The organism is Pseudoalteromonas sp. SG45-5 (genome assembly GCF_014164085.1).
Classification (GTDB): Bacteria; Pseudomonadota; Gammaproteobacteria; order Enterobacterales; family Alteromonadaceae; genus Pseudoalteromonas; species Pseudoalteromonas aliena.
The window spans coordinates 1-49815 of record NZ_JACJEM010000037.1; the positions used below are offsets into that span (position 1 = coordinate 1).

The 49815-nt window shown below is 38.9% G+C and carries 48 protein-coding genes, 1 tRNA gene and 1 pseudogene; 12 read left to right on the forward strand and 38 right to left on the reverse strand.

The annotated features are described in order from the left end of the window. Positions 1-198: 198 nt before the first annotated feature. From H5119_RS12750 to H5119_RS12795, 10 genes are all read right to left on the reverse strand, one after another. Positions 199-1293, reverse strand: a complete 1095-nt coding sequence (locus H5119_RS12750; RefSeq protein WP_182702495.1) for a flagellar basal body P-ring protein FlgI — start codon at positions 1291-1293, stop codon at positions 199-201. Between the two features lie 12 nt (positions 1294-1305). After that, a complete protein-coding gene (flgH, locus tag H5119_RS12755) occupies positions 1306-1989 on the reverse strand; it encodes a flagellar basal body L-ring protein FlgH (protein ID WP_077537211.1) in 684 nt (227 codons plus the stop codon). A gap of 17 nt (positions 1990-2006) precedes the next feature. Further along, the gene (gene flgG, locus H5119_RS12760) at positions 2007-2795 is read right to left on the reverse strand and encodes a flagellar basal-body rod protein FlgG (protein WP_077537210.1); all 789 of its coding nucleotides are present in this window, start codon (positions 2793-2795) and stop codon (positions 2007-2009) included. Positions 2796-2816: 21 nt separating this feature from the next. After that, positions 2817-3560, reverse strand: a complete 744-nt coding sequence (locus tag H5119_RS12765) for a flagellar basal body rod protein FlgF (protein ID WP_077537209.1) — start codon at positions 3558-3560, stop codon at positions 2817-2819. A gap of 308 nt (positions 3561-3868) precedes the next feature. Beyond that, the gene (gene flgE, locus H5119_RS12770; protein ID WP_077537208.1) at positions 3869-5221 is read right to left on the reverse strand and encodes a flagellar hook protein FlgE; all 1353 of its coding nucleotides are present in this window, start codon (positions 5219-5221) and stop codon (positions 3869-3871) included. A gap of 57 nt (positions 5222-5278) precedes the next feature. Continuing rightward, positions 5279-5956, reverse strand: a complete 678-nt coding sequence (locus tag H5119_RS12775; RefSeq protein WP_077537207.1) for a flagellar hook assembly protein FlgD — start codon at positions 5954-5956, stop codon at positions 5279-5281. A gap of 13 nt (positions 5957-5969) precedes the next feature. Further along, positions 5970-6401 carry a flagellar basal body rod protein FlgC gene (gene flgC, locus H5119_RS12780; protein ID WP_077537206.1) on the reverse strand — a complete coding sequence of 144 codons (432 nt, stop codon included), beginning with the start codon at positions 6399-6401 and terminating at the stop codon, positions 5970-5972. A 2-nt stretch (positions 6402-6403) separates the two neighbouring features. Continuing rightward, complete coding sequence (flgB, locus tag H5119_RS12785) at positions 6404-6814, reverse strand: flagellar basal body rod protein FlgB (RefSeq protein ID WP_077537205.1); 411 nt, start codon at positions 6812-6814, stop codon at positions 6404-6406. A 139-nt stretch (positions 6815-6953) separates the two neighbouring features. Then, complete coding sequence (locus tag H5119_RS12790) at positions 6954-7787, reverse strand: protein-glutamate O-methyltransferase CheR (protein WP_077537204.1); 834 nt, start codon at positions 7785-7787, stop codon at positions 6954-6956. A 20-nt stretch (positions 7788-7807) separates the two neighbouring features. Beyond that, positions 7808-8740, reverse strand: coding sequence for a chemotaxis protein CheV (locus tag H5119_RS12795; RefSeq protein WP_138586408.1), 933 nt, complete (start codon positions 8738-8740; stop codon positions 7808-7810). Between the two features lie 141 nt (positions 8741-8881). Between H5119_RS12795 and flgA the strand changes: the two genes are divergently transcribed. The 3 genes from flgA (at position 8882) to flgN (ending at position 10409) form a co-directional block, all read left to right on the forward strand. Continuing rightward, positions 8882-9589 carry a flagellar basal body P-ring formation chaperone FlgA gene (gene flgA / locus H5119_RS12800; RefSeq protein WP_182702496.1) on the forward strand — a complete coding sequence of 236 codons (708 nt, stop codon included), beginning with the start codon at positions 8882-8884 and terminating at the stop codon, positions 9587-9589. Positions 9590-9664: 75 nt separating this feature from the next. Further along, complete coding sequence (gene flgM, locus H5119_RS12805; RefSeq protein ID WP_077537201.1) at positions 9665-9985, forward strand: flagellar biosynthesis anti-sigma factor FlgM; 321 nt, start codon at positions 9665-9667, stop codon at positions 9983-9985. Next, positions 9978-10409, forward strand: coding sequence for a flagellar protein FlgN (gene flgN / locus H5119_RS12810; protein WP_077537200.1), 432 nt, complete (start codon positions 9978-9980; stop codon positions 10407-10409). Before flgM ends, flgN begins: the two co-directional genes overlap by 8 nt. Positions 10410-10837: 428 nt before the next feature. On the opposite strand, the gene H5119_RS12815 is transcribed toward flgN, so the two are convergent. Continuing rightward, positions 10838-11296, reverse strand: a complete 459-nt coding sequence (locus H5119_RS12815; protein ID WP_182702497.1) for an LPP20 family lipoprotein — start codon at positions 11294-11296, stop codon at positions 10838-10840. A gap of 141 nt (positions 11297-11437) precedes the next feature. On the opposite strand from H5119_RS12815, the gene H5119_RS12820 reads away from it, so the two are divergent. Further along, positions 11438-12631, forward strand: a complete 1194-nt coding sequence (locus H5119_RS12820) for a flagellar assembly protein FlgT (protein WP_182702498.1) — start codon at positions 11438-11440, stop codon at positions 12629-12631. A 5-nt stretch (positions 12632-12636) separates the two neighbouring features. Here H5119_RS12820 and H5119_RS12825 read toward each other — a convergent pair whose 3' ends face one another. Next, positions 12637-13539, reverse strand: a complete 903-nt coding sequence (locus H5119_RS12825) for a LysR substrate-binding domain-containing protein (protein WP_182702499.1) — start codon at positions 13537-13539, stop codon at positions 12637-12639. A 112-nt stretch (positions 13540-13651) separates the two neighbouring features. Here H5119_RS12825 and H5119_RS12830 point away from each other — a divergent pair, with 112 nt between their 5' ends. The 4 genes from H5119_RS12830 (at position 13652) to H5119_RS12845 (ending at position 17670) form a co-directional block, all read left to right on the forward strand. Then, positions 13652-14380: a glutathione peroxidase gene (locus H5119_RS12830; RefSeq protein WP_077537196.1), complete on the forward strand. Its 729-nt coding sequence runs from the start codon at positions 13652-13654 to the stop codon at positions 14378-14380. Positions 14381-14435: 55 nt separating this feature from the next. Continuing rightward, entirely contained in the window at positions 14436-15884 is a 1449-nt protein-coding gene (locus tag H5119_RS12835; RefSeq protein ID WP_182702500.1) for a dihydrolipoyl dehydrogenase, read from the forward strand. Positions 15885-16025: 141 nt separating this feature from the next. Beyond that, entirely contained in the window at positions 16026-16958 is a 933-nt protein-coding gene (locus H5119_RS12840; RefSeq protein ID WP_182702501.1) for an exopolyphosphatase, read from the forward strand. A gap of 115 nt (positions 16959-17073) precedes the next feature. Next, a complete protein-coding gene (locus tag H5119_RS12845) occupies positions 17074-17670 on the forward strand; it encodes a DUF4303 domain-containing protein (RefSeq protein WP_182702502.1) in 597 nt (198 codons plus the stop codon). 627 nt (positions 17671-18297) lie between these two features. On the opposite strand, the gene H5119_RS12850 is transcribed toward H5119_RS12845, so the two are convergent. After that, positions 18298-19272 (reverse strand): transposase, encoded by a 975-nt coding sequence (locus H5119_RS12850; protein WP_182702503.1) that lies wholly within the window; start codon positions 19270-19272, stop codon positions 18298-18300. Between the two features lie 231 nt (positions 19273-19503). Beyond that, positions 19504-20346: a hypothetical protein gene (locus tag H5119_RS12855; protein ID WP_182702504.1), complete on the reverse strand. Its 843-nt coding sequence runs from the start codon at positions 20344-20346 to the stop codon at positions 19504-19506. A gap of 153 nt (positions 20347-20499) precedes the next feature. Between H5119_RS12855 and H5119_RS12860 the strand changes: the two genes are divergently transcribed. Next, positions 20500-20724: a tyrosine-type recombinase/integrase gene (locus H5119_RS12860; protein WP_404936396.1), complete on the forward strand. Its 225-nt coding sequence runs from the start codon at positions 20500-20502 to the stop codon at positions 20722-20724. Between the two features lie 28 nt (positions 20725-20752). Here the strand turns inward: H5119_RS12860 and H5119_RS12865 are convergent, their stop codons facing one another. The 3 genes from H5119_RS12865 to H5119_RS20500 are packed head-to-tail and all read right to left on the reverse strand — an operon-like array spanning position 20753 to position 22040. Beyond that, positions 20753-21343, reverse strand: coding sequence for a hypothetical protein (locus H5119_RS12865; protein WP_182702505.1), 591 nt, complete (start codon positions 21341-21343; stop codon positions 20753-20755). After that, positions 21340-21852, reverse strand: a complete 513-nt coding sequence (locus tag H5119_RS20695) for an AHH domain-containing protein (RefSeq protein ID WP_310737446.1) — start codon at positions 21850-21852, stop codon at positions 21340-21342. Before H5119_RS20695 ends, H5119_RS12865 begins: the two co-directional genes overlap by 4 nt. Beyond that, positions 21825-22040 carry a hypothetical protein gene (locus tag H5119_RS20500; RefSeq protein ID WP_259398956.1) on the reverse strand — a complete coding sequence of 72 codons (216 nt, stop codon included), beginning with the start codon at positions 22038-22040 and terminating at the stop codon, positions 21825-21827. Before H5119_RS20500 ends, H5119_RS20695 begins: the two co-directional genes overlap by 28 nt. Before the next feature lie 150 nt (positions 22041-22190). Here H5119_RS20500 and H5119_RS12875 point away from each other — a divergent pair. After that, a pseudogene (locus H5119_RS12875) lies at positions 22191-22329 on the forward strand (IS3 family transposase); the annotation flags it as partial. Positions 22330-22464: 135 nt separating this feature from the next. Here H5119_RS12875 and H5119_RS12880 read toward each other — a convergent pair. The 16 genes from H5119_RS12880 to rppH form a co-directional block, all read right to left on the reverse strand. Continuing rightward, positions 22465-22539, reverse strand: a tRNA-Arg gene (locus H5119_RS12880). A 69-nt stretch (positions 22540-22608) separates the two neighbouring features. After that, positions 22609-23268, reverse strand: coding sequence for a FlgO family outer membrane protein (locus tag H5119_RS12885; protein WP_182702520.1), 660 nt, complete (start codon positions 23266-23268; stop codon positions 22609-22611). Positions 23269-23276: 8 nt separating this feature from the next. Next, entirely contained in the window at positions 23277-23954 is a 678-nt protein-coding gene (locus tag H5119_RS12890; RefSeq protein ID WP_182702506.1) for a FlgO family outer membrane protein, read from the reverse strand. Positions 23955-23966: 12 nt separating this feature from the next. Then, positions 23967-24560, reverse strand: coding sequence for a FlgO family outer membrane protein (locus tag H5119_RS12895; RefSeq protein ID WP_077537189.1), 594 nt, complete (start codon positions 24558-24560; stop codon positions 23967-23969). A 51-nt stretch (positions 24561-24611) separates the two neighbouring features. Beyond that, positions 24612-25268 carry an SPOR domain-containing protein gene (locus tag H5119_RS12900; RefSeq protein WP_182702507.1) on the reverse strand — a complete coding sequence of 219 codons (657 nt, stop codon included), beginning with the start codon at positions 25266-25268 and terminating at the stop codon, positions 24612-24614. Positions 25269-25504: 236 nt separating this feature from the next. Continuing rightward, entirely contained in the window at positions 25505-28414 is a 2910-nt protein-coding gene (locus H5119_RS12905; protein ID WP_182702508.1) for a hypothetical protein, read from the reverse strand. Between the two features lie 89 nt (positions 28415-28503). Continuing rightward, positions 28504-29334 (reverse strand): molecular chaperone, encoded by an 831-nt coding sequence (locus H5119_RS12910; RefSeq protein ID WP_138585953.1) that lies wholly within the window; start codon positions 29332-29334, stop codon positions 28504-28506. 14 nt (positions 29335-29348) lie between these two features. Next, positions 29349-29795 (reverse strand): DUF4402 domain-containing protein, encoded by a 447-nt coding sequence (locus H5119_RS12915; RefSeq protein WP_077537185.1) that lies wholly within the window; start codon positions 29793-29795, stop codon positions 29349-29351. Positions 29796-29829: 34 nt separating this feature from the next. Beyond that, positions 29830-30423, reverse strand: coding sequence for a DUF4402 domain-containing protein (locus tag H5119_RS12920; RefSeq protein ID WP_182702509.1), 594 nt, complete (start codon positions 30421-30423; stop codon positions 29830-29832). Between the two features lie 131 nt (positions 30424-30554). Then, positions 30555-31145 (reverse strand): SPOR domain-containing protein, encoded by a 591-nt coding sequence (locus tag H5119_RS12925; protein WP_182702510.1) that lies wholly within the window; start codon positions 31143-31145, stop codon positions 30555-30557. 378 nt (positions 31146-31523) lie between these two features. Beyond that, entirely contained in the window at positions 31524-32405 is an 882-nt protein-coding gene (gene galU / locus H5119_RS12930; protein WP_182702511.1) for a UTP--glucose-1-phosphate uridylyltransferase GalU, read from the reverse strand. A gap of 21 nt (positions 32406-32426) precedes the next feature. Then, complete coding sequence (locus H5119_RS12935) at positions 32427-33278, reverse strand: thymidylate synthase (RefSeq protein ID WP_182702512.1); 852 nt, start codon at positions 33276-33278, stop codon at positions 32427-32429. 10 nt (positions 33279-33288) lie between these two features. Next, positions 33289-34092 (reverse strand): prolipoprotein diacylglyceryl transferase, encoded by an 804-nt coding sequence (gene lgt, locus H5119_RS12940; RefSeq protein ID WP_182702513.1) that lies wholly within the window; start codon positions 34090-34092, stop codon positions 33289-33291. Between the two features lie 12 nt (positions 34093-34104). Then, positions 34105-34914, reverse strand: a complete 810-nt coding sequence (locus H5119_RS12945; RefSeq protein WP_182702514.1) for a sulfite exporter TauE/SafE family protein — start codon at positions 34912-34914, stop codon at positions 34105-34107. Positions 34915-35004: 90 nt separating this feature from the next. Continuing rightward, on the reverse strand, positions 35005-37269 hold the full coding sequence (ptsP, locus tag H5119_RS12950) for a phosphoenolpyruvate--protein phosphotransferase (protein ID WP_182702515.1): 2265 nt from the start codon (positions 37267-37269) through the stop codon (positions 35005-35007). A 25-nt stretch (positions 37270-37294) separates the two neighbouring features. Then, positions 37295-37813 (reverse strand): RNA pyrophosphohydrolase, encoded by a 519-nt coding sequence (rppH, locus tag H5119_RS12955; RefSeq protein ID WP_077537177.1) that lies wholly within the window; start codon positions 37811-37813, stop codon positions 37295-37297. A gap of 426 nt (positions 37814-38239) precedes the next feature. Here rppH and mutH point away from each other — a divergent pair, with 426 nt between their 5' ends. Further along, on the forward strand, positions 38240-38911 hold the full coding sequence (gene mutH, locus H5119_RS12960) for a DNA mismatch repair endonuclease MutH (protein WP_182702516.1): 672 nt from the start codon (positions 38240-38242) through the stop codon (positions 38909-38911). 192 nt (positions 38912-39103) lie between these two features. Here mutH and eno read toward each other — a convergent pair whose 3' ends face one another. The 5 genes from eno to rlmD all read right to left on the reverse strand — a co-directional run bounded on the left by eno (position 39104) and on the right by rlmD (position 46756). Further along, positions 39104-40402 carry a phosphopyruvate hydratase gene (eno, locus tag H5119_RS12965; RefSeq protein WP_077537175.1) on the reverse strand — a complete coding sequence of 433 codons (1299 nt, stop codon included), beginning with the start codon at positions 40400-40402 and terminating at the stop codon, positions 39104-39106. A 277-nt stretch (positions 40403-40679) separates the two neighbouring features. After that, on the reverse strand, positions 40680-42314 hold the full coding sequence (locus tag H5119_RS12970; protein ID WP_077537174.1) for a CTP synthase: 1635 nt from the start codon (positions 42312-42314) through the stop codon (positions 40680-40682). A gap of 154 nt (positions 42315-42468) precedes the next feature. Continuing rightward, positions 42469-43263: a nucleoside triphosphate pyrophosphohydrolase gene (mazG, locus tag H5119_RS12975; protein WP_182702517.1), complete on the reverse strand. Its 795-nt coding sequence runs from the start codon at positions 43261-43263 to the stop codon at positions 42469-42471. 2 nt (positions 43264-43265) lie between these two features. Next, on the reverse strand, positions 43266-45422 hold the full coding sequence (gene relA / locus H5119_RS12980) for a GTP diphosphokinase (protein ID WP_182702518.1): 2157 nt from the start codon (positions 45420-45422) through the stop codon (positions 43266-43268). Positions 45423-45430: 8 nt separating this feature from the next. Further along, positions 45431-46756, reverse strand: coding sequence for a 23S rRNA (uracil(1939)-C(5))-methyltransferase RlmD (gene rlmD, locus H5119_RS12985; RefSeq protein ID WP_182702519.1), 1326 nt, complete (start codon positions 46754-46756; stop codon positions 45431-45433). A gap of 123 nt (positions 46757-46879) precedes the next feature. Between rlmD and barA the strand changes: the two genes are divergently transcribed. Then, on the forward strand, positions 46880-49666 hold the full coding sequence (gene barA, locus H5119_RS12990; protein ID WP_138586626.1) for a two-component sensor histidine kinase BarA: 2787 nt from the start codon (positions 46880-46882) through the stop codon (positions 49664-49666). Positions 49667-49815: the final 149 nt, after the last annotated feature.

Genomic DNA, 49815 nt, shown 5'->3' on the forward strand with positions numbered 1-49815 from the left:
GTAAAAACCGAGCAACAAAGAGTAAATTGCCCCTAGGCAGAACCCAAGGGCAGCGCATGTTTGGCATTTATGCTGCGTTATCGCCTATTTATGGGGAATAACCACACTACATAGGCTCTGCCTTGCCTAAATACCAAACAGTCTGCTGCAAATTTAACCTCGAAAGATAAACAGGCCCTAAGACTTATTTTTAACGATTTATATAACCACTAGCTGGCCGTTAATAGCCCCTGCTTCTTTTAAAGCTTCAAGAATAGCCATTAGATCACCCGGTGCTGCGCCAACTTCATTAATTGCACGCACCAAATCATCAAGGCTGACACCTGGGTTAAATACAAAGGCGCGAGAGTCATCTTGCTTAACATCAATAATACTTTGTTGCGTTACAACAGTTTCACCTTCGCTTAGCGGATTTGGTTGCGATACGTTTTGTTGCTCAGCAATAGTGACGGTTAACCCGCCATGCGTTATGGCCGCTGGCTGTAATTTCACATTTTTACCTATTACGATAGTGCCCGTACGTGAGTTAACTATAATTTTTGCCGCCATATCAGCCGGTGTAAATTCTAGATTTTCAAGCGTTGATAAATACGATACACGCTGTGATGCATCTCTTGGGGCAATTACACGAATAGAGACCGAATCAATTGCTTGAGCGCTATTTGGGCCAACCAAATCATTTATCGTTTTTTCTAGGCGTTTTGCGGTTGTAAAATCTGGACGATTTAAGTTAAAAGTAATGTAATCCCCTTGCATAAAGGGACTTTTAACAGCCCGCTCGACTGTTGCACCATTAGGAATTCGGCCCACAGTCGGAGTATTAATAACGACCTTACTGCCGTCTAGACCCTGCGCACCTAGCCCTCCAACAATAAGACTTCCCTGCGCAATAGCGTATACATTGCCATCAACACCTTTTAAAAACGTTTGTATTAAAGTCCCTCCGCGCAAACTACCTGCGCTACCGATAGATGAGACTGTAATATCGATTGTTTGCCCAGGTTTTCTAAATGCAGGCAGTTCTGCATGTACTGCAACAGCTGCGACATTTTTAATTTTAGGCTTTAAATTAGAAGGTAATGTAATACCAAAATTACTTAACATTCCTTTAAAGCTTTGTTGTGTGAACTGACTTTGTTCGCCAGTGCCAGGTAAACCAACCACTAAACCATAACCAACTAATTGGTTAGAGCGCACACCTTCCACCATAGAGATATCTTTAATACGTTCTGCATTTGCCGAAAATTGGCTTGCGAATAAAACTATTAAACAGAAAAATTTAAATCCATTCATATTGAATGTCCTCTAAAAAGGAAAGAGTGAGCTTGTGAAAAAGCGCGTTAGCCAACCGGCTGTTTGCGCTTCTTGCGTTTGCCCTTTACCCGAATACTGAATACGTGCATTAGCAATTCGGTTTGATTCTACGGTGTTATCTGAGGTTACATCTTGCGGGCGGACTAAACCTTCTAGACGAATAAACTCTTCACCAGTATTCAGCGTTAACCATTTTTCACCACGGATAACTAAATTTCCGTTTGGTAAAACACGCATTACGTTTACAGATATATCGCCAACTAAGCTGTTTGATTGGTTTGATTTTGAATCCCCTTTAAAAGAAGAATCGCTGCCAATACCAAATTGAATACTGTCACCGCCAATATTAACCGGTAAGCCCCCTAAGCCAACAACAGGGTCAAGGCTTGCATCGGTTTCTTTATCTGTTTCTGTTTTTGCAGCTTTTGTTGCTTGAGTCGATTCTTGTAGTTTAACTGTAATAATATCGCCAGTGCGCAGTGCTTTTCTATCTGCATACAAGTCGTTAGATACGTTTACATTAAACAACGATCCCGTTGCTACAACAGGCTCTAAATTAGGTTCTGGGTACATTGGTGCGTAGTAAGGGTCGTCTTGAACCACCTCACTATTAGGTGTTGATATACAGCCACTTAAAAGCAAAGTGCCTGCTGTAAATAGCATGATATTACGCATAAACTGCCCCTTAAACCTTATAATTGCTGATTGATATAACTCATCATTTCATCAACTGCTGAAATTACTTTTGAGTTCATTTCATAAATTCTCTGCGTTTCAATTAGGTTTACTAATTCTTCGGTTACATTGACGTTTGACGTTTCAAGTGAGCCTTGAATAATCGTACCTAAACCCTCAACACCCGGATTGCCTTGTACAGGCGCACCACTTACTGCCGTTTCGGTATATAAGTTTTGCCCTACAGGCTCTAGACCAGATGGATTGATAAAGTCACTAATCGTCAGCTGACCAATAACAACGTTTTCGGCTTGCCCTCCAACCTTTACTGACACCTCACCATCTTGAGATATCGTTATCGACTTTGCGTCATCTGGCACATTCATTTCTGGCTGAACAACATAACCCGCACCCGAGGTTACAATTCGTCCGTTACCGTCAGTTGTAAATTGTCCATTGCGCGAATAAGCAATATTGCCATCTGGTTGCAGTACTTCAAAAAAGCCAGGACCTGAAATCATCCAATCTAATGAGTTTTCAGTAGTTAGCATGTTGCCTTGTGAGAAGTTCTTTTGGTTAGCAACCACTTTCGCACCAGCGCCAAGCATTAAACCAGACGGCATTTCAGTGTCTTGCGACGAACGTCCACCTGGTTGATTAATATTTTGATAGAGTAAATCTTCAAAAATTGCGCGGCTCTTTTTATAACCAACAGTACTTGCGTTGGCTAAGTTATTTGAAATAACCGAAATATCAGTTTGTTGAGCATCAAGCCCTGTTTTACTTATCCACAATGCTGGATTCATAATAATGTCCTCACTTTAAAGCTAAACTATGCGTAATAACTGATCTTGACGTTCGTCAATTTGTTCAGCTGTTTTCATTAGTTTCACTTGTAATTCAAATTGGCGTTGATGGCTGATCATATCGACCATTTCGTGAACTGGATTCACATTCGACATCTCTAAGCTACCACTCAATACTTTTACATTGGCAGACGTCTCAACAGTTTGATCTGGCTTTGGCCTAAATAAACCATCATTGCCTTTTTCAAGCTGTGCGTTATTTGCTTCAACTACTTTAAGTCTGCCGATCTCTTCTAAAAAAGTAGCGGGTGCACCTTGCGGACGAACTTGAATTGCACCGTCTTCACTAAATGCAATTTTTTCAATTGGCACTGGTAATATAACGGGACCACCTTCGCCAATAACTTGACGACCACCGCTTGTAACTAGCATGCCTTCGGCTGTGATGTTAAGCGTACCTACTTTTGTATATGCTTCATTTCCTGATGCATCTTGCACACTAAGCCAGGCGTTGTCACTCATTGCGATATCTAAGTCACGACCGGTTTGAATAATACCGCCCGATGCCATGTTTGAACCTGGACGTTCTTGCATTGAAAATACACGCGTTGGTAAACCCTCACCAAACGCTTGCATAGAACGCGCTTGTGCAAAATCGGATTTAAACCCCGTTGTATTAGCATTCGCCAAATTATTGGCTTTAAGTGCTAACCCTTGCAGGCTTTGTTTTGCACCAGACGCCGCAATGTAGACCATTTTGTCCATAACATCGACTCACATAAAAAATCTCTAATTAAGTAAATGCAAAATAGATGCCAAAGAAGTATGAAATTGAAATTGACGTGTTTGAGCGGGGATAATGGTAGTTATATCAAGCTAAAGGCAGCTATTTTGATGCAATTACCCTGTATTCAAAAGAAAAATGCTGATACCACTTAAGCTAATTTACTGCCTAATAATGATAAAAAATCGCTGTCGGAATAGATGAGTTTTATATCCTATTATTCTAACTCTAGATAATAAAAAAGGCTGCAACAAGGCAGCCTAATATATTTAGTCGATAAAAATTTAAATTATCGTATCTGTAAAATGGCTTGCTGTAGTGTTGAATTCACTTCAAGCGCACGTGAGTTAGCTTGGAAGTTACGTTGTGCACTAATTAAATCAACAAGCTCATTTGTTAAATTAACATTTGATTGTTCTAATGCTGATGAGTTAATTTTGCCAAATGCACCTGAATTAGCTTCACCGGCTATCGGCTCACCAGAAGTTAAACTTTTCTTCCAAGAAGTATTTCCGACTTGTTGTAGGCCTTGAGAATTAGAAAAGCGAGTTAATGCAACTTGCCCTAAATAGGTAGAGTCGCCATTGCTATAAGACGCAACAATTTTTCCATCTACGCCAATATCAATATTCGCTAATCGGCCTACTGCGGCACCATCTTGATCTAATACTTTATTTTCAAAAGCCCCTGCATGCTGTGTTGGTATTTTTGAAGATGTACCAGCTTCGTCACGCCAATTTATTGTTACATTATTAGGAAAGCTTGCGCCATTACTCAAAAGTCCTGATATATTTGCGCCAGTTAACGTGACCGGGTTGAATGTATTTCCTGTATTTAATGCACCATTGGTATTAAGTGGTATGCCATTAGCATCAAACTGGAATGTTGAAATTGGGTTATACGGCGCTGTAGGTTGTGCACTACCATCTGGGTTAAATGGTTGACCGTCTAATGTGGCAAAGGTTTGCCATTCGTTAGCATTACCTGTAACAGTCGAGTCTGTTTTCACAAAATACAATTGCATTGTATGTGCTTCACCTAACGAATCGTACACGTTCGTTGAGGTAGAGTGAGTAAATGACCCCGTTTGAGTTGGGTCAAATGGTGTAATAGATGGTGGTGCTTTGGTTGAATCCAATCTAAACGATGAATACACATTTGTTGTAGCGCGAGGTGAACCAGATGAGTCAGGGATCTGGATTGCTGTAGAGGTACTTAAGCTCACCGATGTTGCATCTCCACTGACTGCATCAACAGGGAAACCTTGTAAAAAATTACCCTGTGAATCAACGATAAAATTATCTTTATTTAATTTAAATGCACCAGCACGAGTAAAGGTTTGATCTTGTGAGCCAAGCTCTGAACTAAGCGCAAAGTATCCATCACCACCAATAGCAAGGTCGAGCGAATTTTTCGTACCTAAAGTTGAACCTTGGTGAAATTGTTGAGATACCGATGTTGTTTGCACACCATCCCCAGCTTTAGTTTTACCTGAAGTAAACACTGACGATGCATAAACATCAGCAAATTCAGCGCGAGACTCTTTAAAGCCAGTGGTATTTACATTAGCAATGTTATTAGCAGTAACATCCAAATCTTTTTGTGCGGCAGCGATGCCAGTTAACGCAATATTGAAGCTCATAATTGACCTCTAAACTATTAATATTTAGCCTTAGGCTAGAAATATATTTTAAATACTTTATGCAATTTCTGCGACATCAGTCAGCTTAATCGCACCTTCTTTGGTGTTAAGAATAATGCCATTAGCACCATTAATACTTACGCTCTCAATGTTTTTATATGAGGCTATAGGCAAGCTAGTAAACTCCTCCCCCATACTCCCTTCAGCTTTTATGCTATATTCTCCCGTAGGAAGACTTTCGCCAGCTTCATTTTTTCCATCCCAGTTAAATCGTATGCCACCTGCTGCTTGAGTGCCTAACTCAATGGTTCTAACAAGTTGTCCTGACGCATCCGTAATACTGAGTTTCAAATCTTTAACAGGCTTTTCAGCTGCGATTGTGCCTTTGGCTTCACCACTGCTGTTAAGCTCTAATGTACTTGATCCGATTAATGCCTGCTTACCGACAAGGGTTGATGCCTGCAACGCCGAGTTGGAAGTCATTGAAGCTGCCAAAGACTCAAATTTTGAATTTAGATTTGAGATACCTTCAGCCATGGTAAAATTTGTCATTTGCGCAATCATTTGATCATTGTCAGCTGGCTTGCTGGGATCTTGAAACGACAACTGCTGCGTTAACAACGAGAAGAAATCTTCTTGGGTTAATGCATCACTTTTCTTTGCAGTTTCCGGCTGTTTATCCTGCCAACGCAAAGAGTCCGTATAGGATGTTGAGGTATTAATATCGTTACTCATGGTCTACCCTCATTTACCGCTGGCCCAATAGCAGTGTTTTACTTAACATTTGCTTAGCTGCATCTGCAACTTGCACGTTTGTTTCATAGGAGCGAGAGGCTGAGATCATATTCGCCATCTCCTCAACAACATTAACGTTAGGTTTATAAATATAGCCATTTTCATCTGCACTTGGATGGTTTGGGTTATATTCAATTTGTAATGGCTTGTTACTTTCAACAACGCCTAACACTTTAACGCCAACGGCCGATCCCTGTGGATTACTTACTGATGCTGACGCTTTAGTCAACTCAGCTGCAAATACAGGTTGCCGTGCTCGGTACGTTTTGTCTTGAGAAGAGCTAATCGTATTTGCATTCGAGATATTACTAGCCGTGGTATTTAAACGCACATTCTGTGCGCTCATACCTGAACCGGCTATATCAAAAACATTGTATAAACTCATAATTAGGCTCCTTGACTACCGAGTGCTTTTTTCAGACCTTTAAATTTGCCACCTAGAAACTGTAAGCTGGCCTGATACTCCATAGCATTCTGTGTATACAAGTTTCGTTCCACTTGTATATCAACAGAGTTACCATCGCCCGTATCTGTTTGATTTGGCATGCGAAATAACTCAGAATTACCGACACTACGAGTTCCACCAGCAATATGTTTAGCATTGGTTCTAACCATTGTATTGCCGCTTTGTTGGTTTGATTTTGCCGCTTTTAATGCTGTGGCAAAATCGATATCTTTTGCTTTGTATCCCGGCGTATCAGCATTTGCAATATTGGCTGCAATTACTTCTGCTCTTTTTGAACGTATTAACATCGCTTGCGGATGCAAACCTAATGCTTTATCAAAACTGATAGCCATGACCATCTCCAAAAAATTGACTTGTCTTATATAAAGCAAAAAATAAGCCATATATAAGAGCAGCAAAGCTATTTTTATAAGGGGATGTATTTAAAAGAAAAATGACACTGAAAGTGTCATTTTATAGAAGGGGAAAACATTAAACTTTCTTTTGGTAAATAATTCCAGGATTGCAGCGTACCATATCAAATTCATCACTCAATCCGGTCATCGACTCCGATGCGCCCAAAAATAGGTAGCCTTTTGGATTGAGTGCCTGAGCAAATTGTTTAATAATTTTAGCTTTTATCTCAGGTGCAAAGTAAATCAGCACATTACGGCAAAAAATAATATCAAACTTACCCATTAACGCATAAGAATCAAGTAAGTTTAGGTGCCTAAAGCTCACTTGTTTTTTAACCGTATCATTTATTTGTGCCATGCCATTGCCGCTGTCTTTAAAAAACTTTTTGCGGCGCTCTGCTGAAAGCCCTCGTGCTAAAGCAAGGGCGTCATATTCGCCATTTTTACACATATCCAGCATAGTATTAGAAATATCAGTGCCAATGATTTGAGCCCCCATACGTAACGCATTGGACTGTTTTGCTTGATATTCAGACACAGACATCGCAATAGAATAAGGTTCTTGCCCTGAAGAGCTAGCCGCAGACCAAATTTTTAATGGCCGCTTCAAATCTTTAAATTCTGGGAACAGCTTACTTTGAAGAAGCTCAAATGGATATTGATCTCTAAACCACAATGTTTCGTTGGTTGTCATTGCATCAACGACAGCAGCACGAAGTTGACGCTCATGTGGACCAAGCGTCTTACTAACTAATTGCGATAAAGATTCTACATTGAATCGAGCCATTAACGGGGCGAGCCGACTTTTAACTAAGTACTGTTTATTTTCGCCTAAAACAATGCCGCACTGTTGCTCTAAAAACAAACGAAATTGATCGTATTCACCTTGCTGCAAATCTTTATTATTCAAGTTAATGACACCTATTCAGATTAATCACAATGAACCCATTTTTTAACTGCTGTAGCTAGTTCATCTGGGTTGAATTTCGCAATAAAATCATCTGCACCAACCTTTTCAATCATTGCTTGGTTAAAAACACCACTTAAAGAGGTATGTAAAATAACATGCAATGGAGCAAGCTTAGGATCTGCTTTTATTTCTGCGGTTAACGTATATCCATCCATTTCTGGCATTTCTACATCAGATATAAGTAGCGCAACACGTTCCGTAATATCATTTTTACAGTCAAGCTTTGCTATTTCTTTTAATCGAATGAGTGCTTCTTTACCATTTTTAGCAAGCTCTATTTGAACACCTAAAGGTTCTAGCGCTCTTTTAACTTGGTTACGTGCAACAGCAGAGTCATCAGCGATAAAAATAATTCGCTCGCCTAAATCTTTTTGCATGTCACCACTTTCTGCAATTTCAGCACTTACTTCAGTATCAACTGGGCAAATTTCATTAAGTATTTTTTCTACGTCAAGTATTTCAACAAGCTCATTTTCTATTTCAGTTACCGCTGTTAAATATGAATAGCGCCCTGCACCTGATGGTGGAGGCATTATTTTTTCCCAATTCATATTTACGATACGCTCTACACCGCCAACTAAAAAACCTTGTACTGTTCGGTTATATTCAGCGATTATTATAAAACTGTCTGTAATATTTTCGATTGGGCGTCCACCCACAGCCATAGACAGATCAATAACTGAGATAGTTTGACCACGAATATGAGCAACACCACGAATATAAGGATTAGACTTTGGCATACTCGTTAGTGGAGGACATTGAAGCACTTCTCTCACTTTAAATACGTTAATACCAAAACGCTGCCTACCCCTGAGCTTAAATAATAGTAATTCTAGGCGGTTCTGCCCAACCAACTGAGTGCGCTGGTTTACTGAGTCTAAAATGCCTGCCATTCAAATCTCCTAAAGAAAACAAGTATTACGGAATGATAATTGCTTTCTGTTTATAAAGCTTACATAACATCACGGGAGCGTCTTTTTTTTGACGCAAAATATTTATACCCTGTTTGAAACCATAAGCATAGTCGAAACATTATGAGTTTGTTAAAAAAAATCAGAAGATACAGTGTTTTTTATTTTGTTGCTAGCCTCAGTTTAGTATTCTCTGTACAAGCCAAAGTCTTTGATAAAGATTTACTGCAGGAGATGGCTATATCTTATGTTGCAGCTCAAATTAATATTTCAAACGATACGCAGCTAGACTTAAGTGCTTTACCACTGGATAGTCGCATACCAGATCGTACCTGTAACACGGAGCCTGAGCTTTTAATTCCTAGCGATCCCCCCTTTAATCGCCAAGTTACATTACAGATAAAATGTAACGATGCGCAAAGCTGGGCACAATACGTACACGTTAGAATAGTCGAAATGGCGCCAGTTGTGGTCACGAGCACAAATTTAGCGCGAGGTGAAATTATAACAAGCTCTCACCTCACCATTGAGATGAAACGCACGCATTTTATTAGAGCGCAATACTTAGATGATCTAAAAGTACTTATTGGCAGTCGCAGTAAGCGAAATATAAGAAGCGGCACGCCCGTATTATTGAATCAAATATGTATGGTCTGTAAAGGCGACCCTGTCACTATTTATGCTAATATTAAAGGACTTAGAGTAAAAACCTCAGGTATTGCTTTAGAAGATGGAATACTTGGTGAACAAATAAATGTTAAGAACAAAAAAACAGGTAAAGTTTTAAATGCACGAGTAGATGGTGTAGAGTCCGTACAAGTGAATATTTAATATAAATTTATACTAAAGTATCCTATGGATATGCCGATAACTTAGCATAGTTGGGTAATATACAGGTTTATTATTATGGTCAATCAAGTTAATAAAGGTAATCAACAAGCAAGTGTTTTAACTAACACTAAACAGCAAAAAGTTGATTTACAAAGAGATAATACAAATACACAAGTGGCTCAGTCTGCTTCACCTAAAGCTGCAAGCGACTCGGTAAGCATAACACCACAAGCTCAACAATTAAAAACACTTCAAGACAAAGCGCAACAGTCGACTGGTTTTGATAGTGACAAAGTGGCTGAGTTGAAAAAAGCAATCACTGAAGGTAAGTACCAAATTGATAACGAAAAGCTTGCTAAAAATTTAGCTGATTTTGAGTTTGACGTGTATGGCTGATCATAACGGTTTAATTACAATTAAGCTTAATGAACAAGTTGATTGCTTGGATTCTTTACATGACTTATTGAACGAAGAACTTAATTCGATAGCATCGCGACGTGGTGAAGGTTTAAAAGAAATTGCCCAACAAAAAATGTCTTTTTTAACTAAGCTAAGTTCTCTCGATAAAGAATTAAATACACTAATAGCAAGTAATGATGAGCAATCATCAAATGTTAAAGATTTAATTACACTCATACGCAAAAAACTTGAGCAATGCCAAAAGCAAAATGATGTAAACGCACATGCGGCACATCAAGCCCAACTTAGCGTAAAACAATTAAAAGAAATTTTGATTGGTGCCCCCTCTTCTATGACCTATGACCAAGGTGGTAGCGTAATTAATACTGATAATAAGTTAGTGCATAACTTAAAAGCGTAAAATTAAACCTGTAAGCGCCCTACTAATATTATTAGTGGGGCTTTTTTATGCTCGATTGGGGCGCGGTGATCTTTCAAGATTAAAATTTTATTATTCTAAATAAAAATTTTAACAACGTTATGGGGGAATTTAATTCGTTCAATCATTCAAGTACTTATGCCGATTAGTATAAGTGTTAATTGCGGCGTGATATTTGTAACCTAATAAAGCAGATAAAAGTTGAACAAAGCTGCTGGCGATCCATTCTATACCCCAGTAAACAACATGAGTAACCCTTCTAAGATGAAACCCGAGGGCAGCACATGTTTGGCATCTATGCTTCCTTGTCAATCACTTACGAGGGACAACCACACTGCACTACACCGACTCTACCTTGCATAAATACCAAATAACCTGCTGCAAAATCAACCACAAAGGGTCAACAACCCCTAATAGTAAGTCACTTTTTTAACTTCACGTGGTTTAATCTCACCTATGTATAAATCGTGTACGCGTTTCATATTAAGCTCAAGCTCTGTTATATATGTATCGTTTACTGCATAGGTTTTTATGATTTGTGCACCTTTAATAATGCCATGTACCTTACTTTGTAAGTAATCATCTTTTGCTATTGAGCCTTCAACCGTGGTGCCTGCGGTAATTTGTTGTCCGTAAACTTGCTCTGTTAACTCTCGGTAAGCCTCTAATTTTGAGGCTTTAATAGCCATCAATTGCTTTTGTGAGCTATTATTTCCCTGTTGCAAGCTAATGGGTGCGTACCCTACTGCTTTTAAAGTTGGGTAATTATTTGGCTCTACATATTTATATTCAACATGTTTATCAAAAACGCTACTGCAACCACTTAAGGTTAAACAGCCAAGTGTAATAAGTAATGTAATTACGCGCATAGTACCTAGCCCTTAAATATTAATTAACCTAACTTATGCACGTTTAATGCCATTTATAGTGTTGTTTTAGGCTTTGACATAATATTGGTACAGTCCTTGCTCTAACCAATACACTAGCTAAAGTTTAATGGGAGTAAGAGTATGAAATCGTTTTTATCGTTAGCATTTGCGGGGTTAAGCGCAACGGCATTATTAACGTTTTCGCCTTTTACAAAAGCACAATGGTATGAATCGACCGGCCACGCACAAGTTCAAAACGGCGATGTGAGTGCAGCTAAATCTGCAGCAATAAAAGATGCAATTACACAAGCATTAGTCTTCTCTGGCGCAAGGGTCAGTTCGGTACAAACCTTAGTAGATGGTGTATTGATGCAAGATCAGCTAAAAATAAGTAGCCACGGCGAAATACAAAAAATTGAACTTGTTAGCGAAAATCAATACAGCAATAAATTTGCAATTACACTACGTCTCGATATTTTTTCTCAAACAGAGCACTGCCCACAAAGCAGTTTTAATAAATTTGTAGCCATAACACAAAGTCAGCTTAATCATCGCGAGCAAGCTAGACTGGGTCAAATATTTGACATAAATAAAGCCGTTAGCAAAAATATTTTTACCTCATTACAAAAGTCAAAAATGAGCGCAGTACCTGTAGCCTATTACAAGAATGCGATTAAAGTTGATAAATACTTTTCTCAGCAGCATGACTACTCAAACGCGCAACTAGAAGAAATCGCTTCTCGCAGTAATGCACAATACGTTCTACTTAGCCAAATAACTAACTTATCAGCTAGCGACAAATTAAATAGCGATTACGCATTTTGGCAAGACGAAAGCTATCAACGCAGTTACAGCATTGAATTTGTCCTGTTTGACGGCACTACCTACGAACAACTTTGGCAAAACAGCTACCATAGCCAAGCGGTATGGCCATTTAAAAAAACAGCCATAGTCGATGTTAATAGTGATAAATTTTGGCAGTCGGCTTATGGACAAAATATTAATAATATAAACCAATCTATAAGCTACGATATTCAAGCGGCTATGGCATGCCTACCTACACAAGGTAAAATAATGCATATGGAAAACGGTAAAGTCGTTATTAATTTAGGCAAGGCGCATGGTCTAAAAAAAGGCCAAATGCTAAGCATTGCACATCATAATTATTTAACTGATGCCGCAGGTAATATTATGCCCCATACGGTGACTACTCTTAATACAATTCGCATAGAGCAGCTGTATCAACAAACCGCTATTGCAGTCAGTATTGATGATAAACCGCTGCCAGGCGTGCAAATTAACGATGTAGTAGAAATAATTAGCCAAGAGCTTTAAATATTTTAATTAATTTTTTTAGTCAATTTAGCTTTTAAATTAGGGTGAGCCGACAACCACTCACCCAATTGTTCAACGCCCGATAAATGCGGATAATGTTTTCTACATGCAAACACCACATTACGCTGCTGATTAGGAAATATAGGTAAATAATCAATTCCTATACGGTCGGTACACGCCAACTTTGGAACAAATGTAATACCGTCATCCATAGCCACCAGCGCAAGTAAAGTCTCTAAACTATTCCCCTGATACTGATTAGATACGTCAACACCGGCAGAAAAACAAAACTTTTGGGCTTGATCTTTAAAGCAATGACCATCACTTAACATTAACAGGCTGCAATCTTGTAAGTCACTGAGTGATACTTTTTTATGCTTTGATAACGTATTGTCGTGCGATACAGCAACCAAAAAATCTTCTTTGTATAAATTAACAGTATGGTAATTTTTAAGCTCTGGCACATCGGCCAAAATTGCAAAATCGAGCTGACCACTGTTAAGGGCCTCTAGAATAGTGGCCGTTTGCATTTCAATAAACGAAAACTGGCTATCAATAAACGCCGCTTTCATCGATGTTAATAACGCAGGTAATAAATAAGGCGCAATGGTAGGAATAATACCTATGGTCAACTTGCCTTGTAGTGGTTCGTTAGACGTAGCGGCAAGTTCTTTGAGTATTTGCGTTTGCTCTAAAATAATCTCTATTTGTGTCAATAAACGAGCGCCTTTTACTGTTAAGGTAACCTGCTTAGTTGAACGGTCAAACAAAGTAACGCCGAGCTCATTTTCAAGTTTTTTTACTTGACCACTTAATGTAGGCTGACTTACAAAACAGGCATCAGCGGCTTTGCGAAAATGCTTGTAGTGCGCTATTGCTTTTACATATTCAAAATCTTTTAAGTTCATATTCAGCTCTACGTGATAGTTTATAACTATCAGTTTAATACAAACAAACGATTGGAACTATATTTAATTGTTCGCCATAATGGCTATCAACAAATCAAGAGGAACAAAAACTATGTTAAACAATATTGAAGGCCAAACAATCCCGAGCGTTACATTTGCAACTCGTCAAAATGACGAATGGAAATCAGTAACAACTGATGACATTTTTAAAGGTAAAACCGTTGTCGTGTTTTCACTACCAGGTGCATTTACACCAACATGTTCATCAACTCATTTACCACGTTATAACGAATTAGCGGGCGTACTTAAGCAAAATGGCGTTGACGAAATAGTATGTTTATCAGTAAACGATACCTTTGTAATGAATGCATGGGCTGAGCATCAAGAAGCGCAAAACATTACTTTATTACCAGACGGCAACGGCGAATTTACTGACGGCATGGGTATGTTAGTAGACAAGAACGACCTAGGCTTTGGTAAGCGCAGCTGGAGATACTCTATGCTAGTTAAAGATGGTGTGATTGACAAAATGTTCATCGAACCAGACTTACCAGGCGACCCGTTTGAAGTATCTGACGCAGATACAATGCTTGACTACATAAACCCTAAGCAAGCTAAACCAGAGCCTGTAAGCATATTTACAAAACCTGGCTGTCCATTCTGTAAAAAAGCGAAAGCGCTACTAACAGAAAAAGGCTTTGCATACGAAGAGATCACGATGGGCTCAGGCGCATCGCTAACAAGTCTTAAAGCAATATCTGGTCGTGAGACTGTTCCACAAATATTTATTGGTGGTAAACACATTGGCGGTTCAGACGATTTAGAAAAATACTTTGCTTAATTAAGTAAAAAATTAACAGGGGCCTTAAAGCCTCTGTTTATTAAAGGAAAACGCTATGAAAGAATTGCAAACCGATATTGTTGTTATAGGTGCTGGTACTGCTGGTTTAAGTGCTTATCGTAATGCTAAACAGTTTACACAAAACGTATTAATGATTGAATCAGGCCCGTACGGCACAACATGCGCCCGTGTTGGTTGTATGCCAAGCAAATTATTGATTGCCGCAGCGGAAGCCGCTCATTCAATTGAAATGGCCCCTGCATTTGGTGTACATAGCTCAAAGCCTATCATTGACGGTAAGGCAGTCATGGCACGCGTTAAAAGTGAACGCGATCGCTTTGCAGGATTTGTAGTGGAAGCCGTAGATGAATTACCCGATGATGATAAAATTCGTGGTTACGCACAATTTTTAGACGCTAATCGCGTACAAATAGACGACCACACAATTATTACCGCTAAGCGCTTTGTAATTGCCACCGGTTCACGCCCTTCATACCCTGGCGTATTTAACAATTTTGGCGACAAACTGGTTATAAACGACGACGTATTTGATTGGGACGACCTACCAGAATCAGTTGCTGTATTTGGCCCAGGCGTTATAGGTCTTGAAATTGGCCAAGCACTTAGCCGACTAGGCGTAAATGTAAAACTGTTTGGTGTAGGCGGCGCAATTGGCCCACTTACCGACCCTGTAGTAAGAGATTACGCAAACACAGTTTTTGCTCAAGAATTTTTTGTAGATACCGACTCAAACGTATCTGACATGATGCAAGTTGGCGACAAAGCACAGCTAACTTACACCGACAAACAAGGTGACAAACACACCGAACAGTTTGACTACGTACTTGCAGCCACAGGCCGAGTACCTAACGTAGACAAGCTTGGACTTGAAAACACCGGCATTGAGCTTGATGAGCGCGGCGTACCCATTGCCGATGCACGCACTATGCAATGTGGCGACTCAAACATATTTATAGCGGGTGACGCTAGCAACATGATCCCACTGCTACATGAAGCATCGGATCAAGGTACTATTGCAGGACAAAATGCAGGGCGCTTTCCAGATGTTCGAATAGGCTTGCGTAGAGCTCAAATTGCAGCGGTATTTAGCGACCCACAAATAGCAATGGTCGGCGAAAGCTACAAAAATATCACCGACCGTTTAGGTGAATGTGGTTGCTTTGAAGTAGGTGAAGTCAGCTTTGAAAACCAAGGCCGTAGCCGAGTAATGCTTAAAAATAAAGGCCACATGCGTGTTTACGCAGAGCAAGGCACAGGTTTATTTTTAGGTGCTGAGTTTATTGGCCCACAAGCAGAGCACATAGCACATTTACTAGCATGGGCCGTTCAAAATAAAATGACCGTACCACAAATGCTCGATATGCCATACTACCACCCTGTTATCGAAGAAGGGTTACGCACCGCACTGCGCGACCTAAACGCCAAACTTAAATTTGGCCCTGATATTATTAACCACTGTATGGAATGTGGCCCTGGCGCATAAACCATTTACCACATAAACACGCCCTAACAAAAGCTAAAGCATTTACTTTGGCTTTTTGTGTATTTTTTTTAAGCAGATCTCTCAAAAAAAATATTAGCTGTTACACTCAATTGATATCTCAATTAAAAAAATGGAACAGCCATGCCCAATAATAAATTTAGACTAGTCACTCGCAGCGATTTTGATGGCCTAGTATGCGCCGTACTGCTCAAAGACTTAGACCTAATAGACGACATTGTATTTGTTCACCCAAAAGACATGCAAGATGGAAAAATAGATATTACCGAAAACGATATCACCACTAACCTCCCCTACGTTGCAGGCTGCCACATTGCATTTGATCATCACCTTAGCGAAACAGTACGTAACTCAAGCGACATTAAAAACCATATTATCGACCCACTCGCCCCATCGGCTGCTCGTGTTGTTTATGACTACTACGGCGGCGTAGAAAAGTTTCCAACTATTTCCACAGAAATGATGGAAGCGGTAGACAAAGGTGATGCAGCTCAGTTTTCAAAAGACGAAATATTAAACCCAACTGATTGGGTATTAATGAACTTTATTATGGATGCACGCACAGGCCTTGGTCGTTTTCGCGAGTTTAAAATTTCAAACTACCAATTAATGATGAAACTCATTGACGCCTGCAAAGATCAAAGCATTGAGAAAATACTACAAATGGAAGACGTAGCCGAACGCGTTGCTTTGTATAACGAACATAATCAACAGGCAAAAGAACAAATAAGCCGCTGCGCTGCAGTCCATAACAATTTAGTAGTGCTTGATTTAACTAAAGAAGAAACTATTTATGCCACCAACCGCTTTGTAATTTATGCCATGTACCCTAACTGCAATATCTCGATTCATAAAATGTGGGGGCTTAAAAAGCAAAATATTGTGTACGCGATTGGTAAATCAATCACTAACCGCAGTTCAAACACCAATGTTGGCGAACTGTGCCTTAAATACAATGGTGGCGGGCATTTAAATGCAGGTACTTGCCAAGTAGAAACAAACCAAGCCAAAACGGTATTAAGTGAATTAATTAATACAATTACAAGTGATGGTTAGTCAATAACACCATAATAGCTGGGGCGTGTTCTGGCTATTATGTAAAACATAGACCTCGCAAAACACCTCATATATTTATAGAATAATAACCCACTTAAAAGGAGTTATTATTTTGATGAACAATATAGAAAACTTTGAACAAACCCTATATTTAGATGCGAAAGCAGGATTCACTAAAATTGTACACGATCACGGTCACGATCTTTATGTACTCGGGTTTTATCACACTGGAAGCTACAGCCTGCTGCCAATGTTTAATACTTTATCCGATTTAAAAGAAGTCTTTGAAGAAGAATACGATAACGAAGAGGATGACTTTTTATTGGCAAAATGGAATCCGGATGACTTTCCTTCACTTGAAACCTACTCTGAATACTTTACCAGCACTGAAGAAGCTTGCTATGAACTCAATGATACAGATTTCAGTGTAACTGATGAACAATCACAACAGCACTGGCAACAATGGTTACAAGCATTAGAACGTGTGTTAATTCGTCTCGACACCGAAGGCGTGTTTACAAACGGCATTAATCGTAACAAAGTCACCTTAGCAATACTTGCATATGATGAAACCGAAGCCGTTCAATTTGAAAGAATCAAGCGCATTAATCCGCCCGTTGTTTTAGAAAGTGTTAAAACAGATTTTGAGACAATGATTGCCAGCCGCAATAAAGTAGAGCAATTAGTAATGGCAGAATTTGAGAATATGTAACAAGAGCGATAATTTTTATTAAAAATAAATTACTCATATTGACCATAGTAAATAATTGTTCTAAAAAACATTCAGCTATGGTTACGTTTTAAGAAAATATATTAAAGCGAGCTGTAACATAAGCTCGCAATGCAACTAAAAGGAGCTTTATATCTGGTTTGAAAAGCTAACTGGTTTTTGTGAAGACTCCCCACTACAAGTCCGTAAAAATTTGTCAGTTAACGGTAATATTTTAAAATCTCACATTAATGCAAAGGAGTATTTTTGCGGTTTGTTGCAGATACCATCACTATCCGAATTACGAAATCGTGTTAATGACATTGAAACTCGAAATATAAAAATATCCATCCGAGAAATAGTCGCTAATGTTCAAGACCTACATACACAAAAAGCAAATGCAGTGACATTGAGATTAAACAGGACTGGAGATTAAACAGGACAGCCACTCTAGTTGTACAAATAGTATTGTGTCATTAAATTTACTTTTTTGACCAAGAATTCACCTCTTTTTGTATTATTATTCACAAAGCACACATTAAATAAGTCATTATCACTCTTAAACCTAAATTACGCGCATGAAAATGACTGCATAATTGCAGTTTTAACTTTTATTGAATGGTTTTTAATTTATGCCAGTAGCTTTTCGCAGTTGCTAATATTTGTTCGCCGTTTACGCTTTAAGTTTTCACAGTAACTTGATTGTGAAGTGGGTCTCCCTACTGCACCATGAAATACGCGCGTAAATTGTGTGGTGAGTTTTAACCAGTTTTCAGGGGAAACATTAACCCTTTCGAGTAAGGGTAAGTGTGTACTTTTAATATACCCGCGTTTATCTTCTCGTATACAACGCCCTGTTAATTCAACAAGTTCAAGGTACGATTTAAGCTCAAACGGTAGCCCTTTTAGCATGATTTGACGTGGCATGCCTGCAAAGCGGAGAAGTTGTTTTGGTTGTTTTCCTTCCTTTGCACATGTTAAGCGTAGTTTGGCGCTGGTATGGTCAGATTCTTCTGGGGTGTTAGCCATTTTAGCTCTGATTGGGTTTAAGTCGACATACGCCATACAAGCTACCAATGCGGCTTCATCAAGAAGTGCTTGTGACCTAAACCGCCCTTCCCAGAACCTACCTGTGCAGTTATCTTCTTTGTTTGCTCTGCGCGCAATGTCTTCATTTAATAACCTCATAAACCAACTAATACTTGATAGGCGTTCTCGGTATTCCTTTACTGTTTGATTAAAAAAGATAAGTTCAGCTTTACTTAGCTTCTCACCCTGTATGTACTTTTGCGTAAGTACAGTGCCCTTACACAGCTTGTGCCAGCGAATAACAATTGCTTTGTCATTCAGCCGATTCGCTTTTTTATCATCAACATACAGGACTAAATGGGTGTGATTACTCATAACAGCATAAGCACAGACGTCAATACAAAATATCTTGGCTAACTCTAGCAGTTTGTCTTCAACCCACCCTCTGCGGTGTTCGTAAGATTGACCAGTAAAATAGTCTTCACCGCACAAAAAAGCACGCCGAACACAACGTGATATACAGTGATAATACTTTGTATCAACCAAACTTACTTGACGCTTTCTTGCGATAGCCATGTGACACCCTGCTGGTTTTTGCACTAAACAAAGACTAGTACTTCGTTTCACAAAGTGCAAAAATTAGAATGGGTGTCATTGTTATTGGTTTGCATCATTGTTATTGGTTTGCAAGTGCACCACTGACCATAACCCACCAATAAAAATTACGCTAAGATATGCACACTTAGCGCCAGAACATAAAGCTGCCGCTGTTAATTTAATTGGATAGAACTACTTAAATATTCATTATTATTTAATACGTCTTTTTATAGAATATGCAACCATATTCCACGATTGATATTGTATTAAAGCTGCATCCACTATTTTATCTATAGCAGCTCGATCATAATTATCCCTATAATAATCAACATCTTTTTTTCCTTCAATTTCAGAATTTAAACAATGTGCAATCATTCGAGGGTTAGCAACGCCTCTTGTCGTCCATTTTTTTATGCAATACGGATAAGCTATAAGAAAATAAAACTCTCTTTCTGAATACTTTTTATTGAGCTCATCTACCTTGTCAATTCCACTAAGCTGCCCTTTTAAACAATGCTGATACATTCGATTATCTAGCTGGCCTCGTTTAGTCCATTCCTTTTTACATATTGCCATACTATTTGATATATAGTTATTGCTTGGTAGAGGTTTTTGATAGGTTAATCCCATTTCATGAGCCTTTTTAGCCCGACGCACTTCTCTTGCTCTATCTTCAAGTACCGCGATCTCTTTGGCTTTTTTCAGTAATGCCTTTTCTTTGGCTTCTCTTTCTAACGAAAGCTGCCTTAACTCTGTTTTTCTTACCAACTTAAGATGTTCTATTACTTCCTTGTTTATTTTATTGAATTGATCTTTTTGAGTCGCCTTTTGTTCATTACATTTAACGAAAAGTTGAAAGCTTTTGTTATTTGATAATTTTTTAGGTCTGCATTCTTTAGATGGTTTGTAATAATTTTTCCAATCAAGTTCAATTTGCTTGGTTATCTGCTCTATATTCGAAGAGTTATTTAAGTTTTCGACAGCGTAAGTTTGATTAACGGTGAGCGTAAGAGCACACAAATAAATTAATTTATATTTAGAATATGAGATCATTATTCGTCCTTGATCAATAAAAAGAGAAATCTAACAAAGTAAATTATTACTATACCCTAACAACTCAGGGTACTAAGAAAAAATTGTAAAATATTAATTGGCATAACTATCTTTATTACTGCTCATATATTCAAAGATAGCAATCAACAACGGATACTAGATTTTAGATATGATTGGGCGGCTTTGTTGGAAGATGCAAACATTACCGACTTTAGATTTCACGACTTACGCCACCACTTTGCAAGTAAGTTAGTAATGGCAAGTGTAGACTTGAATACAGTACGTGAGCTGCTAGGTCATAGTGACTTAAAAATGACGCTAAGGTATGCACACTTAGCGCCAGAACATAAGGCAGCAACGGTTGATTTGATTGACTAAACCTACTCGAGTATTACTGCTAGATAGTTTAGAAATATGTCAGTAAATCGGTATTAAAAACTAGCCCGGTCAGGTTATTATCGTTAATTAATTTTTTGAAATCGTCGGTGCAGTAAAGTGACAGACCTGATTGCATTTTCGATTTAAAAATAAGCTTATTGCTTATATCCTCATCATCAAAAACAAGTGACTTTAACCCATCTTCAAAGCCATCTAGGTATGCTCTTTCTGTTAGACTCAAATCCTCTTGAGCAAATATTAATGGATTGAACAAATATAAGTTATCACCATTAGTCTTTAAATCAATGAACTCACCAAATTCACTTAAAGAGGCGTTTAAACACTCATAAGCAGATTCATTAAGTACTAAAAATGAGCCGTATAAATTAACGTCATAGCTTTGCTTTTTTGCCTTTGGTTCATGCTTACATTCAAAACCATTAGGGGATAGCTCTGATAATGTAGCTTTTCCTTTAGGGACATCATTCATAACGATTTGAATAATATTATCGCTCATAAGCTTATTCGAGTTCTTAACTATCTGTTTTGACATTTCCATTATATCAAGGTTAATTACATCGTAAGCATTTGTTGGCTTTCTTAATTGATATACATTCATATGCCTTTCCATTGCTTATCTATTTTCTCAAATATTTTACTTGGCAACGTACCAGTCCTAATTGCAACTTTTACATTTCGAAGTTTATTCATAAATAAAGCTTTATTTTTATTCATGTCCCCACCTAGGCTACCACCTATCCATGATTCATAATTGTATCTATGTATTTTTCTGTGTGGTGGTGCATCCTTTGTAGCCCAGTCATGGGCCTTATTCTTGACAAAATTAATAAGCCAAATACCATTGTGTGGGTCGTTAATTCCAATACCGGCCATGTGAAGATTTAACCTTGCTCGTAATATAGCTTGTTGGTTGTATCGACCTTTACCTGAAATTATATGATGCGCTTCATGCTCTTTTGTCGGCTTAGGTTCACCTACTGAAAATAAGTAACGCGCAAGTGAATTTGTTGGATGATGTTGTTCTTCCGAAAGTTCAAACTGCGCAGCCGATGAGTTTAATTCTCGGTACTCCTTGAGTGCTATTTGCGCGATTGATACCGACTCAATTCGCTTTTCTCTGCTTGTAGATGATCGTAATCTTTAACTAATTTTTTTAACTTCTCAGCATCTGGGTTCTGTTTGTTAACCTCGTCATGGTACTTTCTTGCTTTTAGCTCGAAGTTATAAATAGCCATTGCTAAAGGAGAAGGGTCTGAAGGGCGCTCAGGTTTAGGGTACGTTTTTTGTAATTGCATAGTAAAATATTCCATTATTTCAATGTGGCAAATCTAATATAGCCCTAATCAAAACGCAAGCCATTTTGTTATTACAAATATATTCTAAATCACTTAAGAGCAAAGTAGTTAATCTTATAGGCTTTCCTTGCCATGATAAAAGCAACCACCTCAACGCATTATGAAGCTCAACAGGATATAATGAATTACATCTGCGTGGTACAACAGTCGTCGCTTACATTCGTACTTAAATTATCAAAGCCCAAATGACTTTGAAGAACGAACCGAAACATTAGATATAGTTTCTTAACTGGGGTGACTGAATTTAGTTGACCACGTCATAGGTATCTGTAACTTGGGTTAATAGACATATGTGCCACTGCTAAATATATGCTACATAGAAACTAATGGCAGGGAGGTAAAATTCGTAACTCATTGATTTTATTGGTAGCCCCTACAGGAATCGAACCTGTAACTGCCCCTTAGGAGGGGGCCGTTATATCCATTTAACTAAGAGGCCACAAAGCGGTGTGCTTAATGAGTTGAATTATAACGGTATCTGGTTTTTTATATCAAGCACCGAATGAAGTTAATTGCTTGATAAGTATATATCTTCTTTATTTAGTACATACAGCGGTATTAATTTTCGGCTACTGGCCGCTAAACGTTTGCTTTGAACATTGATTACACGCGCATTGACTTCAACGCCATTTTCACGATAAATCAATGTACCTGATAATATATGGCTCGCGATATTATTTTTTGCCAGTTTTGACGTATCACGCGAAAAAGCAAAGTCGCCTTGATTGTTTACCGTAATCAAATCTGCTGTTTTAAAGTCTACCGTGTTATACCCAAATTTTTGCAGTTGGTGCATAAACGTTTCTGATAATTGATTACCTAGTTGGTTCGTTGTTTTAAGTGTGGCATCTAAATCAACAAACGATGCAACTGCTATTGATATACCTTGCTCAATTCGCATTGTTTCTGTTAAATCGAGCGCCATTTGCTCGACATAATTGGCTAGTATTTTATGGTGTTTACTTGGGATAAACTGGCTTGAGTCTTTGTACTCATCTACTTTATCGTTTTCAACCTGTTGTAGCATTTGACTAAAATCGTAATTATTAGTGGTGCTTTGTGGCGTTTCTGTTGTGACTTTATTTGGCTGGCTTTGTAATAAATTACACCCCGAAATTAATAGGGATACGCCCGCTATACAAATAAGTCTTTTAACTAGATTAGTCATCATTAACCTCACTTACTTGCTTGTTTGAGCATCAAGCCATCTTTGCTGCGGCTGCTATTGAGTGCATCTATCACAGCTTGAGGAATAAAGCCCTGCGCTGAGCCTACAACCGCTTTACTTTCGAGCCCGACTATTCGTGCGTTGACCAGTACTCCGCCTTGATGGTTAACCAAGGTGCCCGCTAATACATAGCTAAAGTTTTGATCTTGATTAAGCTCTAAATAATCACGGCTAAATACATAATCTCCGCTTGGCGTTACGCGCATGTAGTCAGTGGTTTTAAAATCAATAACGGGGACGCCAAAATTATGCAGCTCGTGCATAAAGCTTTCGGCTATTTGATTACCTAGCAAAGTAGCGTTGTTATAATCATGATCTAAAAATATAAAACTTGAAACTGCTAGCGGCGTTTTTGTGTTCACGTACTGTAGGTTTTCAGCCATATCTTGCATGATGCCACGTATATAATGATTAATATTTTTACGTATATTGGTATTTATTTGGCTTTGTTTGTTCATAACAGCAACATTACTTTGATACATTGAGCCATTTTCACTCGGTGCTGCAACAGCTCGTTGTGGCTCAAAAAACGCCGGAGCATCGTCTGTTATCTGCGTACTGTTGTTTATTGCTTGTGTACAACCAAAGCCCAGTGGCAAAAATAAAGTTAATAATAAACGTTTCATATTGGCTCCTAATTAGTATTCACTACGGTATATGTAATCACCGCGTTGTTGTATTTTTTCATTGCCCCACATTACATTAATTGGAATTTCTGTTGTGGCGGCAGAGACAACGTGGCCCGTTTTTACATTTACCATGCGGGCATTAGCAATATAGGCATGCTGCTGGCGTGTTAATGTACCGGTGATCACAAAGTCAATATTCTGACGTTGCTGTAACCGGCTAATATCTCGACTTAAAATAGAATCGGCATTGCTGGACAAGTTAAGGCTATTTTCAAGTCGGTATTCAATGGTGTTATAGCCTAGCTGCGTAAACTGCGTGATAAGGCTTTCTTGAATTTGCTGGCTTAAACCTGCGCCTTGCCCATCGGCAAGTTTTGAATCCAGTGCGTCAGCTAAATAAAAACTTGTTACCGCTATAAATGCAGTGCTTTTATAGGGCTCTTTTATATGGCTGAGCTGAATACTCAAGTTATTCACATATTGGTTTACGGTATAAGGAGCCATCGCTGCTTTTGGCGCGTCGGTACTTATACTCGGCTCTGGCTCTGGCGTTAAGCTGCATGCGGTTAAGTTTACAAATAATAAGGGTAGTAAAAGGCGCATAGTTGCCATCCTCTAAAAACATGACAATTACAAAGCAATTACTATGCCGATTTACATTTTTAATGGTTGCTCTGTGTAGTGGCTAACAATGCACATGACTTGGTATTGCATTAGTTTATTACAATCTTTAACCGCGTTTTCCTGCTTTATGTATGCACCAAGCTTTAGCCGATAAAACGTGGTGCCATTTACGTTGATACTTTCGACATTAGCAGCTATTTTACCTGCAAATATAGTGTGTGCCGTCGCTTTTATTTTAGCAAAGCTTTGTGGTAATCGGGTTTGATCTGTTACCGAGGCAACCTGAAGCGCAAAGAGTGGCTGCACTTTTATTGGCTGCGCTTTTGTTTGCTGTATGGGGGCCGGTGGAGCTATTGGTTCTGGATTAAGCGAGCTGTTTTTCGCTATTTTACTTTCACTTTTTTGCGCAGCGGCTGCTGATTGCTGCTCTTGTGCTACTGAGGTTAGTTGTTTTATTAATAGCTTTAGGTCTTGCTCTATAACCAATAAACGCTCAACACCGGCTTTGGCTTGCTGCCACTGCTTTGCTGATGCTTTAAGTTCAGCCAACTCATCAGAAGTAATAACGACTCCCGCTTGGTTATTGAGCTGCGGGGCCACTTTTTTTTGTGGCTCAGCAGTACTGCTACACCCCGACAACATTATTAAAGTTAGGCCTAACAAACTCATTAACTGTTTTTTTAGCATGTTATTATTTCCTATGAATTACTTTAAGTTAACCTGAACTCTGGTTAAGAGATTTACTAACGTATTGAATCATGGTGATATTTAAATTTATTTTCTCTAGCCAGAGATTTTCAGTGAAAACAAGCCGAATTTACGCGTCAATAACGAATCTATTGCAAGTAAATTCAACGCAATTAGCGCTGAAAATAGCTGCTCGAGATAGATTTATTATCCAGAGTTCAGGTTAAGTTATGCCATTAGTAGCTAATACGCTGCGCCTGCACAGTACAACTTAATCCTTTTTCGGCTATGTTTAGGCACGCATCTTTGAGCATCACAGACTCTGTTTTATCGTAAGCAAGCGCTAATACGTAGCGATTTAAAACGGTATCTTTCACATAAAAAGGGCTCTGTTTTACAACGCCAGATACATTTTTTTTAATCAATTGATAGTATGTTTTAAGTATTGCTAATGACGAAAAGTCACCAATATTAGCAATATAGCCCTGCGTTTGTGCTTTTTCTTTTAACGTAAAATCAACGCCAACTAACACATCCCCTTTTGCTGATAAATCAACCTGTATCTGTTGTGTATTTTTTAGTGATTTTCGCTCTTTAAACTCATTATCAATGACCGCTTTATATTGCCCTGGGCGTAAGTCAGTAAATAAATAATAGCCGTCGTAGGCCGCTTGAGTTTGCGCAACCTCTTTACCCGCTTTATCTAAAAGCTTAACGGTTGCGTAAGGCTCAATTTCACTGGTATCGCCAGTTTGCTTGTAAACCGTTCCTTCTATTTCACTGCTATTATTTAATGGTATTTCCATGTATTCAACAAAGCCTGCACGTGGAGTGATTGAAAATCCTTCTGTGGCTGCAATATAAAAGGGATCAGGCAAGCTATCTGTATCAATAACAATATCGGTAGTTAAATTAGCGGGCATACCGGAGAGCAAAGCAATACCGTTTTCATCACTAAGGCCTGTACGATAATTTTGTAGCCCTTTGACTTTAACGCCTTCAATATTTTCATCATCTTGGTCAAATATACCGTTATTATTGTTATCGAGGTATACATGCACCATAAGTGAGCCGGCCTGAACCAAACTACGTCGATTTAAAAAGTAATCATTATTTACAGTGTCGTAGCCCAAACTAAAGCGGCCAAATAAACCAACACGCCAGTTATCTTCACTGTCGTAATTAAAATTACTATTAATGCTAAACAATTTAGCCTGCCAGTTTAATCCAAGTTCAGCGTATTTAATATTATCATCTAACTGGTGAGTTAATTTTAGCTCTGCTTGTAAATTGGGAGAAAGCGAGCGGCTAAATTCTGTCTCGTAGCTTGTAATTTCCCCCTCAGGTTCTAAAGAATAGTTAACTCCTAAACGCGTGCTAATTCGGCCAAAACGCTTTTGTAACAAGCTACTGCCAAAAAATCGATCGTTATCGGCCCACTGTAAACTATTATTAAATGAATACCCTGCAATTGAGTAATTTAAAATATTACCCAACCTTAATACACTGTCTTGTGTGTCGTTAGTGATATGTGACGCAGTATTTTGATAGCTTAAACGGCCATATTCATTTTGCATTACATTACCCGATACAAATAACTCGTAAGTACTTGAGTCATCGAGGGGGCCATCTTTGAGGTTTTTATTTAAAAGCTGTGATGCTTTACGCATGCTAAAACGCACTGATTGCTCTGCAAATTCACTTCTAACTGCAATTTCGAGTTCGTCTTCGCGGTTATTGTTTTGCTCATAATCAAAATTAACGAGTACTTTATTAAAAATGCTCAAGTTTGAACCTAATGCATAGCGATGCTCGTCGTCGCCATCGTCGCTACTAAGCGTAGATAACCCAGAATAAACCGATAAATTATCAGTGATCCCGCGCTCATAACGCCCCGACAATAACCACCCATCCTGAGCGTTAACAGGTGTTGAATGGTTAAGTAATTGCTCACCTTCTTGCGTGAGTGAGACTTCGTAAAAACCTTCACCTTCTTCTAAGCTATTGCCATCAACTAAGTATTCTTCAACTTTTCGCTCGACTTGGCCTTGCGGGCCATAAAAAATTAATTCAAAGGTGTTTGCGCCAAAGAGTAAATCTATATTTTCGAATAAATAACGCCCGTCTGGTAAGCTCAGTTGTTGATCTATCAATATTTTATTTCGATAAAGCTCAACATCCCAACCGGCTTGAACAGCGCCTGTTAGGTTTATTTGATTGTTATTTACTTTTTTGTATAGCGGTTTGTTATTAATCTTAATACCACGTGCATAATTACTGCTAAAGTTACTGCCTATTTGTGTGGCAAGTACATCGCCAAACTGCACATTTGTAGCCCCAAGAGGCCCAAGTAAGCCCGCGTGTGTGTCTTGTCGACTAAACGACAGACGTGAATCGCTAATTAAATTCCCTTCTCTTCCTGCTAGGTAATACTCAGCATTAACATAAGCTAAGTCTTGCGAGCCTAAAATGGAGTAGTTTAAGGAAGTATTATTTTTGGTTGCAGAGTAACTAAGTTGTAAATCGGCCACGGGGTTTGAGCTTGCTTGATAAGGGCTCGCTTTCCAAGGCAAAGTAGGGACTAAGTGATCTAAGCTAGCATTAAACTTTCGCTGCTCTCGTTGTAGCTTTTGTTCAATGGGTAGTTTCACTTGAGGGTCTAAATACAGCTCTAAAGAATTAAAATCAAGTTTAAGCTTTAATGCAAACCACGCATTAAGCTGCTCATAATCAATAAATATATCGCCAGCATCAACATAATAATCTTGCTCATTGAGTGAGTAAGTCACCCCATTAACATATACTTTTTGCTCATTTAGGTTCATCTCAAATTGATTATTAGGGGAAATAAACCAACCTTTTGCAGTTAAACTTTCGTTATTAACAGTGATTGCAAAATTAAGCTGCTCAAACACGCTATTTAGTTCAATCCATGCGCCATTTTCGCTTTTTATAGCAATTAACTCGCCTAAATAATATTTGCGTAAATACGCTGAGAAAAACAACAGCTCACCTACTGGGATCCCCATATTTTGCGCTTCAAAGTCATTTGTAATAGAACCTGTATTTACTTTAGCAATGTCATTAATTTGCTCTTCGGTTACTTTTTCCCATTTTTTTTCAATGTTAAACAGAGTGTTATACAAAACATCGGTTTTATTTTGCGTTGCATGTGCTGCAAAGCCTAATACAAAAAGTACTAAGCCAATAACTAATGTATAACGTTTGAATAAAATCAGTTTAGTAATCCCACTGAATTAGCGTTTAGATTAACGGTTTTTTCTGCAAATATTACACCTTGATACTCTCGAAGGCCCGAATATACAATCCGTAATTTACCAGCACCACTAATTACATTTTTTTCAAAGAAGTTGAGTGTTAGCTTAGCTAAAGGTACTTCTGCGTAAATACTGTAATCACTTAGCATAGATACCTTAATCTCTTCGCTCGCATTATTTGCTTTATAAAAAGCGTCTACTTTACCAAAAGCGCTGTAGTTACCCTTTCGGGCTAGTGATACAAGCAGCGCGTTATTTTGCTCATTTTTTACCAGCTCGATTGCCTCAATATTAACTTGAGGCTGTATTGCACCTTGGCGCAAAATAACGGGTATTGAGTAACTTAAAATCATGTTGATTTTAATGCCCATTTTTGTCGATTTGCTTTTATCTTCGTTTGGTAATGCTTGGAATAATAAGTGCGAGCGGTACTCTTTATCTGCTAAATTTTTGGGTTTACGTAAGGCAAGTTTAACTATTTGACGCTCCCCTGGCGCTAATCGCACTTGTGATGGACTCATGCGCACCATGCTGCTAAGCGCAGTAGGACTTATCTGATCGCTAGGGTGAGTAATATACCCCCCTTCTGGTTTAGCGGTTTTTTCTTGCCATGACAAACGGTAAGTTCTGTATTCATCACCGTTATTTATTACGATTACTTTAGCCACTCTTTGGCGTTCATCAAAAGACACCCTTGTAGGGGAAATAAGTAAATCTGCATGGCTCGAAAAACTAATTAATAACTGGCAGCCATAGACGACTAAAATAAAAAACTTTAATAACTTCATTGTGATTATTTCTCTTAATAGGCAATTGTTATTTCAACGGTTGTTGAATAATTATCATCTAAGTAAAGCTGACCATCGCCGCTAGCACTTAGTTGTCCACCTATTTTTAAAGTGGCCATGCCATAGGCATTTGTGACTATCGAATTAGCATAAATTATATTATCAAGTGTAAACGCTGTCCCGCCATTGATTCGAGTAAGCGGTTGGTGAACTCCTGAGTCTGTAATATTTATTTGAACGCGCGCCCCAAATCCCTCAAATAGCAGTTCTGCAGGGTATCCATTTCGCATTATGTGTATATTTGTTCCAGAGCTAGTACCGCTTGGTAGTAATGTGATTGAGCTGCTTGGTGTGTTTTCAACAACCACAATTGTGCCAAAGCTAAGTGGCTCTAAAACGGTTACCTGAGAAAGTGCGTTTACGCTATAAAACGCACTTAGTAGTAAGATAGGCTTTATCATAAAAATGCCTGCGTGTTAAAGCAGGCAATATTTCTTAATAATCCAGTAATAATGTGAATGTACCACTATAATCACCGTCAATATAATCACTAGCTGGCGTTGTAGCGTCTGTAGTAAGCGTTGCGCCTACATTAAATGTTGCAGCACCTGTTGAGTCAACTTGGATAGTAGTTGTAGCTACGCTGTTAGGTGTAGCGCCTGTAAGCACATAATACGTAGGCGCACTTAAAGTAAAACCAGCCGTTCCTGCAGGAGCGGTTACTGGTGAGATAGCACCTGTAATACCAGTACCGGTAATGCTAAGGGTCGCAAATGGTGAAACACCTGATACTGTAAATGAAGCAGGAGAACCTGCAGCTAACACTGCAATTTCTGCAGCTGTCGCATCAGTAGATGCTGTTGTAGCAGCGGTTGCTGGGTTTGCAGCTAAAACTAAAGTGGCTGTTTCTGTCGCCGCTGTATCTGCGGTAGCACGTATCGTTCCAAAGTCTAAGTCTGCTGTTTTAGTAAAAGTAAACGCATTTTGTACTTTTACGCCCGCGTTAAAAGTCGCCGTTTCAGCTGACACGTTAAGTGAGATTAGTGACAGTGCAGTAGCAATTGAGGCTATTTTAATTGATTGATTCATAGATATTCCTATTAGTTGTTAACTTACGTAACCATAACAGTCAGGTTAGATTAAGTATCGACCAATATCATTATAAATTTAGTATTTATCGGTATATTTTATCAATAAGCGTAAATAATTAAACTTTTTGCTTAAATTATTACTCCCTCAAACGGAGATAATTTACAAGATAAGTTAATTCGCGAAATAATTTTACAAAAATAGTATGCATCTTGTTTATTTTTAAATGGTCCAGCAATCAACTTATAAAGCTGCGTATTACTTTTAGACTCTGTTTGTACTCGATATTGAAATACATTAAATATATTAGGATAACTTTGTTTTAATTTAACAACCGTGTTTGATGCGCTTTGTTGCTTTAAATAACTTCCTAATTTAACCCCATACATAGACGCAATATCTTCCTCAATAACACCTGTGTTACTCAGCGTATTGGTTTTTTTCTCTACGGCGCTATGCTGCACTAAATTAACCTCAGTGCGCATTTCATCTGGGAGTGTATCTAAATTAGTTTGCATTGAAAGTGCTTTAATCAACATCAGTAAATCACCTTCTATCTCACTGAGTCTATTGATTTTACTTTTATTATTATCCCATTGATCTAAATAAGGCTTTATTTGCTCCATACGAACGACATTATCAAGCTCAGAAACATCATCAGTTTGGCTACTACACCCACCAAGAAAAAGTAATAAAAGTGATATGTATAATATAAATTTCAATTGCTTTTCCACCCAGCGTAAACGTACCAATTTAAAGCAAAAAAAGTGCCAATAACATTGTGATTAGTATTATCGTGCAATTACATTTAAATATGGTGTCAGGAAAATTGAGGCATGAAGTATTCCATATTGAAAATTTAATGCCGTTAGTCAGGTTTTGCCAAGCCAGCCAGATACTAATACCAAACTGCATAAATCTTTGATCAATTTAACGAATTAAATTGCACTATAACGTCGTTAAAAATTTTTTATTTAGAACAAGCGTAATTTTTTTAACGTTAAATAGACCCCATATATAAGCAGATTGGTATAAGATATTTAATGTTATGTGCTAATAATAAAAAAAGCGCCATGTTTGGCGCTTTTTAAATTAAGACATTATTTTACCAATGTTTTAATAAATGTTTTCAACTCGCCAGCAAATTCATCACGACGAAGGGCAAACTCAATAGTTGCCTTTAAATAGCCGATTTTGCTTCCGCAATCATGGCTACGGCCTTTAATTGCGTATGCGTCTACTTTTTCGTGTTCCATTAACATTGCAATAGCATCTGTTAGCTGAATTTCATCGCCCGCACCTTGCGGAGTTTTTGCCAGTAACGGCCAAATATTTTTACTTAATACATAACGCCCTACAACAGCTAAGTTTGATGGTGCTTCGTCAACCGGTGGCTTTTCTACCATATTCAAAATAGGTGAGCTTTCACCTTGTTGTAAATCAACATCTCCTAAATCAACCACACCAAACTGATTTACTTGCGCCATTGGCACAGCCTCTACCATAATTTGGCTATGCTGAGTTTCTTTAAAGCGCGTAATCATTTCAGCAAGGTTGTCTTTTTTAAGATTACTTTCTACATCATCAATAATCACATCAGGCAATATAACCACAAACGGTTCATCACCAATAATAGGCGCGGCGCAGCTAATTGCATGCCCAAGACCTTTAGCTTCACCTTGGCGTACGTGTATTATTGTTACGTCTTTAGGGCAAATGGCTTGCACCTCGGCAAGTAGTTGCCGCTTAACACGTTTCTCTAAAGTCGCCTCTAATTCAAAGCTGGTATCGAAGTGATTTTCGATTGAGTTTTTACTTGAATGCGTTACTAATACTATTTCTTTAATACCAGCGCTCACGGCTTCGTTTACTACGTACTGAATTAAAGGACGATCTACTACCGGAAGCATTTCTTTAGGAATTGCTTTTGTGGCTGGTAACATGCGAGTACCAAGGCCCGCTACTGGGATCACTGCTTTCATTATGTTTTCCTTAATCTTTTATTATACTGAAAATGGGTATTGAATTGCTTCGTGGCATTGATAACCAGCTACTTCAAAGTCGTCTCGTGTTACCCACGTTTCGATATCTTCTAATGATTTAATTTTTGGATTTATTTTTAACTGAGGTGATGCAAACGGTTCTCGTGTTAGCTGTACATCGCGCATTAACTCAAGTTGGTTTTCGTATATGTGTGCATTAGCAATTTTGTGGTAAGCCTTACCTGCTTTATAACCAGTAATTTGAGCCACTAGCGCCAATAATACAAAACACTGAATTTGATTAAAATTTAGGCCAAGTGGCACATCACAACTGCGCTGATACGACGTTAAATATAACGTATCACCAAGTAATGAAAACGTATGCGTGTGCATACACGGGCGCAAACAACCCAGCTCAAATTCACCAGGGTTATAAAACGAAATTATTTCACCGCGATCATCGATACCATTTTTTAAGTTGTTAATCACTTTAGCAAGCTGGTCAAGCGTTGAACCATCTGGTCGTTGCCAAGCACGACCTTGTACGCCATACACTCGGCCCATGTCATCCTCGCCTTTACGGTGAGGGTTATTGAGCCATGCCTTGTTATCGTTTGCGTTAGCATCCCATGTTTTACAACCGATATCACGAAACTGCTCGGCACTGTCGTAACCACGTAAGTAACCTAATAACTCAGCAATCGCCGCTTTATAGTAGCTTTTACGCGTGGTAATCATCGGAAATTGATTATTAGCAACATCGTATTCTAAATCAGCATTAATAACGGTTAAACAACGTGTGCCCGTACGTTTGTTTTCTACCCACTGTCCTTCGTCAACGATGCGCTGACATAATTTTAAATATTGTTTCATGTTTTTCTTGTTATGCCTTAGCTGCCGTTACTTGTGGTGGTTGTTTATATGCCCAAATTAATAAGCCTAAACCACCTATTATCATAGGAAGTGAAAGTATTTGCCCCATTGAAATAAAGTCGGCAAATAATCCTAACTGCGCATCCGGCTGACGGAAATATTCAATGCAAAACCTAAACACGCCATAACCTAGTAAAAACACACCCGCGACACTACCTGCTGGGCGAGGCTTTTTAATAAACCACAGCATTATTAAAAACAATACTAAGCCTTCAAAAAACGCTTCGTAGAGCTGCGATGGGTGACGCGCAAGAGGACCGCCGGTTGGAAATACCATTGCCCATGACACATCTGAAACTCGCCCCCACAGCTCACCGTTAATAAAGTTACCAATTCGCCCAGCTAACAATCCGACTGGGACCAATGGTGCAACAAAATCGCCGACTTGAAGAAGTGATTTTTTACGCGTCCACGAAAAAATAGCAACCGCAGTGATCACGCCCAACGTTCCACCATGAAACGACATTCCTCCCTGATCTATTCTAAATAGATACAGTGGGTTTTCTATAAAATAACTAAATTGATAAAACAGCACATAACCAATACGCCCGCCAAGTATTACACCTAACATGCCATAAAAGAGTAAATCGCTGACTTGGTCTTTAGTCCAACCAGAGTTTGGTTTTGATGCCTGGCGGTTAGCAAACCACATTGCAAACGCAAAACCTATTAAATACATTAATCCGTACCAGCGCACGCTTAGCGGTCCAACTGAAAAAATAATTGGATCAATTTGAGGAAACTCAAGTGCCATAAAAATAAACCTTTAGCTAAAAATCATTCTAATTGCGATAACCACTAGCAGCACCGCGAAAATTTTCTTTATTGTATTTACAGGTAAGTAATGTGTTGCTTTAGCCCCTATAGGCGCAACAAACCACGATGTAATTACAATCCCAAATAATGCTGGAAGATACACAAACCCAGCAAAACCATGTTCTAAATCTGTAACCTGCCAGCCTGCACTTATGTAGCCAATAGAGCCAAAAAATGCGATAACAATTCCACATGCAGCGGCACAACCAATTGCTTTTTTAATATCAACCGAAAAGTAATTAAGCATAGGAACGATAAGTGCCCCACCGCCAATACCGATTAATCCTGATAAGCCACCCATGATTGCCGAAAACGCACCTAAAATAGGACCCGCTGGTAGTGGCTTTTCTGACAGCGGCTTATTGCGTGTAGAGAGCACCATTCTTGTTGCAATAAAAACGACACTTGCAGCAAACACTATACGTAATATTTGCTCTGGAATAAAACTTGCCGCAAAACCACTAATAAGCGCACCGAGACCAACCCCCGACATAACCCACGGGGCAATGCTCCAAGGCACATTATCATTTTTATGATGAGCCAGCGCTGAAGAAGTTGAGGTAAATAAAATAGAGGCAAGCGATGTTGCAATAGCAATCACAAGTACATGATCCACTGACGTTACATCAAATGAGAGCAGCATAGCGCTAAGTACAGGCACAATAATTAAACCGCCACCAATGCCTAATAAACCGGCTAAAAAACCGACAATACAGCCTAGTAGTGCGCAGCTTGCGACCAACAACCCTAAGTCATACATAGTGATCTCAAATACCCTTTGGAGATGTGTATATTAAAGGATTATATAAACAATAGCATCCGTGTATTAAAGTTATTTGACCATACGTTATTATTTGGGAGTGTAAAACAAATCACCAAGCCCGTGCTCGATCATAAAGTTGCGTGTTAAGCGCAGTACCTGTTTTGCACTCGACTGAGCTAAGCATGCTGCCAGTAATGTTTTCATGTCACTTGCATTTAAACGCCTGACCACCCACCTAACTTTATTGAGTGACGATAAATTCATACTTAAACGCCTATATCCCATAGCAATAAGTAAAATAGCGCCTTCGGGATCACCCCCTAGCTCGCCGCATAAGCTAAATGGCATCTGATGATATTCGCAATCAGACGCTATTTGCTTTAACGCTCTGAGCACTGCTGGGTGATATGGATTAAATAACTGTGCAACCCGAGCATTTGATCTATCAACCGCTAATAAATATTGTGTTAAATCGTTACTGCCAACAGAGCAAAAATCGACTTTTTTAGACCATTCAGGGATCATAAATAAGCTCGATGGCACCTCAAGCATAATACCCACAGCGGGCTTTTCTATCACTTGCGCTGGGTATTTTTCACTAAGTTCAAAATAGGCTTGCTCAAATAAAGCAAGTGATTCATCAACTTCTTCAGTGCCACTGATCATCGGGAGCATAATTTTTAAGTTACCCAACCCCATATTGGCTTTAAGCATGGCCTTGAGTTGATCTAAAAATAGCTCGGGATGATCTAGGCTTATACGAATACCGCGCCAACCTAAAAACGGGTTTTCTTCGGTAAAATTAAAGTAATCGAGTACTTTATCGCCACCTATGTCTAACGTGCGCATAACCACTGGTTTTGGGTAATAGCTTGTTAGGACTTCTCGATACCAGTTTTCTTGCTCTAGTTGCGAAGGAAACTGCCCCTTTTGCATAAACCATGCTTCAGTACGGTAAAGCCCAACTCCATCACAAACATCAACGCTGCTTTGCTCTGTATTAAGCTCAAGCCCCGCGTTTAAACGTAGACTAATATGCTTACCATCAAGTGTCACCGCTTCTGAGTATTGTTCTTTTAAAAAACGATTATTAAGCAAGCTGTCTTGATATTGCAACCGCGTATATTCATCAACCAGCATTTGCGAAGGCGATATATATAAACGCCCAGCAAACGCATCTAAAATCATCGTTTTGCCATTAAACTGCAACAAGGGTAAATCTTCTATCCCCCAAATGGCAGGGATCCCCATTGCACGCGTTAAAATAGACGCATGGCTATTAACCGAACCACTAACACTGACAACCCCCGATAAACATCCTTTAGGCACCTCAGCCAGCATTGCGGGCGTTACCGTACTGGCGATAAGTATTGTATTTGATGGGTAATCTTTTACTGCACGCTCTGTGTTTACAAGATGATGTAGCACTCGTAAACCAATATCTTTAACATCAACAGCACGTTCTTTTATATACGGGTCTTGCATGGCGTTAAATTGTGATATTAAACGCTCTATTACAATTTTTAATGCGCTCTTAGCACACCAGCCTTGTTGTAATTGTATTTCTACATTATGGCCTAAACTTTTAGCGTCAAGCAGTTGTTGGTATACATCAAATACCGCGAGTGCTTCTTGTGGAATAGAGTCACTTAACGTCATCGATAGGGTATTAAACTCTTTACGCGTAGCAGCTACGGCTTGCGTAAATAAACGCTGTTGCTCTACTACATCGCTATTTTTTTGCAGTTCAATCGATTTAAAATCAAGCTTGGGAAGTAGTACAAATGCTTGTCCAATTCCTATACCTGGTGCGCTTGATACGCCTTTTAAAACGGATGTTTGATGAGATGACTCTTCTTGACGTAGTACTTCTTTTATTTCTGCGTGAGCTAACTGTGAAGCAAGTTGCGCTGAAAGTGTAATTAAAAACGATTCTTCGTCTTGACTAAATACACGAGCGACTTTTTGTTGAACGACAATAACGCCTAATACTTTTTTTTGATGCACTACTGGCACAGATAAAAAAGCATTATAACCTTCTTCATTCACTTCTGGGGAGAGCTTAAATCGTGGATGAGATTTAGCAAATGCGATATTAATTGGCTCTTCACGCTGTGCAACGAGGCCCACTAAACCTTCTGTAAAACCTATTCTAAACTTACCAACCGCATCAGGGTTTAACCCTTCGGTAGCCATAAGTATAAAGTTATCTTGACTGTAATCAGCAAAATAAATAGAGCAGCACTGGGTTTTCATGGCATCTTTCACCATTTGCACAAAGCACACTAAAGCACTGTCTAAATTCGCTTGTCGCGAAACAGACTCAACAATAGCTCTGAGTGTAGCCAGCATATTCTGCTCCTCTATTGTTAGTTAACTACCTTTTATTTCGCCAATGATCTTTATGTTGTTCTCGCTTATTAAAAGGCATCGCAAAAGGAGCAAACTCTTTCATTACGCGTCGATAAACATCCCGTTTAAACGATACAACCTGCCTTACAGGGTACCAATAACTGACCCAGCGCCAATCATCAAACTCAGGATGATGAGTTTTAAGTAAATTTACATCTTCGTCTTCACAACGTAATTTTAATAAAAACCATTTTTGTTTTTGCCCAATACACACCGGACTTGAGTCTCGGCGGATTAATCGTTTGGGTAATTTATAGCGTAACCAATGTTTTGAGCTTGCGACTATTTCTACATCTTCTGGTCGCAACCCTACTTCTTCGTGTAATTCACGGTACATGGTTTGTTCTGGCGTTTCGCCGTCATCCACACCACCTTGGGGAAATTGCCAAGAATGCTGTCCATAACGTCTAGCCCAAAAGACCTGTCCCTGATTATTGCAAATTACAATTCCGACATTGGCACGAAAACCTTCGGCATCAATCACCTTAGTGCCTCATTTGTAAGTCGATTTTTTATGATTGTTCCACATAACCCGCAATACGGCAAATACTATTACGAGTTTTACTCTGCTTACCCACAGCTTGTGCATAACTTTTGTAAAACACGCTCATTTTGCAAACAAATCCACAATATAGGATCTAAAAAACGACTTTCTCCACAGATTCTGTGGATAAACTTGTTCATACATCTGTATTTATCCCTATAACTCTATTCAGACTTAATTACAGATGAATAGCAAAACACAAAATTACAAAGCAGTTCAGTCACTTAAGTTAATTAGAGCACTTTTTATCGTGTGCAAAATTGCACCACCCACACCATGTACAAAAAACACACAAACGCAAAGATATCCACGGCTTAGCTGATTTGCTATCATGGCAATGGTATTTATTCAACCTAAATTAGTAATATGCGACCAACAAAACCACATTCAATTAATGATCTAATAAAGCGGGTTAATAACATTGCAGGACTTACGCTTGGCCAGTTAGCGAATGAGTATAATTTCAAAACACCGGATGATTTATTACGAGAAAAAGGCTGGACGGGTCAACTAATAGAATATGTTTTAGGCGCGACAGCAGGCTCTAAACCCCTTCCTGATTTTGAAGATTTAGGTATTGAGCTAAAAACACTGCCAATTTCATACAAAGGAAAACCGCTAGAAACAACATTTGTATCGGTCACACCATTAATAAATGTTACAGGAATGACATGGCATGCTAGCAGTGTGCGTAAAAAGCTAAACCATGTTTTATGGTTACCCATTTTAAGTGAGCGCGATATAGCACCATTTGATAGAACAATTGGCAGTGGCTTTTTATGGCAACCCACACCAGAACAAGACGCTTTATTACAGCGTGACTGGGAAGAGCAAATGGAGCTTATTGCACTGGGTAGAGTTGATGAAATATCAGGTCATTTAGGTGATGCAATGCAAATTCGCCCAAAAGCTGCCCATAGTAAAATAGTAACCGATGCCATTGGTCCTAATGGGCAAATAATTAAAACCCTACCCCGTGGGTTTTATTTAAAAACGAGCTTTACTGGTGATATTTTAAAGCAGCAGTTTCAGCTTTAAGTGTGTTATAAAATATTAATTGTTGAGCCATTTTTGTGGGTACCCTCTTTTCGCACTGCGTACGCGCGTCAGCAAGCTTAACGCCTGCAACTTGTACTCATCTTTTTGAGTAAAGTATCTGGCATAAAAAATCCCCGCTTATGCGAGGATTTTACAGTCTAAACTAAAAATCAAATTCTATATAAAATAGAATTACTGACCTTTAACTTCTTTTAAACCGTTGTACGGTGCTTTATCACCTAATTGCTCTTCAATACGTAGCAATTGGTTGTACTTAGCAACACGGTCAGATCGGCTCAATGAACCCGTTTTAATTTGACCTGCCGCAGTACCCACTGCTAAATCAGCAATGGTTGAATCTTCTGTCTCGCCTGAACGATGAGAAATAACAACCGTAAAACCAGCGTCTTTAGCCATTTTAATTGCAGCTAACGTTTCAGTTAAAGAACCGATTTGGTTAAACTTGATTAAGATTGAGTTTGCAATACCGTTGTCGATACCGCGTTTTAAAATCTTAGTGTTTGTTACAAATAAATCGTCACCAACTAATTGGATTTTATCACCCATTAGTTTAGTTTGGTGTGCAAAGCCATCCCAATCAGACTCATCAAGACCATCTTCAATAGATACGATTGGGTACTGCTCAGTTAGATCTTTTAAGAAGAAGTTAAATTCTTCAGAAGTGAACTTTTTACCTTCACCTTTAAGGTCGTAGATATTTGCTTCTTTGTCGTAAAACTCAGATGCAGCACAATCTAATGCAAGTGTAATGTCTTTACCTAGCTCGTAGCCTGCATTTGCAACTGCCACTTTAATTGCAGCAAGTGCAGCTTCGTTAGATGCTAGATTTGGTGCAAAACCGCCTTCATCACCCACAGATGTTGAGTGACCTTCTGCTTTAAGTACTTTTGCAAGGCTATGGAATATTTCAGCGCCCATGCGTAGTGCTTCACGAAAGTTTTTAGCACCAACTGGCTGAACCATGAACTCTTGAATATCTACCGAGTTATCTGCGTGTTCACCACCATTGATGATATTCATCATTGGCAGTGGCATTGAGTAAACACCGGGTGTACCGTTTAAATCAGCAATGTGTTCGTAAAGCTCAACTTTTTTAGATTGTGCAGCGGCTTTTGCTGTCGCAAGTGATACAGCTAAGATTGCATTGGCACCTAATTTTTCTTTATTTTCAGTACCATCTAAATCCAGCATCACTTTATCAACAGTGCTTTGCTCTAATGCATTTTGACCAGCTAAAGCGTCAGCAATTTCTTTGTTAATATAACCAACTGCTTTTAATACGCCTTTACCTAAATAACGAGTTTTATCACCATCACGTAACTCTAATGCTTCGCGAGTACCTGTAGACGCACCAGAGGGTGCTGCAGCACGGCCCCATGAACCATCAGCTAAATGGACATCAGCTTCAACAGTTGGGTTACCACGCGAGTCCATAATTTCGCGACCAATTACTTTTACGATTTTTGACATCTTGATTCCTCTATATTCCCAAAATGGTGATTTCAACTAACTTTACTATGTTTTGTATAGTTTATACCAATTGCATTAAATTAGTGAGCTATTATAGCGCTAAGAAAACAGCTCAATAACAAGCCAGAAATTTTGACATATAGTTGTTCTATATGAGTAATTTTTAACGCAGTGAGTGAGTTATTTAATGCGATACAATGCTCATGCTTTAATAAAATTGGTATTAGTCAGCTCTTAAAACAAAAAAGGCCGTGCAATATGCACGGCCTCTTTTAAATTACGAATTCGCTTTTTGATGGATATGAGCTGCGGCTACAAACCCTTCAAATAGCGGATGACCATCACGTGGTGTTGACGTAAATTCCGGGTGGAATTGCGCGGCAATAAACCAAGGGTGATCTTTATTCTCGATAATTTCTACCAGTTTTTTATCTTCCGATAAACCAGTAAAGCTTAAACCTGCTTTTTCTAATTGCTCTACAAAGTTATTGTTAACTTCGTAGCGGTGGCGATGGCGTTCAACAATTTCGTCACTACCGTATACTTCATGCACTTTAGAGCCAGGTGTTAAGTGACATTTTTGTGCGCCTAAACGCATAGTGCCACCTAAGTCAGATTTTTCGCTACGTGTTTCAACGTTGCCTTCTGCATCTAACCACTCCGTAATTAGACCCACTACCGGTGCTGCTGATTTTGCATTAAACTCTGTTGAGTTAGCATCGCTAAGGCCAGCAACATTTCGTGCGTATTCAATTAGCGCAACTTGCATTCCTAAACAAATACCTAAGTAAGGCACTTTGTTCTCACGGGCATATTTAGCCGCTAATATTTTACCTTCAACACCACGACCACCAAAGCCGCCTGGTACTAAAATGGCATCTAAATGCGATAGTAACTCAACACCTTTACTTTCAAGATCTTGTGAATCTACATATTCAATATTAATTGTTAAACGGTTTTTAAGACCTGCATGCTTTAATGCTTCATTAACCGATTTATATGCATCTGGTAATTCAATGTATTTACCGACCATACCAATAGTCACTTCACCTGTTGGGTTAGACTCTTGATAAAGTACTTGTTCCCACTCTGCTAAATCAGCCTCTGGTGGATCTAGGTGGAAACGACGACATACAAAATTATCTAGCTCTTGCGATTTTAAAAGCGCTGGGATTTTATAAATGCTGTCTACATCTGGTAATGAAATAACCGCTTTTTCTTCTACGTTTGTAAATAATGAGATTTTTGCACGTTCATTATTTGGCAATTTACGGTCTGAACGACAAATAAGAATATCTGGTTGAATACCGACTGAGCGTAATTCTTTTACAGAGTGCTGAGTTGGTTTTGTTTTCACTTCGCCCGCAGGGCCTAAAAATGGCACTAACGTTAAGTGAATAAATAGCGCGCGTTCACGGCCAATTTCAGTTCCCATCTGACGAATTGCTTCAATAAACGGTTGTGACTCTATATCACCTACAGTGCCGCCAATTTCTACAATTGCAATATCATAACCTTCAGCACCGTCGTAAACACGTTGCTTAATATCGTTAGTGATATGTGGAATAACCTGAATAGTTGCACCTAGGTATTCACCTCGGCGCTCGCGACGTAATACGTCTTCATATACACGGCCTTGTGTGAAGTTATTACGACTTGTCATTTTGGTGCGAATAAAACGTTCATAGTGACCTAAATCAAGGTCAGTTTCTGCGCCGTCTTCTGTAACGTAAACTTCACCGTGTTGAATTGGGCTCATTGTGCCTGGGTCAACGTTGATGTAAGGATCCAGCTTTAAAATAGTAACATTTAAACCACGGGCTTCTAAAATAGCGGCCAGTGAAGCTGCGGCAATACCTTTACCCAACGAAGAAACAACTCCGCCAGTAACGAAGATAAATTTTGTACTCATGCGAACCCTAGAATATCAGGAATTAAAAGGAATATAACACCCAAAGAAGAGCCTAAGGGTATATCATCAAGACGGGGCGAAATTGTACCAAAACACGGCTTATCAATCCAGCTAAAAATAGTAAATGTGCGCACAAAAAATGTGCATAATTTTATTACAATTTTTTAATCGCATCCCATGCCCGATCCATTTCTTCAAAGGTGGCAGTATCTAAGCTTTTGCCTTGCGCGCTTAAATATACTTGCACCTTCTCGAACCGTGCTGAAAACTTGTCATTAGCGCTACGAAGCAGCTGTTCGGGGTCTCGTTTAACATGGCGTACAACATTAACAGTAGCAAAAAGTAAGTCGCCGAGCTCTTCAGCGGTATGATCTGATGACGGATCCTGTTCGATCGCTTCTTTTACCTCAAGTACTTCTTCACTCACTTTATCAAGCGCACCATGATATGTTGGCCAATCAAAACCAAGTGAAGCCACGCGTTGTTGGATTTTTTTAGCTTTACTTAAACTCGGCATATTAGCTGGAATATCTTGCCAAAAAGAAGGAGATTTTGTTTGTGCTCTAGTACTGCGTTCTTGTGCTTTTATTGCTTGCCACTGCTGTGATAATTGCTCGTCTGTTAGCTCTTTTTTATCATCAAATACATGCGGGTGACGACGAGTGAGTTTGGTGTTTAGTTGCTCAATTACATCGCTAAAATCAAATAAGTTTTGTTCTTGGGCTAATTGCGCATAAAATACGATTTGAAATAACAAGTCACCCAATTCACCTTTAAGCTCACCTAAGTTGCCTGACTCAATACAGTCGGCAACTTCGTACGCTTCTTCTAATGTATGCGGCACAATAGATTTAAAATCTTGCTTGAGATCCCACGGGCAACCGTTTTTAGGATCTCGCAGTGTTTTCATTATGCTAAGAAGTTGCGTAAGCGCTGCATTATCATTCATGTTTAATGACCACGCTTGGCGTCATGAACACCTTCTATTTGATGCAATTTCGAAAGAACACGGTTGGTACCCGATAAATCATGCACTTCTATTTGCATAGTAAAAATTGCTAATTGATTATCTGTTACCGTGTTTACATTCATATTAAGTACGTTTACTTTTTCGTTTGCTAGCACTGAGCTTATATCGCGTATTAACCCAGATCGGTCGGTGGCTTCTATTTTAATACTCAATGCGTACGAGCCGTTTATATCATCAGACCAACTAACAGAAAGCACACGCTCAGGATGCTGCTCTTTTAAGTTATTAAACGAATCGCAATCATCTTTATGTACGCCAATACCACGTCCTTGAGTAATATAACCAATAATTGCATCACCAGGTACTGGACGACAACACTTAGCCACGTGACTCATTAAGCTACCAACGCCATCAACTACAATGCCATTTTTATCGCCGCTTACTTTAGTCGGATTTTTAAAACGTATTACCGGCTCGTCTTCTGTACGATCGGTAACAAAGTTAAGCATTTGATTTAGACGCACATCGCCCGCGCCAATGGCAACCATTAAGTCATCAAGCTCTTTAAAATTAAAACGCTTAATCGCGGGTGCTAAGTCTTTATAATTTAAACCCAGCTTTTGCAGCTCGTTATCAAGAATATCTTTACCCGCACTGAGGTTTTTATCCCGATCGAGTTGTTTAAACCAATGATGTATTTTAGCTCTAGCACGCGACGATTTGATGTAACCTAATGAAGGATTTAACCAATCACGACTGGGATTTGGTTGCTTTTGGGTAAGTATTTCTACTTGATCCCCAGTTGTAAGCTGATGCGTAAATGGCACTATTTTGCCAAACACTTTAGCACCAATACAACGATGACCAACGTTCGAATGAATATAGTAAGCAAAATCAAGCGGTGTTGCGCCAAGGGGTAAATCGATAATATCGCCGCTTGGGGTAAATATGTACACGCGGTCTTCGACTACTTGATTTTTAAGCTCTTCAGCTAAATCGCCACCATCAACGACTTCTTCTTGCCATTGCAGTAGTTTACGCAGCCAGCTTATTTTTTGCTCATAACCAGAGCCACGTCCAGGAAGTGCACCTTCTTTATATATCCAATGTGCTGCAACACCTAGCTCTGCATCTTGATGCATATCGCTGGTGCGAATTTGTATTTCTACCGTTTTACCTTCAGGGCCAAATACCACGGTATGAATAGATTGATAGCCATTTTGTTTGGGCGTAGCAACGTAATCATCAAACTCTTTATTAAGATGACGCCAATTAGTGTGCACAATACCCAGCGCACCGTAGCAATCTTGCAAGCGTTCAACCACAATTCGCATAGCGCGAATATCAAATAATTGATCAAACTCGTAATTTTTTTGCGCCATTTTTTTATAAATACTGTAAATATGCTTGGGCCGGCCATAAACTTCAGCTTCAATACCTGCCTCACTCAAACGGCTTTTCACTTGCTCCACCATATCTTCCATATAAGCTTCGCGCGCTAAACGTTTATCATCGAGTTGTTTAGCTATACTTTTGTATATATCTGGGCGTAAGTATCTGAACGATAAATCTTCAAGCTCCCATTTTAGTTGCCCTATTCCTAATCTATTCGCTAATGGGGCAAAAATATCAGCGGTTTCTTTGGCTGCAATAACACGGTCTTCTTCATCGGCATCTTTTACGTTGCGTAAATGACATACCTGCTCAGCCAATTTAATAACCACCGCACGTACATCCTCAACCATTGTTAACAGCATTTTTCGAATATTATCGACTTGAACTGACCCTTTACCTTGATGCGATAAGGTACTAATTGTGGCCATTTGCGCAACACCTGTTAAAAGTATTGCCACGTTATTACCTAGCAACTCTTCAACGGTGTCGAGCGACACAACATCATTTAAAAAATACGGTGTTAAATACGCAGTCGCTAACGATTCGGCATCAAGGTTTAGCTCAGCCAAAATTTCAACCATTTCAATGGCTGTATTTTGTTGCTTTTCGTTGTTGCAGTTTACACACAGTGCTTGCGCCTGATTAAGTAATTCAGCTTTTTCAGCAGACAATCCGAGTGCTTTTAGACGAGTGGCAAAATCGCCCGTTTCATCTTGTTGATGCGATTGACGTGTAGCTACCATAATGCGCTTTACCTCCGTTGAAATAACGCCATAGTTTCAATATGCCCTGTATGAGGAAACATATTCATTAGCCCTATTTTATTAAGATCAAAACCTGCTTGCGAAATAATAGCGCTGTCACGGGCTAAAGTAACAGGGTCGCAAGAGACGTATAAAATTGTTTTAAATTGCTTTAAAGGTAACTGCTCTAATACAGCCATTGCACCAGTACGAGATGGATCTAATACGAGTACATCTAAATCTTTACTAAACCACAGCGCATTTTGAATTTTTTGCGTTAAATCAAAACAATGAAACTGCGCATTTGCAATAGAGTTAGTTTGCGCATTTTGCGCCGCCATTGCAACCGCTGAAGTAACCCCTTCTACACCTGTTACTGTTTTTGCTTGTTTTGCCAGCACGAGCGAAAAGTTGCCAATACCGCAAAATAAATCCAAGATATTTTCATCGCCATTTAAATTAAGCCAATCTGCTGATTGCTTCAGCATAGCTTGGTTAACTTGTGCATTTACTTGGATAAAATTATCTAAACCGAATTCAAACTTAAGATTAAATTCTTCAAGATAGTAAAACGGCATTGCTAAATGCGAATGCTCAATTACATCACTCTCGCCTTGCCATACAATGTCATACTTATAATGCGAAGCTGCCTGCTCTACTAATGCTTTAAACTCATCAGAAATCACTTTTGTATGGCGAATAATAACAAAGCTATGGTCATCACTTTCGCACAATTGCAGGTGGCTTATACTGTGCAGCGGCTTATGTTGATTAATTAAATCATCAAAAAGTGTAAATATATCTGCGAATGCTTCACTTAACACGGCACATTGATTAATACTTACAATATTTTTTGAGCCGCTTGCTCTGTAGCCCACACGCATTTTTTTAGCCGCTTTATCAAACATCACAGCAATACGCGCACTGCGCCTATAGTGTGTTGATTTACTTAATAACGGGGTTTGCCAGTTTAAGTTTTTTTGTTTTGCGAACTTTTCAAATAACTGATTTACCGCAGTTTGTTTTTCAGCGACCTGTTGGCTTACCTCTAAGTGCTGTAATTGACATCCACCACAATGAGTATAGTGTTCACAAAAAGGCGCTACTCGTGCACCACTTGCTTTAATAACCTTGTGTGTAATTGCACTACTATAACGTGCTTTATCATCAACAAGCGTTGCTTTTACTTGCTCACTTGGTAATGCACCGCTTACAAAACACACTTTGTTATTGTATTTTGCGATACCACGTCCTTGATGATCCATTGCAGTTATATCAAGCACTACTGACTTTTGTTGTAGTGGCTTTTTTTTTGCTTTAAAAATTTGTGCCATTTGGCATTACCTTAAAATGGTTATAGGTTAAAACAATAAATGTACTGCTATAGCAGAGGCTTTGAGAATAGGTGTTGAACCGTATATACTCGAAACATACTAATAATGATAAACGTTCCCATTATGACTAAATTAGGCTTACGCGATTCTGTTTTAACACTGACCCTGATCCCGACGGTGATCATTGGATTATTGCTTGGTGGTTATTTTACAATAAATCGTTACATTGAGCTTGATGAAATTTTATATCAGCAAGGCGCCACTATTTCTGAGCCTCTTGCAATTGCGCTAGAGCAACCCTTATTTGAAAAAAACAAACAACTGCTCAGTCGCTTAATTAGCTATACGCACAATAAACATTCGCCAACGGTAAAATCCATAGCTATTTTTGATAATAATAACCAATTAATAATGACCAGCAACTATCACCGCTCTTTTGATAAGTTGATTAATCAAAAAGTGATGCAAAATTTAAATACAACTCAAATACAAGTTTCAGAAAAATTAGTTACTTTTTTCACTCCAATTATTAACCACTCCACCCATGACTCAAAATGGGATCCATCTGCATTTCACTCTCCGTTAGGAACGGTTATTTTACAGCTAAACAAAGACCAAGCTGTAATAGGGCAACAGCAAGCATTACTAGTGAGCGGTATTGTCATTATTTTATCTTTGATATTTGCCGCTATTTTAGCATTTAGATTAAGCCGTATGTTTATGACGCCGCTTAATAAGTTAGTACTCGCAACCGACAAGCTTGTTGAAGGAAAAAGAAGTACCGGCCTAAACGAGAGTATGATTGGCGAGTTTGAATTACTTCGAGAAGGTTTAAATACTATTGCCCATACTATGGTGATGCAAAAAGATGAAATGCAAAAAAACATAGATCAAGCAACCAGTGACTACCGTGAAACACTAGAACAATACGAGACTCAAAATATTGAGCTCACAATGGCAAAAAAAGAAGCGCAAGATGCTAACCGTGTTAAATCTGATTTTCTAGCCAAAATGAGTCACGAATTGCGCACCCCCTTAAATGGGGTAATGGGCTTTACTCGCCAACTTTATAAGACGCCACTTAATAAGCATCAAAAAGATTACCTCGATACAATTATGCTTTCAGCCAATAGTCTCATGACCATTATTAGCGATATTTTAGACTTTTCTAAATTAGAAGCCGGCGCAATGGAACTTGAGTCAATTCAGTTTCAATTACGAGATGCTGTTAACGAAGTAATGACGTTGCTAGCACCAAGTGCTCACGATAAGCAGCTTGAGTTATCAATCTATATAAACTCACAAGTGCCTGATGATTTAACTGGCGACCCTACTCGCTTTAAGCAAATACTCATTAACCTCTTAAGTAATGCCATAAAATTCACCGAAAAAGGCTCAATTAAAGTCGATATAAGTTACCGATTACTCGATGAAGAACGCGCATCGGTATTAGTCGCCGTAACCGATACCGGCGTAGGCATCCCAATGGATAAGCAAGATTCTCTATTTACTCCATTTGGTCAAGCCGATTCAAGCATAACGCGTAAGTTTGGTGGAACAGGCTTAGGGCTTATTATTACCAAGCATATTGTTGAAGCAATGAGCGGGCGTATAACACTCAACTCAGCGCCTGGTAACGGAACATGCTTTACTTTCAACAGCATATTTAGATTACCCAATCATGTATTCACAAATGATTTGCCTAGTAAATCGCTTGTTGGTAAGCGTATTTTATATTTAGAGCCTCACGAACACACGCATCACGCAGTGTTGTCGTTATTAACACAATGGCAAACCAACGTTACCGCTTGCTTTAACGAAACAAGCTTTTTAGATGCGATAAAAAATCAAGAGTTTAAATACGATGTTTGCTTAATTGGACACATGGCGTCTGTTGATGACATGCAAAGACTAAAAAGCTACGTTAAAGCAGTGCGCGACTCTACTGATTACTTGTATCTAATGCTAAATACTGTTTCGCATAATATGCGTGAAGCATTTATTGGCAGTGGTGCAGACGCCTGCTTAAGTAAGCCTCTCAATCATCGCAAATTGTGTGAAGTGCTGGCAGCGCCTTACCGCCTTGATCACCCTGTTCATAACATCGAACAAAATGAGCAGCAGTTACTGCCACTTAAAGTGCTTATAGTGGATGATAATGACGCGAACTTAAAACTAATTTGCACCTTACTTGCAGAGCAAATTGAAGCAATGGACACAGCTCATAATGGCTCTCAGGCCTATAGTTTGAGCAAAAGTCATAAATACGATGTCATCTTTATGGATATTCAAATGCCGATTATGGACGGCATCACGGCATGTAAACTAATACAAGAATCATCATTGAATGAAGATACCCCTATTATTGCCGTCACAGCTCATGCACTGCATAGTGAAAAAGAACAGCTGCTTAAAGATGGCTTTAAAGGCTACCTAACAAAGCCAATTGATGAAGATATGTTAAGACAGATTATTAGCGATCACAGCCCACAAACACCAATCAATCGCGATAAAAGTAAAAAGAATACTCCACAGAGCCCTGCACCATTTGAAAGTAATCGTATTGACTGGACTCTTGCGTTACAGCGCGCAGGTGGGAAAAGTGAGCTCGCGTTAGAAATGCTTAATATGCTGTTGTTAAGCGTACCAGAGACCCTTAATTTACTCATTAAAGCTATTGATGACAAAGATTGCCAGCAAGTACTCACTATCGTTCATAAATTTCATGGTGCATGTTGCTACACAGGCGTGCCAAAGCTTAAATCATTAGCTGAAACAATAGAAACATCACTTAAAAGTGAATGTACTTTAGATAATATTGAGCCTGAGCTTTTTGAACTGCAAGATGAGCTTGAAAATTTATTGATTGATGCAAAAATTAATGACAAAAGCAAAAAAGACGCACTATAAGTAAGCGCGCCTTTTAAAAAATAATTAACCTGAACTCTGGTTAAGATATTTACTAATATATTGAATCATAATGATATTTAAATTTATTTTTCTCTAGCCAGAGATTTTCAGTGAAAACAAGGCGAACTTACGCGTCAATAGCTGGCCTA

Coding starts and splice junctions, on each gene's coding strand:
- H5119_RS12820 (WP_182702498.1), top strand. CDS start 11,438: ATGAAATCGTTTTTATCGTTAGCATTTGCGGGGTTAAGCGCAACGGCA.
- H5119_RS12840 (WP_182702501.1), top strand. CDS start 16,026: ATGCCCAATAATAAATTTAGACTAGTCACTCGCAGCGATTTTGATGGC.
- galU (WP_182702511.1), bottom strand. CDS start 32,405: ATGAAAGCAGTGATCCCAGTAGCGGGCCTTGGTACTCGCATGTTACCA.
- H5119_RS12945 (WP_182702514.1), bottom strand. CDS start 34,914: ATGTATGACTTAGGGTTGTTGGTCGCAAGCTGCGCACTACTAGGCTGT.
- rlmD (WP_182702519.1), bottom strand. CDS start 46,756: ATGGCACAAATTTTTAAAGCAAAAAAAAAGCCACTACAACAAAAGTCA.
- flgC (WP_077537206.1), bottom strand. CDS start 6,401: ATGAGTTTATACAATGTTTTTGATATAGCCGGTTCAGGTATGAGCGCA.
- H5119_RS12815 (WP_182702497.1), bottom strand. CDS start 11,296: ATGCGCGTAATTACATTACTTATTACACTTGGCTGTTTAACCTTAAGT.
- flgB (WP_077537205.1), bottom strand. CDS start 6,814: ATGGCTATCAGTTTTGATAAAGCATTAGGTTTGCATCCGCAAGCGATG.
- H5119_RS12890 (WP_182702506.1), bottom strand. CDS start 23,954: ATGAAACGTTTATTATTAACTTTATTTTTGCCACTGGGCTTTGGTTGT.
- H5119_RS20500 (WP_259398956.1), bottom strand. CDS start 22,040: ATGCAATTACAAAAAACGTACCCTAAACCTGAGCGCCCTTCAGACCCT.
- H5119_RS12835 (WP_182702500.1), top strand. CDS start 14,436: ATGAAAGAATTGCAAACCGATATTGTTGTTATAGGTGCTGGTACTGCT.
- H5119_RS12895 (WP_077537189.1), bottom strand. CDS start 24,560: ATGCGCCTTTTACTACCCTTATTATTTGTAAACTTAACCGCATGCAGC.
- flgM (WP_077537201.1), top strand. CDS start 9,665: ATGGTCAATCAAGTTAATAAAGGTAATCAACAAGCAAGTGTTTTAACT.
- H5119_RS12910 (WP_138585953.1), bottom strand. CDS start 29,334: ATGAAGTTATTAAAGTTTTTTATTTTAGTCGTCTATGGCTGCCAGTTA.
- H5119_RS12915 (WP_077537185.1), bottom strand. CDS start 29,795: ATGATAAAGCCTATCTTACTACTAAGTGCGTTTTATAGCGTAAACGCA.
- H5119_RS12830 (WP_077537196.1), top strand. CDS start 13,652: ATGTTAAACAATATTGAAGGCCAAACAATCCCGAGCGTTACATTTGCA.
- flgA (WP_182702496.1), top strand. CDS start 8,882: ATGAGTTTGTTAAAAAAAATCAGAAGATACAGTGTTTTTTATTTTGTT.
- H5119_RS12775 (WP_077537207.1), bottom strand. CDS start 5,956: ATGAGTAACGATATTAATACCTCAACATCCTATACGGACTCTTTGCGT.
- H5119_RS12750 (WP_182702495.1), bottom strand. CDS start 1,293: ATGAATGGATTTAAATTTTTCTGTTTAATAGTTTTATTCGCAAGCCAA.
- barA (WP_138586626.1), top strand. CDS start 46,880: ATGACTAAATTAGGCTTACGCGATTCTGTTTTAACACTGACCCTGATC.
- H5119_RS12765 (WP_077537209.1), bottom strand. CDS start 3,560: ATGGACAAAATGGTCTACATTGCGGCGTCTGGTGCAAAACAAAGCCTG.
- eno (WP_077537175.1), bottom strand. CDS start 40,402: ATGTCAAAAATCGTAAAAGTAATTGGTCGCGAAATTATGGACTCGCGT.
- H5119_RS12855 (WP_182702504.1), bottom strand. CDS start 20,346: ATGATCTCATATTCTAAATATAAATTAATTTATTTGTGTGCTCTTACG.
- mutH (WP_182702516.1), top strand. CDS start 38,240: ATGCGACCAACAAAACCACATTCAATTAATGATCTAATAAAGCGGGTT.
- mazG (WP_182702517.1), bottom strand. CDS start 43,263: ATGAATGATAATGCAGCGCTTACGCAACTTCTTAGCATAATGAAAACA.
- H5119_RS12935 (WP_182702512.1), bottom strand. CDS start 33,278: ATGAAACAATATTTAAAATTATGTCAGCGCATCGTTGACGAAGGACAG.
- H5119_RS12795 (WP_138586408.1), bottom strand. CDS start 8,740: ATGGCAGGCATTTTAGACTCAGTAAACCAGCGCACTCAGTTGGTTGGG.
- H5119_RS12845 (WP_182702502.1), top strand. CDS start 17,074: ATGAACAATATAGAAAACTTTGAACAAACCCTATATTTAGATGCGAAA.
- flgE (WP_077537208.1), bottom strand. CDS start 5,221: ATGAGCTTCAATATTGCGTTAACTGGCATCGCTGCCGCACAAAAAGAT.
- lgt (WP_182702513.1), bottom strand. CDS start 34,092: ATGGCACTTGAGTTTCCTCAAATTGATCCAATTATTTTTTCAGTTGGA.
- H5119_RS12970 (WP_077537174.1), bottom strand. CDS start 42,314: ATGAGTACAAAATTTATCTTCGTTACTGGCGGAGTTGTTTCTTCGTTG.
- ptsP (WP_182702515.1), bottom strand. CDS start 37,269: ATGCTGGCTACACTCAGAGCTATTGTTGAGTCTGTTTCGCGACAAGCG.
- H5119_RS12920 (WP_182702509.1), bottom strand. CDS start 30,423: ATGAATCAATCAATTAAAATAGCCTCAATTGCTACTGCACTGTCACTA.
- H5119_RS12900 (WP_182702507.1), bottom strand. CDS start 25,268: ATGCTAAAAAAACAGTTAATGAGTTTGTTAGGCCTAACTTTAATAATG.
- relA (WP_182702518.1), bottom strand. CDS start 45,422: ATGGTAGCTACACGTCAATCGCATCAACAAGATGAAACGGGCGATTTT.
- flgN (WP_077537200.1), top strand. CDS start 9,978: ATGGCTGATCATAACGGTTTAATTACAATTAAGCTTAATGAACAAGTT.
- flgG (WP_077537210.1), bottom strand. CDS start 2,795: ATGAATCCAGCATTGTGGATAAGTAAAACAGGGCTTGATGCTCAACAA.
- flgH (WP_077537211.1), bottom strand. CDS start 1,989: ATGCGTAATATCATGCTATTTACAGCAGGCACTTTGCTTTTAAGTGGC.
- H5119_RS12825 (WP_182702499.1), bottom strand. CDS start 13,539: ATGAACTTAAAAGATTTTGAATATGTAAAAGCAATAGCGCACTACAAG.
- H5119_RS12885 (WP_182702520.1), bottom strand. CDS start 23,268: ATGACTAATCTAGTTAAAAGACTTATTTGTATAGCGGGCGTATCCCTA.
- H5119_RS12850 (WP_182702503.1), bottom strand. CDS start 19,272: ATGGCTATCGCAAGAAAGCGTCAAGTAAGTTTGGTTGATACAAAGTAT.
- H5119_RS12865 (WP_182702505.1), bottom strand. CDS start 21,343: ATGAATGTATATCAATTAAGAAAGCCAACAAATGCTTACGATGTAATT.